This window comes from Novosphingobium sp. 32-60-15, assembly GCF_002280675.1.
Taxonomy (GTDB): domain Bacteria; phylum Pseudomonadota; class Alphaproteobacteria; order Sphingomonadales; family Sphingomonadaceae; genus Novosphingobium.
This window is the reverse complement of record NZ_NCEN01000019.1, coordinates 1-54,938: the sequence shown is the minus strand read 5'-3', so window position 1 is coordinate 54,938 and position 54,938 is coordinate 1. Positions and strand designations below refer to the sequence as shown.

Annotated in this window: 60 protein-coding genes, 2 tRNA genes and 1 pseudogene (1 of these 63 running past the window's edge); 34 read left to right on the top strand and 29 right to left on the bottom strand. The window is 59.4% G+C overall.

The genetic code is table 11. The annotated features are described in order from the left end of the window. On the top strand, positions 1-229 hold the 3' portion of the coding sequence (locus B7Y89_RS13415; RefSeq protein ID WP_292939010.1) for a hypothetical protein. The gene continues 365 nt to the left of window position 1, outside the view; the window shows 229 of its 594 coding nt (coding positions 366-594); its start codon lies off the left edge, out of view; it ends in the stop codon at positions 227-229. 154 nt (positions 230-383) lie between these two features. Further along, positions 384-1,835: a DEAD/DEAH box helicase gene (locus B7Y89_RS13410; protein ID WP_292939009.1), complete on the top strand. Its 1,452-nt coding sequence runs from the start codon at positions 384-386 to the stop codon at positions 1,833-1,835. Between the two features lie 36 nt (positions 1,836-1,871). Here the strand turns inward: B7Y89_RS13410 and B7Y89_RS13405 are convergent, their stop codons facing one another. Continuing rightward, a complete protein-coding gene (locus B7Y89_RS13405; RefSeq protein ID WP_292939008.1) occupies positions 1,872-4,166 on the bottom strand; it encodes a UvrD-helicase domain-containing protein in 2,295 nt (764 codons plus the stop codon). Positions 4,167-4,349: 183 nt separating this feature from the next. Here B7Y89_RS13405 and B7Y89_RS13400 point away from each other — a divergent pair, with 183 nt between their 5' ends. Together B7Y89_RS13400 and B7Y89_RS13395 are read left to right on the top strand one after the other, a co-directional pair. Next, a complete protein-coding gene (locus B7Y89_RS13400) occupies positions 4,350-4,928 on the top strand; it encodes a hypothetical protein (RefSeq protein ID WP_292939007.1) in 579 nt (192 codons plus the stop codon). Between the two features lie 142 nt (positions 4,929-5,070). Continuing rightward, positions 5,071-6,330, top strand: coding sequence for an MFS transporter (locus tag B7Y89_RS13395; protein ID WP_292939006.1), 1,260 nt, complete (start codon positions 5,071-5,073; stop codon positions 6,328-6,330). On the opposite strand, the gene B7Y89_RS13390 is transcribed toward B7Y89_RS13395, so the two are convergent. From B7Y89_RS13390 to B7Y89_RS13380, 3 genes are read right to left on the bottom strand one after another with little or no spacing between them, the layout of a single operon-like run. Continuing rightward, positions 6,327-6,605, bottom strand: a complete 279-nt coding sequence (locus B7Y89_RS13390; protein ID WP_292939005.1) for a hypothetical protein — start codon at positions 6,603-6,605, stop codon at positions 6,327-6,329. The genes B7Y89_RS13395 and B7Y89_RS13390 overlap by 4 nt on opposite strands. Before the next feature lie 4 nt (positions 6,606-6,609). Then, on the bottom strand, positions 6,610-7,155 hold the full coding sequence (gene rsmD / locus B7Y89_RS13385; protein ID WP_292939004.1) for a 16S rRNA (guanine(966)-N(2))-methyltransferase RsmD: 546 nt from the start codon (positions 7,153-7,155) through the stop codon (positions 6,610-6,612). Beyond that, entirely contained in the window at positions 7,152-8,048 is an 897-nt protein-coding gene (locus B7Y89_RS13380; protein WP_292939003.1) for an RNA pseudouridine synthase, read from the bottom strand. The genes rsmD and B7Y89_RS13380 overlap by 4 nt, the downstream gene beginning before the upstream one ends. A 127-nt stretch (positions 8,049-8,175) precedes the next feature. Here B7Y89_RS13380 and B7Y89_RS13375 point away from each other — a divergent pair, with 127 nt between their 5' ends. Then, on the top strand, positions 8,176-9,483 hold the full coding sequence (locus tag B7Y89_RS13375; protein ID WP_292939002.1) for an MFS transporter: 1,308 nt from the start codon (positions 8,176-8,178) through the stop codon (positions 9,481-9,483). Between the two features lie 79 nt (positions 9,484-9,562). On the opposite strand, the gene B7Y89_RS13370 is transcribed toward B7Y89_RS13375, so the two are convergent. Genes B7Y89_RS13370 through trpB form a run of 5 tightly spaced genes read right to left on the bottom strand, consistent with a single transcriptional unit; the run spans position 9,563 to position 14,243 of the window. Continuing rightward, positions 9,563-10,870, bottom strand: a complete 1,308-nt coding sequence (locus B7Y89_RS13370) for a folylpolyglutamate synthase/dihydrofolate synthase family protein (RefSeq protein WP_292939001.1) — start codon at positions 10,868-10,870, stop codon at positions 9,563-9,565. A 48-nt stretch (positions 10,871-10,918) separates the two neighbouring features. Further along, the gene (gene accD, locus B7Y89_RS13365; protein WP_292939000.1) at positions 10,919-11,767 is read right to left on the bottom strand and encodes an acetyl-CoA carboxylase, carboxyltransferase subunit beta; all 849 of its coding nucleotides are present in this window, start codon (positions 11,765-11,767) and stop codon (positions 10,919-10,921) included. Next, positions 11,764-12,564 (bottom strand): tryptophan synthase subunit alpha, encoded by an 801-nt coding sequence (trpA, locus tag B7Y89_RS13360; RefSeq protein ID WP_292938999.1) that lies wholly within the window; start codon positions 12,562-12,564, stop codon positions 11,764-11,766. The genes accD and trpA overlap by 4 nt, the downstream gene beginning before the upstream one ends. Beyond that, positions 12,561-12,974 (bottom strand): DUF559 domain-containing protein, encoded by a 414-nt coding sequence (locus B7Y89_RS13355; protein ID WP_292938998.1) that lies wholly within the window; start codon positions 12,972-12,974, stop codon positions 12,561-12,563. Before B7Y89_RS13355 ends, trpA begins: the two co-directional genes overlap by 4 nt. Before the next feature lie 42 nt (positions 12,975-13,016). Beyond that, the gene (gene trpB / locus B7Y89_RS13350; protein WP_292938997.1) at positions 13,017-14,243 is read right to left on the bottom strand and encodes a tryptophan synthase subunit beta; all 1,227 of its coding nucleotides are present in this window, start codon (positions 14,241-14,243) and stop codon (positions 13,017-13,019) included. A 377-nt stretch (positions 14,244-14,620) separates the two neighbouring features. Between trpB and B7Y89_RS13345 the strand changes: the two genes are divergently transcribed. After that, on the top strand, positions 14,621-15,178 hold the full coding sequence (locus tag B7Y89_RS13345; protein ID WP_292938996.1) for a porin family protein: 558 nt from the start codon (positions 14,621-14,623) through the stop codon (positions 15,176-15,178). Positions 15,179-15,463: 285 nt separating this feature from the next. Here B7Y89_RS13345 and B7Y89_RS13340 read toward each other — a convergent pair whose 3' ends face one another. The 6 genes from B7Y89_RS13340 to purB all read right to left on the bottom strand — a co-directional run bounded on the left by B7Y89_RS13340 (position 15,464) and on the right by purB (position 19,903). Next, a complete protein-coding gene (locus B7Y89_RS13340) occupies positions 15,464-16,120 on the bottom strand; it encodes a phosphoribosylanthranilate isomerase (protein ID WP_292938995.1) in 657 nt (218 codons plus the stop codon). Positions 16,121-16,184: 64 nt separating this feature from the next. Beyond that, positions 16,185-16,940, bottom strand: a complete 756-nt coding sequence (locus B7Y89_RS13335; RefSeq protein ID WP_292938994.1) for an SIMPL domain-containing protein — start codon at positions 16,938-16,940, stop codon at positions 16,185-16,187. Positions 16,941-17,011: 71 nt separating this feature from the next. Further along, positions 17,012-17,515, bottom strand: a complete 504-nt coding sequence (locus B7Y89_RS13330; protein WP_292938993.1) for a GNAT family N-acetyltransferase — start codon at positions 17,513-17,515, stop codon at positions 17,012-17,014. Positions 17,516-17,521: 6 nt separating this feature from the next. Beyond that, complete coding sequence (gene pyrF, locus B7Y89_RS13325; protein WP_292938992.1) at positions 17,522-18,196, bottom strand: orotidine-5'-phosphate decarboxylase; 675 nt, start codon at positions 18,194-18,196, stop codon at positions 17,522-17,524. Next, a complete protein-coding gene (locus B7Y89_RS13320; RefSeq protein ID WP_292938991.1) occupies positions 18,193-18,492 on the bottom strand; it encodes a DUF1049 domain-containing protein in 300 nt (99 codons plus the stop codon). The genes pyrF and B7Y89_RS13320 overlap by 4 nt, the downstream gene beginning before the upstream one ends. Positions 18,493-18,586: 94 nt before the next feature. Next, positions 18,587-19,903 carry an adenylosuccinate lyase gene (purB, locus tag B7Y89_RS13315; RefSeq protein ID WP_292938990.1) on the bottom strand — a complete coding sequence of 439 codons (1,317 nt, stop codon included), beginning with the start codon at positions 19,901-19,903 and terminating at the stop codon, positions 18,587-18,589. A 692-nt stretch (positions 19,904-20,595) separates the two neighbouring features. On the opposite strand from purB, the gene B7Y89_RS13310 reads away from it, so the two are divergent. Continuing rightward, positions 20,596-20,721 carry an entericidin A/B family lipoprotein gene (locus tag B7Y89_RS13310; protein ID WP_292938989.1) on the top strand — a complete coding sequence of 42 codons (126 nt, stop codon included), beginning with the start codon at positions 20,596-20,598 and terminating at the stop codon, positions 20,719-20,721. Positions 20,722-20,862: 141 nt separating this feature from the next. Here the strand turns inward: B7Y89_RS13310 and B7Y89_RS13305 are convergent, their stop codons facing one another. After that, positions 20,863-21,459, bottom strand: a complete 597-nt coding sequence (locus B7Y89_RS13305) for a BglII/BstYI family type II restriction endonuclease (protein WP_292938988.1) — start codon at positions 21,457-21,459, stop codon at positions 20,863-20,865. Then, complete coding sequence (locus tag B7Y89_RS13300; protein WP_292938987.1) at positions 21,446-21,715, bottom strand: helix-turn-helix transcriptional regulator; 270 nt, start codon at positions 21,713-21,715, stop codon at positions 21,446-21,448. The genes B7Y89_RS13305 and B7Y89_RS13300 overlap by 14 nt, the downstream gene beginning before the upstream one ends. An 82-nt stretch (positions 21,716-21,797) precedes the next feature. Between B7Y89_RS13300 and B7Y89_RS13295 the strand changes: the two genes are divergently transcribed. The 3 genes from B7Y89_RS13295 (at position 21,798) to B7Y89_RS13285 (ending at position 23,882) form a co-directional block, all read left to right on the top strand. Next, entirely contained in the window at positions 21,798-23,000 is a 1,203-nt protein-coding gene (locus B7Y89_RS13295; protein WP_292938986.1) for a DNA adenine methylase, read from the top strand. Positions 23,001-23,233: 233 nt separating this feature from the next. Next, positions 23,234-23,506: an AbrB family transcriptional regulator gene (locus B7Y89_RS13290; RefSeq protein WP_292938985.1), complete on the top strand. Its 273-nt coding sequence runs from the start codon at positions 23,234-23,236 to the stop codon at positions 23,504-23,506. After that, positions 23,493-23,882 carry a type II toxin-antitoxin system VapC family toxin gene (locus B7Y89_RS13285; RefSeq protein ID WP_292938984.1) on the top strand — a complete coding sequence of 130 codons (390 nt, stop codon included), beginning with the start codon at positions 23,493-23,495 and terminating at the stop codon, positions 23,880-23,882. Before B7Y89_RS13290 ends, B7Y89_RS13285 begins: the two co-directional genes overlap by 14 nt. 17 nt (positions 23,883-23,899) lie before the next feature. Here B7Y89_RS13285 and radC read toward each other — a convergent pair whose 3' ends face one another. Further along, the gene (gene radC / locus B7Y89_RS13280; RefSeq protein ID WP_292938983.1) at positions 23,900-24,652 is read right to left on the bottom strand and encodes a DNA repair protein RadC; all 753 of its coding nucleotides are present in this window, start codon (positions 24,650-24,652) and stop codon (positions 23,900-23,902) included. 102 nt (positions 24,653-24,754) lie between these two features. Here radC and B7Y89_RS13275 point away from each other — a divergent pair, with 102 nt between their 5' ends. The 8 genes from B7Y89_RS13275 to B7Y89_RS13240 all read left to right on the top strand — a co-directional run bounded on the left by B7Y89_RS13275 (position 24,755) and on the right by B7Y89_RS13240 (position 31,436). After that, positions 24,755-27,988 carry a YdbH domain-containing protein gene (locus tag B7Y89_RS13275; protein WP_292938982.1) on the top strand — a complete coding sequence of 1,078 codons (3,234 nt, stop codon included), beginning with the start codon at positions 24,755-24,757 and terminating at the stop codon, positions 27,986-27,988. 47 nt (positions 27,989-28,035) lie between these two features. Beyond that, positions 28,036-28,242, top strand: a complete 207-nt coding sequence (locus B7Y89_RS13270) for a YnbE family lipoprotein (protein WP_292938981.1) — start codon at positions 28,036-28,038, stop codon at positions 28,240-28,242. Positions 28,243-28,298: 56 nt separating this feature from the next. Beyond that, complete coding sequence (locus B7Y89_RS13265; RefSeq protein WP_292939045.1) at positions 28,299-28,673, top strand: YdbL family protein; 375 nt, start codon at positions 28,299-28,301, stop codon at positions 28,671-28,673. 207 nt (positions 28,674-28,880) lie between these two features. Then, positions 28,881-29,201 (top strand): AtpZ/AtpI family protein, encoded by a 321-nt coding sequence (locus B7Y89_RS13260; RefSeq protein WP_292938980.1) that lies wholly within the window; start codon positions 28,881-28,883, stop codon positions 29,199-29,201. Between the two features lie 40 nt (positions 29,202-29,241). After that, complete coding sequence (locus tag B7Y89_RS13255; RefSeq protein ID WP_292938979.1) at positions 29,242-30,024, top strand: F0F1 ATP synthase subunit A; 783 nt, start codon at positions 29,242-29,244, stop codon at positions 30,022-30,024. Between the two features lie 66 nt (positions 30,025-30,090). After that, on the top strand, positions 30,091-30,318 hold the full coding sequence (locus B7Y89_RS13250) for a F0F1 ATP synthase subunit C (RefSeq protein ID WP_011444975.1): 228 nt from the start codon (positions 30,091-30,093) through the stop codon (positions 30,316-30,318). Positions 30,319-30,394: 76 nt separating this feature from the next. Then, the gene (locus B7Y89_RS13245; RefSeq protein WP_292938978.1) at positions 30,395-30,889 is read left to right on the top strand and encodes an ATPase; all 495 of its coding nucleotides are present in this window, start codon (positions 30,395-30,397) and stop codon (positions 30,887-30,889) included. Then, positions 30,882-31,436, top strand: a complete 555-nt coding sequence (locus B7Y89_RS13240; protein WP_292938977.1) for a hypothetical protein — start codon at positions 30,882-30,884, stop codon at positions 31,434-31,436. Before B7Y89_RS13245 ends, B7Y89_RS13240 begins: the two co-directional genes overlap by 8 nt. Before the next feature lie 99 nt (positions 31,437-31,535). Here the strand turns inward: B7Y89_RS13240 and B7Y89_RS13235 are convergent, their stop codons facing one another. The 6 genes from B7Y89_RS13235 to aroA all read right to left on the bottom strand — a co-directional run bounded on the left by B7Y89_RS13235 (position 31,536) and on the right by aroA (position 37,858). Beyond that, positions 31,536-32,564 carry a LacI family DNA-binding transcriptional regulator gene (locus tag B7Y89_RS13235; protein ID WP_292938976.1) on the bottom strand — a complete coding sequence of 343 codons (1,029 nt, stop codon included), beginning with the start codon at positions 32,562-32,564 and terminating at the stop codon, positions 31,536-31,538. A 41-nt stretch (positions 32,565-32,605) separates the two neighbouring features. After that, positions 32,606-33,370: a hydroxyacylglutathione hydrolase gene (gloB, locus tag B7Y89_RS13230; protein WP_292938975.1), complete on the bottom strand. Its 765-nt coding sequence runs from the start codon at positions 33,368-33,370 to the stop codon at positions 32,606-32,608. A 321-nt stretch (positions 33,371-33,691) separates the two neighbouring features. Then, positions 33,692-35,398 (bottom strand): 30S ribosomal protein S1, encoded by a 1,707-nt coding sequence (gene rpsA / locus B7Y89_RS13225; protein ID WP_292938974.1) that lies wholly within the window; start codon positions 35,396-35,398, stop codon positions 33,692-33,694. Positions 35,399-35,655: 257 nt separating this feature from the next. After that, positions 35,656-36,285, bottom strand: a complete 630-nt coding sequence (locus B7Y89_RS13220; RefSeq protein ID WP_292938973.1) for a d(CMP) kinase — start codon at positions 36,283-36,285, stop codon at positions 35,656-35,658. Continuing rightward, positions 36,282-36,536, bottom strand: coding sequence for a permease (locus B7Y89_RS13215; protein ID WP_292938972.1), 255 nt, complete (start codon positions 36,534-36,536; stop codon positions 36,282-36,284). Before B7Y89_RS13215 ends, B7Y89_RS13220 begins: the two co-directional genes overlap by 4 nt. Then, the gene (aroA, locus tag B7Y89_RS13210; protein ID WP_292939044.1) at positions 36,536-37,858 is read right to left on the bottom strand and encodes a 3-phosphoshikimate 1-carboxyvinyltransferase; all 1,323 of its coding nucleotides are present in this window, start codon (positions 37,856-37,858) and stop codon (positions 36,536-36,538) included. The genes B7Y89_RS13215 and aroA overlap by 1 nt, the downstream gene beginning before the upstream one ends. Before the next feature lie 202 nt (positions 37,859-38,060). Here aroA and B7Y89_RS13205 point away from each other — a divergent pair, with 202 nt between their 5' ends. Together B7Y89_RS13205 and B7Y89_RS13200 are read left to right on the top strand one after the other, a co-directional pair. Next, on the top strand, positions 38,061-38,378 hold the full coding sequence (locus B7Y89_RS13205) for a TIGR02300 family protein (RefSeq protein WP_292938971.1): 318 nt from the start codon (positions 38,061-38,063) through the stop codon (positions 38,376-38,378). Positions 38,379-38,540: 162 nt separating this feature from the next. After that, positions 38,541-38,616 (top strand) — tRNA-Ala (locus tag B7Y89_RS13200). A 50-nt stretch (positions 38,617-38,666) separates the two neighbouring features. On the opposite strand, the gene B7Y89_RS13195 is transcribed toward B7Y89_RS13200, so the two are convergent. Further along, the gene (locus tag B7Y89_RS13195; RefSeq protein ID WP_292938970.1) at positions 38,667-39,602 is read right to left on the bottom strand and encodes a 2-oxoglutarate and iron-dependent oxygenase domain-containing protein; all 936 of its coding nucleotides are present in this window, start codon (positions 39,600-39,602) and stop codon (positions 38,667-38,669) included. A 62-nt stretch (positions 39,603-39,664) separates the two neighbouring features. Between B7Y89_RS13195 and B7Y89_RS13190 the strand changes: the two genes are divergently transcribed. From B7Y89_RS13190 to B7Y89_RS13180, 3 genes are all read left to right on the top strand, one after another. Next, entirely contained in the window at positions 39,665-40,108 is a 444-nt protein-coding gene (locus B7Y89_RS13190) for an EVE domain-containing protein (protein ID WP_292938969.1), read from the top strand. An 85-nt stretch (positions 40,109-40,193) separates the two neighbouring features. After that, complete coding sequence (locus tag B7Y89_RS13185; protein WP_292938968.1) at positions 40,194-40,376, top strand: CsbD family protein; 183 nt, start codon at positions 40,194-40,196, stop codon at positions 40,374-40,376. 159 nt (positions 40,377-40,535) lie between these two features. After that, a complete protein-coding gene (locus tag B7Y89_RS13180; RefSeq protein ID WP_292938967.1) occupies positions 40,536-40,802 on the top strand; it encodes a hypothetical protein in 267 nt (88 codons plus the stop codon). Here B7Y89_RS13180 and B7Y89_RS13175 read toward each other — a convergent pair whose 3' ends face one another. Beyond that, positions 40,803-42,107, bottom strand: a complete 1,305-nt coding sequence (locus tag B7Y89_RS13175; RefSeq protein WP_292938966.1) for an MFS transporter — start codon at positions 42,105-42,107, stop codon at positions 40,803-40,805. A 150-nt stretch (positions 42,108-42,257) separates the two neighbouring features. Between B7Y89_RS13175 and pgsA the strand changes: the two genes are divergently transcribed. Then, positions 42,258-42,851, top strand: a complete 594-nt coding sequence (gene pgsA / locus B7Y89_RS13170) for a CDP-diacylglycerol--glycerol-3-phosphate 3-phosphatidyltransferase (RefSeq protein ID WP_292938965.1) — start codon at positions 42,258-42,260, stop codon at positions 42,849-42,851. Between the two features lie 23 nt (positions 42,852-42,874). Here pgsA and B7Y89_RS18305 read toward each other — a convergent pair whose 3' ends face one another. The 3 genes from B7Y89_RS18305 to rnd form a co-directional block, all read right to left on the bottom strand. After that, positions 42,875-42,985 carry a type II toxin-antitoxin system CcdA family antitoxin gene (locus tag B7Y89_RS18305; protein WP_366416208.1) on the bottom strand — a complete coding sequence of 37 codons (111 nt, stop codon included), beginning with the start codon at positions 42,983-42,985 and terminating at the stop codon, positions 42,875-42,877. 63 nt (positions 42,986-43,048) lie between these two features. Then, positions 43,049-43,945 (bottom strand): hydrogen peroxide-inducible genes activator, encoded by an 897-nt coding sequence (locus B7Y89_RS13165; RefSeq protein WP_292938964.1) that lies wholly within the window; start codon positions 43,943-43,945, stop codon positions 43,049-43,051. A 62-nt stretch (positions 43,946-44,007) separates the two neighbouring features. After that, the gene (rnd, locus tag B7Y89_RS13160) at positions 44,008-45,237 is read right to left on the bottom strand and encodes a ribonuclease D (RefSeq protein WP_292938963.1); all 1,230 of its coding nucleotides are present in this window, start codon (positions 45,235-45,237) and stop codon (positions 44,008-44,010) included. Between the two features lie 167 nt (positions 45,238-45,404). Between rnd and aspS the strand changes: the two genes are divergently transcribed. The 10 genes and pseudogenes from aspS (at position 45,405) to B7Y89_RS13110 (ending at position 54,801) form a co-directional block, all read left to right on the top strand. After that, positions 45,405-47,186 carry an aspartate--tRNA ligase gene (gene aspS / locus B7Y89_RS13155; RefSeq protein WP_292938962.1) on the top strand — a complete coding sequence of 594 codons (1,782 nt, stop codon included), beginning with the start codon at positions 45,405-45,407 and terminating at the stop codon, positions 47,184-47,186. A gap of 115 nt (positions 47,187-47,301) precedes the next feature. After that, positions 47,302-47,538 (top strand): acyl carrier protein, encoded by a 237-nt coding sequence (locus B7Y89_RS13150; RefSeq protein WP_168853306.1) that lies wholly within the window; start codon positions 47,302-47,304, stop codon positions 47,536-47,538. Positions 47,539-47,701: 163 nt separating this feature from the next. Beyond that, positions 47,702-48,964 carry a beta-ketoacyl-ACP synthase II gene (gene fabF, locus B7Y89_RS13145; RefSeq protein ID WP_292938961.1) on the top strand — a complete coding sequence of 421 codons (1,263 nt, stop codon included), beginning with the start codon at positions 47,702-47,704 and terminating at the stop codon, positions 48,962-48,964. A 14-nt stretch (positions 48,965-48,978) separates the two neighbouring features. Then, the gene (mltG, locus tag B7Y89_RS13140) at positions 48,979-49,953 is read left to right on the top strand and encodes an endolytic transglycosylase MltG (RefSeq protein ID WP_292938960.1); all 975 of its coding nucleotides are present in this window, start codon (positions 48,979-48,981) and stop codon (positions 49,951-49,953) included. Positions 49,954-50,202: 249 nt separating this feature from the next. Further along, entirely contained in the window at positions 50,203-50,745 is a 543-nt protein-coding gene (locus B7Y89_RS13135; RefSeq protein ID WP_292938959.1) for a 2'-5' RNA ligase family protein, read from the top strand. Positions 50,746-50,787: 42 nt separating this feature from the next. Beyond that, entirely contained in the window at positions 50,788-52,071 is a 1,284-nt protein-coding gene (locus B7Y89_RS13130) for an adenosylmethionine--8-amino-7-oxononanoate transaminase (RefSeq protein WP_292938958.1), read from the top strand. Positions 52,072-52,095: 24 nt separating this feature from the next. Continuing rightward, positions 52,096-52,171, top strand: a tRNA-Thr gene (locus B7Y89_RS13125). Positions 52,172-52,335: 164 nt separating this feature from the next. Beyond that, positions 52,336-53,518, top strand: a pseudogene (locus B7Y89_RS13120) (integrase arm-type DNA-binding domain-containing protein). 49 nt (positions 53,519-53,567) lie between these two features. After that, a complete protein-coding gene (locus B7Y89_RS13115) occupies positions 53,568-54,512 on the top strand; it encodes a hypothetical protein (protein WP_292938957.1) in 945 nt (314 codons plus the stop codon). Between the two features lie 121 nt (positions 54,513-54,633). Continuing rightward, positions 54,634-54,801, top strand: coding sequence for a helix-turn-helix domain-containing protein (locus tag B7Y89_RS13110; protein ID WP_292938956.1), 168 nt, complete (start codon positions 54,634-54,636; stop codon positions 54,799-54,801). Positions 54,802-54,938 lie beyond the last annotated feature (137 nt).

Below are 54,938 nucleotides of genomic sequence, written 5' to 3'. Positions count from 1 at the left end.
GGTTCAGCCTGAATCTGCTGGCAGGCTGTTGTTGATTACGCGCAACCGCAAGCTCATCGGCGCAAGTCTTGATAAATCCTGCCGCGCCCGTGATTTCTATTCGGGCTTCTATGTTGAACAGAACGCCGACGGACAGCTATGCTCCGGGCGTGATATCATCCATTCACGCGCCGGGGCGAATTGCGCCGTTACCAAACTGCGCGAACTCGTACTTGATGACGACGATTGAGCCCCGAATCAGTGTTTTCCTGACCGTTGGGAATCATTGACTTTTCGCCACAAATCGGCATAGCCCGCGGACATCGTTGGCGCGTCCCACGCGGGCCGCAGTCCAACTGGCGCGCAAAATGTGCGCCGTCTCTTGATTTCGGAACATTGCCTGCATGAAGTTTGCCGACCTCGGCCTCTCGGATGAATTGCTCAAGTCAGTCCTTGAGGCTGGCTATGATGAGCCCACTCCGATTCAAGCGCAGGCGATCCCTTCGGTCCTGATGATGCGTGACATCATCGGTATCGCTCAAACCGGCACAGGCAAGACGGCAGGCTTCGTGCTGCCGATGATCGACATTCTGGCCCATGGTCGCCGCCGCGCGCTGATGCCGCGTTCGTTGATCCTTGAACCGACCCGCGAATTGGCTGCTCAGGTTGCTGAAAACTTTGAAAAATATGGCAAGAATCACGATCTGAAGATGGCGCTGCTCATCGGCGGCGTGCAGATGGGTGACCAGATCAAGGCGCTGCAAGACGGCGTTGACGTGTTGATCGCAACGCCCGGCCGCTTGATGGACTTGTTCGAACGCGGCAAGATTCTGCTGACTGGTTGCGATCTGCTGGTGATCGATGAAGCTGACCGCATGCTCGACATGGGCTTCATCCCTGACATCGAAACCATCTGCACCAAGCTTCCGGCCCAGCGCCAGACGCTGCTGTTCTCGGCCACCATGCCGCCCCCGATCAAAAAGCTGGCCGACAAATTCCTGTCGAACCCCAAGATGATCGAAGTGGCGCGGCCTGCCAGCACGAACACCAGCATCGTGCAGCACAAGGTCCGCTGCACATCGCGCAACAAGCGTGACGTGCTGCGCCACCTGCTGCGCACCGATAACGTCACCACCGCAATCATCTTTGCCAACCGCAAAACCACTGTGCGTGAACTGGCCAAGTCTTTGCAAAGCCACGGCTTTGCCGCTGGCGAAATTCACGGCGACATGGACCAGAACGCCCGCAACGCCGAACTGCAAAAGTTCAAGGACGGCGGCATCAGCATCCTTTGCGCGTCTGACGTTGCCGCGCGCGGGCTTGACGTCAAAGGCGTCAGCCACGTCTTCAACTTCGATACGCCCTGGCACCCGGACGATTACGTTCACCGCATCGGCCGCACCGGTCGCGGCGGTGCAACGGGCCGCGCGTTCACGCTGGTGGCCGATGATGATCTTGAAGCCATCGACAACGTCGAAAAGCTGCAAGGCACAAAAATCCCCGAATTCAAACTCGACTTGGGCGACAAGGCCGAAGCCAAACCCCGTGCCGAACGCGAACCACGCGAAGACAGCGCCGAGCCAAAGCGCGCTCGTGGCGGTCGGACCAAGCGGCCCGAACGGGCAGCGCCGGTTGAAGTCGAGGCGGTTGAAGCACCGGTGGCCGAAGAACGGCCTGCCCGCGAAAAGCGCCCTGCGCGCGAACCTCGCAAGGCCGCACCTGATCCACGGCCAGCAGAACCAAGCCGCGCGCTGCGTTCGGAACCCACACCGCGTCGCGATAACGCCGATGCACCGGTACAGGCAGGCGATTGGAACGGCCCCGTTCCCGGCTTCCTCAGCGTTTCTGCACTCTAATCCCTTCCCACGCAGGGAAGGGGCCTCGTCACAGGATTAGCTCGCCAGCTTGATAAAGCTGTCGATTACGCGTTTGCGTCCGCCAGTTTCGAAATCGATCTCCAGCTTGTTGCCTTCTTGCGCGGCGACTGTGCCATAGCCGAACTTTTCGTGGAACACGCGCACACCTACGCCCACATCATTGCGTGGCTTGGCAGCAAAGCTGGCCGCGCTGCGGGTCGCTTCGGGGATGCGGCGCGGGTTGGTGTCAAATGGCTGGGCGGCGGCGCGTTGCCAACCAGGACCCCGCGCCATTCCGCGTGATGGCTGGGCCTTTGCCAAATGCGCGAACGGATCATCACGCTCGCTCCAGTTGGCCCGCCACATCGATGCCCCGCCTGAAAGCGTGGTTTCTTCATCGACATGCTCGGCTGGCAATTCGGCGATGAAGCGCGACGGGATCGAGCTGGTCCACTGCCCGTAAATCCGTCGGTTGGCCGCATGCAGGATGGTGCAGCGTTTGCGCGCACGCGTGATCGCCACATAGGCAAGGCGGCGCTCTTCCTCCAGCGATGCCAGCCCGCCCTCATCCAGCGAACGCTGCGATGGAAACACGCCTTCTTCCCATCCGGGCAAGAACAGGTTTTCGAATTCAAGCCCCTTGGCCGCATGGATGGTCATGATCGTGACCTTTTCCGTATCCGACGCCGCCTCGTTGTCCATCACCAGGCTGACATGCTCAAGGAAGTCACCCAGCGTTTCATACTCTTCCATTGCCCGGGCAAGTTCTGACAGGTTCTCAAGACGCCCCGTCGCCTCGGCGGTTTTTTCCGCCTGCAACGCTTCGGTATAGCCGCTCTCGTCAAGGATCGTGCGCACCAGTTCGGCAGGCACCAGCGATTTTGCAGATTCGCGCCAGTTGGCAAAGTTGCGCATCAGCCCCGCCAAAGTGCCCCGCGCCCGCGCTGGCAGCTCGTCTGTATCAAGGATCTCAACCGCCGCCGCAAACAGCGGCACGGATCGCGCCCGCGCATGGCGGTGCAGCTTTTCCAGCGTCTTGTCGCCAAGCCCGCGCTTGGGCGTATTGTAAATCCGCTCGAACGCCAGATCGTCCTGCGGGCTGGCAACGATCCGCAAATAGGCCAGCGCATCACGGATTTCGGCGCGTTCGTAAAAGCGGAAACCCCCGACAATCCGATAGCCAAGCCCGATCTGGATAAACCGGTCTTCAAATTCGCGCGTCTGGAACTGCGCGCGCACAAGGATGGCGACGCGGTCCAGCGGCGCACCTTCGCGCTCCAGCCGCTCGATCTCCTCGCCCACCCGGCGTGCTTCTTCCGGCCCGTCCCACACGCCGATGGCGCGCACTTTGTCGCCACCGTCAATCTCGGTCCACAGCGTCTTGCCAAGGCGTTCGGAATTTTCGGCAATCAGCCCCGATGCCGCTCCCAGAATGTGCGGGGTGGAACGGTAATTCTGCTCAAGCTTGATCACCTTCGCGCCCGGAAAATCCTTTTCAAACCGCAGGATATTAGCCACTTCTGCGCCGCGCCATGAATAGATCGACTGGTCATCATCGCCCACCACGCAGATGTTCTTGCGGTTCTGCGCCAGCAAGCGCAGCCACAGATATTGCACCGCGTTGGTGTCCTGATATTCGTCCACCATCACGTATTTGAAGCGCTGCTGCCAAGATTCCAGAACATCGCGCTCACGCCGGAAAATGTTGAGCATGTGCAGCGTCAGGTCGCCAAAATCGCAGGCGTTCAAATCCTTCAACCGGTTCTGGTACAGTGCATAAAACCGCTGGCCCTTGCCATTGGCATAAGCCTCGTTCTCCAGCGCATCGATGTCGGCCGGATTGAACCCACGGTTCTTCCACTTGTCGATCAGGCCCGCCAATTGCTTGGCCGGCCAGCGTTTGTCGTCAACGCCTTCGGCCTGAATCAACTGCTTGAGCAGGCGCAACTGGTCATCGGTATCGATGATCGTGAAGTTGCTTTGCAGGCCCACCAGTTCGGCATGGCGGCGCAGCATCTTGGCCGCGATCGAATGGAACGTGCCGAGCCACGGCATGCCTTCCACCGCAGGTCCGATCAGCGCGCCCACCCGCTCACGCATTTCGCGCGCGGCCTTGTTGGTGAAGGTCACGCACAAAATCTCGCTCGGCCATGCAAGCCGCTGGCGCAACAGGTTTGCAAGGCGCGCGGTAAGCGCAGCCGTCTTGCCCGTGCCTGCGCCCGCCAGCATCAGCACCGGCCCCTCGGTCGTGGTCACAGCCTCACGCTGGGGCAGGTTGAGGCCATCAAGCCACGTTTGATCGGGCGTTTGACCGGAGTTGGGATTCGTCATGATATGGGAAGACATATGTGAACAGATAGGGACCAAATGCATGCGCGGCAATCGTCTTCCCGCCAATCCCTGTCGGTATCGGTTCGTCGCACCCGCAGTGTCTGTCCATCGCAGAGCCGGGAACCGCCGGGGCAGCAACAGGCTTGGGAGTGCAACTGGATATGTGATTTAAGGAGATTTCCGATGCGCCGTTTTCTTGCGATGAGTGCACTTGCCCTGACGTTGACCGCTTCACCGGCTGCGCTGATCGCCCAAACAATGCCTGATGCAACATCACCCACCGGCAATCAGGATGCGACAAGCGCGCCAACCACGGCTGGCGCAACGGCCTACACGCCGGGTCCGTCAGAAATGAGCCAGATGGACACGTGGCCTGCCGAACAGAAGGCAAAGTATCAAGCGTGGCCCGCTGATTACAAGGAATACTTCTGGACGCTGGACGCAGACCAGCAGAAGGGCTGGTGGGCGCTGACGGATGAGCAAAAGTCGCAAGTCTTTGCCATGACACCTGACGAGCGGGCCAAGATTTGGCCAACAATCGTGGGGCAAGTCACCGGCCAGAGCATGGCGTCGGCAGCGCCGATGCCAGCCAATCCGGCCGCAACGCCGCCAATGTCATCAAACCCGGCGTCATCCAGCATGGACGGCGCGGCTGCTTCAAGCGGCGCAATGGCAACGCCGCCAGCAACGGCCATGAACAAGACGTACCCTGTGTGCAGCAAGACCGTAACGGATAGCTGTCGCAACCGTGGCGGTGTGTAAATTTCTGCAATAAAAAGCTAAAACCGCAAGGGCGTCGGGCAACCGGCGTCCTTTGCACACCCGCTTCGTGCGCGGTTTGCTTGACCATCGCGCGCATAGGCTGAAAGAAGCCGCCCACGACAGTGTGGGGGTAAACGCGTCAATGAATCCGATTCGCCAGCATGGCCGCGTGCTTACCGCTAGTCTCGTCGGGACGGCTGTCGAGTTCTATGACTTCTACATCTACGCAACGGCTGCGGCGTTGGTTATCGGGCCGCTGTTCTTTCCCACGACGTCGGCAACCGCGCAGACTTTGCTGGCGTTCATGACCTTTGGCCTGGCCTTCTTTGCAAGGCCGGTTGGCGCCATCGTCTTCGGCCACTTCGGGGACCGCATCGGGCGCAAATCCACGCTGGTGGCCTCGCTGATGCTGATGGGCACCTCCACCCTGCTGATCGCGTTCCTGCCAACTTATGCGATGGCCGGATGGATCGCGCCTGCGCTGCTGTGCACCTTGCGCTTCGGGCAGGGCTTCGGCCTTGGCGGGGAATGGGGCGGTGCGGCACTGCTGGCAGTGGAAAATGCGCCAAAGGGCTGGGAAGCGCGCTTTGGCAGCGCCCCGCAACTGGGCGCACCGGTTGGCTTCTTTTTCGCCAATGGCCTGTTCCTGCTGCTGGGCCTTGGTCTTTCGGACGAGGATTTTGCAAGCTGGGGCTGGCGCGTGCCGTTTCTGGCCAGCGCGGTGCTGGTCGGTGTCGGCCTGTGGGTGCGGCTGAAAATTGGCGAAACGCCATCCTTCAAGGCTGAACTGGAAAAAGCGCCACCGCCGAACGTGCCGATCACGCGCCTTTTGCGCGATCACACGCCCGCCGTTCTGGCCGGGATTGCGGGCGTGGTTGCGTGTTTTGCGGTGTTCTATCTTGCTACGACATTTGCGTTGTCGTTTGCCACAACCAAACTTGGTTATGCCAAGCAGGAATTTCTTGGCATTCAGTTGGGCGCAAACACCTTCTTCGCGCTTGGCATTCTGGTTGCCGGATATTGGGCGGATAAGTCGTCGGTTCAGCGCGTGTTGGGCACAGGTGCGGCGCTGACAGCGGTGCTCGGACTGTTCTTTGGCACAGGCCTTGGTTCAGGGTCGCTGCCTATTGTGTTTGCCACGCTGGCGGGATCGCTGTTCGTGATGGGCCTTGCCTACGGACCGCTCGGCGCGTGGCTGCCGACGCTGTTTCCGGTGTCCGTGCGCTACACGGGCATTTCGCTGGCGTTCAATATTGGTGGCATCATTGGTGGCGCCTTGGCGCCATTTGCCGCAGCTTGGGCAGCTACGGCTGGCGGAACCGCCTATGTCGGGCTATTTCTGACGCTGGCTGGCGCAATGACGGTGGCGGGGGTGAATCTCGCGCCGAAGTTGCGGGATTAGGCTGCGGTGCCATTGAACCAATCCGTACCGATAATGAAGTGCTCTGCATCAACCGGATTGGGAAACGGACCAACGAGGCGGCCTGAAAATCTTGCCTTGAACACGCCACCTTCCGTCCATTCGCTTTCAAGGATGTAGGTGCCGCCAGTGTCAAATTCACGAATTTCGGCTGCACGCTTTCCATCGTTGCTAAAAAGCGTGCAGCAAATCTGATAGTTTCTGCCGTTGAGTGATGGCTTCGCCAAAAAACGATAAAATCGCTTTAGCCAAGCCAATTGATTACCCCTTCATCCGCATCAGCGTGATCAGCGCCTTGCCCACCTTGCGGTCAGCATCAACCTCGCAAATGCGCACGTCGGGCACTTCTTTCAGGCCGGTCTCAAGGCTGATCCAGGTGCCTTCGCCAATCCAGCCAAGCCGCGCCAGCTTTTCAATCGCCACTGCGCCAGCGCCGGTGCCATAGGGCGGATCGAGCATGACCAGATCAAGCGGCTGCTTGGTGGGGCCGAGCGATAGAACCGAAGATGCGCGCACATCGCATTGCGGAGCGCAGCGCAGCGCAGCGATGTTGGCGCGGATGGCGCGCACGGCGGCGGCATCCTGTTCCACGAACATCGCCGTGGCCGCCCCGCGTGACAGCGCTTCAAGACCGAGCGCGCCCGATCCTGCGAACAGATCGGCCACGGCCAGCCCTTCAAAGCTGCCAAGGCGGCTGGCCAGCATCGAGAACAGCGTTTCGCGTGTGCGATCAGCGGTGGGGCGGGTGGTGTCGCCTTCGGGCGCGCGGACCGGACGTCCGCGCCATTCACCTGCGATAATTCTCATTTGGTCTTCAACGTCTTCCGGAAGGCTTCAACCATGACTTGCGGCACTTCCACCGCGCTGCCGCGTTGCAGGTCGCCCAATTCAAATGGACCATAAGCCGTGCGCAACAGCCGCGACACTTCAAGGCCAAGATGCTCCAGCACGCGGCGGATTTCGCGGTTCTTGCCCTCGGTCAGGGTCATTTCGATCCACTTGTTGCGGCCCGCACTGCGTTCCAGATTGGCGTTGATCGGCCCATAGCGGACGCCTTCGATTTCGATGCCCTCGATCAGCTCTTCCAGCTTGGTCTGCGAAATGTCGCCAAATGTGCGGGCGCGATACGTGCGCGGGATGCCGGTCGAGGGCAGTTCCATCGCGCGCTTCAATTCGCCATCGTTGGTCATCAACAACAGCCCTTCGGTATTCACGTCCAGACGGCCCACCGGCATCACGCGCGGCGCATTTTCCGGCATGGCGTTGCGCAGCGCGGTGTAAATCGTCGGGCGTCCGGTGGGATCGCGCTCTGCCGTGATCAGGCCCGCCGGCTTGTGGAAACGGAACAGGCGCGGTGCGGCAATCGGCCCCACCATCTTGCCGTCCACCGATACCCCGCGCAGGCTGGTCAGCAACGTGGCGGGCGTTGTCACCACGTCATCGCCAATCTTGACGCGGCCATCCTCGATCATCCGCTCCACCTCGCGGCGGCTGGCAATACCGGCGCGGGCAAGCAGCTTGGCGATGCGGTCGCCCTCGCGCTCGCTGCCATCTTCGGCCAGCGCGCGCTTGGCAGCCACCACCGGCTGCGAAGTGCGCGGCGCACCGCTGCGCATGGAGAACGGCTTTTTTTCAGGCGTTGTGGTACGGGGGCTGAACCGCTTGGGGCGGTCGCCGCCGTTTCTCGGGGGAAAAGTCATGTGCGCCCCTTACGCGAGATTGCGCAATCCGTCACCCCTAGGTCAACAAGTCTAAGTCATCACCTCTGGCGCAGCGCGATTTGGGCGTTAGTCTATCGGCCAGCAATTCTTAGGAGCATGCGCGTCGATGAACGCAGGAAACCCGACCCGACAACGCGGCCTGTGGCAATCAGTGCAGCCATATCTTGAAAAGGAATCGGTCGCTGCATTCTTTCTCGGCATGTCGTCAGGCTTTCCCTACGCGATGATCGGCGCAACGCTGACCACGCGATTGGCGCAGGACGGGATCGACAAGAAGACCGTCACGGCCTTCACGCTGGCGTTTCTGGTCTACAATCTGAAAGTGTTCTGGGCCTGGCTGGTTGATGGGGTCCGCCTGCCGTTGATCGGCGGCATGGGGCAGCGCGTTTCGTGGATGTTGCTGTCCGGCGTGTTGGTCATGGCCGCCGTGGCCAATCTGGCGTTTGTTGATCCATCGGCAGATTTGAGCAGTACCGTATTGGCTGCCGTCCTTGTCGGCGTTGCAGGTGCGACTTTCGATATCGTGATCGATGCCTATCGCATCGAAACGCTGAAACCGTACCAACTCGGCACAGGTTCAGGCATGAGCCAGTACGGCTGGCGCATCGGTTCGGCGGGGGCAGGGGCTTTGGCGCTGGTCATGTCGGCGCGGTATGGCTGGAGCGCGGCCTATCTGGCCTGTGCGGCCTTCGCACTTCCAGCGATGGCGATGGCGCTCATTCTGGGTGAACCCAAACGCCACCGTGATCCTATTGCGCGCAAAGGCGTGGGCGAAGTTTTCGGCGCAATCATCGGCCCGTTTGGCGAGTTTTTCCGCCGCAACGGTGCATGGCTCGTCCTGCTGTTCATCCTCGTCCACAAAGTGGGCGATACGCTGGCCAACCTCACCTTCCGCCTGCTGTTTGATGACCTCGGCTTCAGCAATGACGAAATCGCCATCTGGGACGTCGGCGTGGGCTTCTGGGCCTATCTGATCGGCGTGTTCATCGGCGGTGTGGCCTATGCCAAAATGGGCCTGAAGCGCTCGGTCTTGCTGGCGCTGGTGCTGATGGCAGTATCCAACCTGTCGTTCGCCGCACTGGCTGCGGCTGGACATTCGAACATCGGCATGGCTGGCGCGATCGGGTTCGAGAACATCGCTTCGGGCTATGGCGGCGTAGTGGTGGTCGCCTATTTCTCGGCGCTGTGCGATTTGCGCTACACCGCCGCGCAATATGCGATGATTTCTGCCAGCGCCAGCGTAGTCGGGCGTTTCGCCACCGGCACGACGGCAGGCGGCCTGATTGAATCACTGGGCTATGTGAACTTCTACGTGCTCACCACGCTGCTCGCGCTGCCCGGCATCGCGCTGTTCTGGTGGATGAGCCGCAGCGGCCTGGTCGATGCGGCAATGGGCACGGCGGGCGAGGAATAGCTCTGCCCCAAACCCGTTCGTGTCGAGCGAAGTCGAGACACCGTGCACAGTGTCTCGACTTCGCTCGACACGAACGGGATCAGGTCGGGATCTCATCGTTCAGCCGCAGCACCTCTCCGGCCAGGTAAAGCGAGCCGACAATCAGCACGTTGCCGCCTGCCGGGAGCGCGGCCAGTGCATCAGGCACATTGGAAAAACTGCTCACCGGAAGCCCGGTAAACGGCGCAAAATCCTCGGGCCTATGTGCATCATGTCCCGGCGCTGGCACGACCGAGATCGACAACGCACGATCGGCCAAGGGCTTCAGGATCGCCGAAGGGTCTTTGTTGGCCAGCATGCCCATCACCAGATGCACCGGCGGCTGGCTTTCCAGATGGCGCGCGATGGCAAGGCCTGCATCGGGGTTGTGTCCGCCATCCAGCCACACCGTCCGCCCTTGCGCCAATGCGGTGACAGGACCCGCCCCAAGCCGTTGCAACCGCGCAGGCCAGCGCGCCGCGACAATGCCCTTCGCCATAGCCTCAGGCGAAACTGGCACGGCCCGCTGATGCCGGATCATCGCCACGGCCAGCGCCGCATTCTCGGCCTGATGCTGGCCGGGCAAGGCGGGCAGGGGCAGCGTCAGCGCGCCCTGTTCATCACGATAGGCAATTGCATCGCCAATCGCCGCATCCCATCCGCGCCCGCGCATCACCACCGGCGCACCGATCTGCGCGGCTGTCGCACTGACCGACTCCGCTGCCCGTTCAGGATAGGCCATCGTCACCAGCGGCACACCGGGCTTTGCAATGCTGGCCTTCTCGAACGCGATGCGCGCGAGCGGATCTTCGGGCACACCGTCTTCGGGTGCCAGCAGGAAGGCTTCGTGATCTATACCCAGCGTGGATATGCCGCAAACGGCCGCTGTCGGCATCACATTGGTCGCATCCAGCCTGCCGCCAAGGCCGGTCTCGATCACGCAGACATCTGCCGGAATGCGGCTGAACGCCATGAACGTGGCAACCGTCGTCACTTCAAAAAAGCTTGGTTCAAGATCAGCGCCCGCATCCAGCGCTTCTTTCAGCAAGGCCGCCAGCAGATCATCCCCAATCAACGCGCCAGCAATCCGGATGCGTTCGTTATAGCGTACAAGGTGGGGCTTGGTCGCGGAATGGACCGTCAGCCCTTGCGCCTCAAGGATATAGCGCAAGTAGGTGCAGGTTGATCCCTTGCCGTTGGTGCCCGCCACATGGAAAACCGGCGGCATATGGTCCTGCGGATTGCCAAGCCGCGCACAAAGTTCGCGCACCGTATCAAGGCCCAGGCGGCCCGAGGGCAGGGACAATGCGCCCAACCGGTCAAGCTGGGCCTGAACGGCAGCGTTATCCGATATTGCGAAGTCGCGCATGGAAGGCCCACCCCCGACCCCTCCCGCTTGGCGGAGAGGGTTAATCTGTTACGCCGCCTTTGCAGCGGTCAGATAATCGATCACTTGCGCCAGCGTGGCTTTCAGATCGCGGCGGTGCGTGACCATATCGACCATGCCGTGGGCATAGAGATATTCGGCGCGCTGGAACCCTTCGGGCAGCTTTTCGCGGATCGTGTCCTGGATCACGCGCTGTCCGGCAAAGCCGATCAACGCGCCGGGTTCAGCAATCTGCACATCGCCCAGCATGGCATAACTGGCGGTAACGCCCCCAGTGGTAGGATCGGTCAGCACCACGATATAGGGCAGGCCAGCAGCGCGCAGGCGGGCAATCGCCACGGTTGAACGCGGCATCTGCATCAGGCTGAGAATGCCTTCCTGCATGCGCGCGCCGCCTGCTGCGGTAACGGCAACATAGGGGCACTTTTCACGCACCGCGCGGTCGCATCCGGCCACAAAGGCATTGCCCACCGCCATGCCCATCGATCCACCCATGAAGGCAAATTCCTGAACGCCGACAACGGCCTTCTGGCCTTCGATCCGGCCAAACGCGTTGGTCAGAGCATCATGGTGCGGATTGGCCGCACGCGCAGCCTTGATCCGGTCGACATACTTCTTGCTGTCGCGGAATTTCAGCGGGTCTTCTTTAACCTTGGGTGCGGGCAGCAATTCAAAGCCTGCGTCCAGCAACTGTTCAAACCGCGCATCAGCACCGATCCGGCCATGGTGGTCACAATGCGGACAGACCGAGAGGTTGTCCTCGTAATCCTTGATGAACAGCATTTCGCTGCACGAGGGACACTTGATCCAAAGGTTGTCCGGTGTGTCCCGCTTCGGCGTGAAGGGGAGGGCGTTGCGGACTTTGTTAAGCCAGCTCATGCGATTTCCTTGCGTGCTGAATGGACGGCAGCGGCTAGCGCGGCGGTGAGTTCTTTCACCGGCCCTGCGGCATTTGCACCATGTTTTGCCACCAGATCAACCAGTGCCGACCCGACCACAACACCATCGGCCACCTTGGCGATGGCTGCGGCCTGTTCGGGCGTGCGTACGCCAAAACCGACAGCAACCGGAATAGTCGCCGAAGCCTTGATCCGCGCAACCGCTTCATCAATGCTGGTCTGCGCCGCCTGCTGCATGCCGGTGATGCCGGCAACCGACACGTAATAGAGGAAGCCCGACGAACCATCGAGCACGGCAGGAAGCCGCGCGGCATCTGTCGTGGGCGTGGCGAGCCGGATCAGCGAAACACCAGCGCCGCGCAATGCCGGGCCAAGCTCGGGGTCTTCCTCTGGCGGAATGTCCACGCAGATCACGCCATCAACACCCGCCTTCACGCATTCCGCCGCAAACCAGTCACCCCCGCGAATGGTCATGGGGTTGGCATATCCCATCAGCACCAGCGGCACTTGCGGATGCCGTGCGCGAAATTCGGTGGCGATGCGAAAGATGGCTGCCGTCGTCGTGCCCGCGCCAAGGCTGCGCAAGTTGGCAAGCTGGATCGCCGGACCATCAGCCATCGGATCGGTAAACGGCATACCCAGTTCAATCACATCCGCGCCGCCTTCCACCAGTGCATCAAGCACGGCAGCGGTGGCGTCGGGCGTGGGATCACCACCCGTGACGAACGTGACGAGGGCAGGGCGGCCCTTGGCGAAAGCTGCGGCGAGGCGGCTCACTTAGCCCTCTCCCCTTCAGGGGAGAGGGTTGGGAGAGGGGGGTGAAACACAGGCATAGGGGCCTGTCGCGCCTCTGCCAGAGCAATGGAAAGCATCGTCAACACGCCCTCTAGATTAGTCATAACATCGCCGTTCGTGAAGCGGACCACATGGTAGCCACGCTCGTTCAGATATCGTGTCCGGTCGGCATCGTGAAGGTCATCGACGTCATGGGTGTGCCCATCGATTTCCACCACGATCCGTGGTTCGTTAGCAGCGAAATCGGCGATAAACTTGCCGATAACCTTCTGCCTGCGGAACTTCACCCCTTCGAACCGGTTGGCGCGCAACGCAAGCCCCATTCGCGTTTCCGGTTCCGTCATCGCCTTGCGGTTTTCGCGGGCGAATTCCGTAAGTCGCGGGTCGCGCAATTCCCCTCTCCCAACCCTCTCCCCTAAAGGGGTGAGGGCTATTTATAGCGAAACCCCCAGATGTTCCGCTACGGAGAAGATGTCCTTGTCACCACGCCCGCAAAGGTTGGCGAGGATAATCTGGTCCTTGCCCATCGTCGGCGCGAGCTTCTGGACCGCAGCAATCGCGTGGGCTGGCTCCAATGCGGGGATGATGCCTTCGGTGCGGCAGAGCAACTGGAACGCATCCAGTGCCTCTTTGTCGGTCACCGAGGTATAATCGACGCGGCCGATTTCCTTGAGCCATGAATGCTCGGGCCCGATGCCGGGATAATCCAGCCCTGCGCTGATCGAGTGGCCTTCGATGATCTGGCCGTCCTCGTCCTGCAACAGATAGGTCTTGTTGCCGTGCAGGATGCCGGGGCGTCCGCCCGCCAGCGATGCGGCGTGTTCCTTGTCAAGGCCATGCCCTGCCGCTTCCACGCCCAGCATCTTGACTGATGCATCATCAAGGAACGGGTGGAACAGGCCGATCGCGTTTGATCCGCCACCGATGGCTGCCACCAGCACATCAGGCAGGCGGCCGGTGCGCTCCAGCATCTGCGCGCGTGCTTCCTTGCCGATCACGCTTTGAAAATCGCGGACCATTTCGGGATAGGGATGCGGCCCTGCTGCCGTGCCGATGATGTAGAACGTGTTGTGCACGTTCGCCACCCAGTCGCGCAGCGCTTCGTTCATCGCATCTTTCAGCGTGCCTGCGCCTGCCGTCACCGGCACAACTTCTGCACCCAGCAGCTTCATGCGGAACACGTTGGGGGCTTGGCGCGCAACGTCTGTCGCGCCCATGAAAATCACGCAGGGCAGGCCAAAGCGCGCGCAAACCGTGGCCGTGGCAACACCGTGCTGGCCAGCGCCGGTTTCGGCGATGATCCGCGTCTTGCCCATGCGCATCGCCAGCAGGATCTGCCCGATGCAATTGTTGATCTTGTGCGCGCCGGTATGGTTCAGCTCGTCACGCTTGAACCAAACTTGTGCACCGCCCAATTCCTCGGTCAGGCGCGGTGCAAAATAAAGCGGGCTGGGCCGCCCGACATAATGCTCCAGCAGATCGTCGAACTCTGCCTTGAAGGCAGGGTCGGCCTTGGCTGCGATATATTCGCGCTCAAGCTCTAGGATCAACGGCATCAGCGTTTCGGCAACATAGCGCCCGCCGAACTGGCCAAAATGGCCGCGCTCGTCCGGTTGGTTGCGGAAGCTGTTGGGGGTCTGGCTTATCGTTTCTACGCTCATGTTTCGGCGCTTGGCAGAGGGCAGGGCGATTGTCCAGATTCTCGCACAACTCTTGCCCTGATTGCGCCCTTTCAGGCAGGGCGGATTCAATCATTGCGCGCCGTTCATGCACCCGCAATCTGACGCTGCCTAAATGGCCGGATGCTACGTCGTGAGGGCGGTTCCGCAAGGGGCCGCCTTCATTATTGTAAGTAATGGCAAAGTAGTTTCGAACACTCTAAAAATTGTTAGCAATACTAATGTTGCATCAAAGCCACAAATCGTAATCCATTTGAAAACAATGCGATTTCCCTCATTGTCATAAATCTGACGCACCACTACCTGCCGCCTCGCCCACTTCACAAAGAAGGGGCCAAAAATGTCAGGAGTACAATAATATGCGTCTGGTTCTTATCTCTCTTGCTGCTTCGCTGGTTGCAGCTACCCCCGCTTTTGCCGCTGGCGATGCCGGCTCATACATCGGCGTTGGCGTAACCCACGATAACTTCGCATCGTCGGACGATCTTGAAGGCTTCGGCTTCAACGGCGTCGGCGGTACGGTCTTTGCTGGTTACAACTTCCCGCTGTCAACCTCGACCTACGCTGGTTTCGAAGCCAACTTTGATCTGGCAACTGCGAAGGTTGGTGACAATGTCGATGCTGCAGAAGCCGACCATGCGTTTGGCGCATCGGCATTGCTCGGCTTCCGCCCAAGCGACAGCACCGCGCTTTATGGCCGTGTCGGCTATCAGCGTGGCCGCGCGACCGAACTGACCAACGGCGTTGAATTTTCGGATTCGGCTGATGGTCTCCGTCTTGGTCTTGGCCTTCAGGCTGATCTGAACGAGAAGCTGGGCGTGCGCGTAGAATACAACCACACGCACTACTACGGTGAAAACGGTACGGCTGCTGTGAACAACAACCAGGCAGCTGTGTCGCTCGTTTACGGCTTCTGAAGCCTTTCGCAGCGCTAGCCTCGCTGCGATCAAACGATACTTCGGACGGCCTCACTCATGGGGCCGTCCGTTAGGGTCAGGACCTATTAATCCCGCCTTCGAGGCGCCGGAATGGCGAACATTCCGGCGTCCCGCAGGGATTTGACCAAAATGGCCTGCTGCTGCGTTGGATAGTCTTGAAATAGAACCACTATTCCTGCGCCTATCCGCCTTGCACCAAGCCATTTTGCCTCAAACCTCGAAGGCGGGATTAATAGGTCCTGACCCTAGTATTTGTGCCTCAAATCAAGCGTTGCGGGCGTTGAAGCAGAACGTGCGGATACGGTCTGCATCTTTCACGCCCGGCGCGCTTTCAACGCCTGATGACACATCGACCAGAGCCGTGCCGGTGCGGCGTACGGCATCGGCGACATTATCGGGCGACAAGCCACCGGCGAGGCCCCACGGCGCTTCACCGCGATAGGCGCTTAGCAAGTCCCAATCGAATACCAGCCCTAAACCGCCGGGAAGGTCCGCGCCTTTAGGGGCCTTGGCGTCGAACAGGATCATGTCCGCCGCTCCTGCAAAAGCAGCGGCATTCACCACATCGTCGCGGCTGGCAACCGACAGCGCTTTCCACACCGGCAACCCGTACTGCGCGCGCAATTGCGCAACGCGTTGTGGCGTTTCCGTGCCATGCACCTGGATAACGTCGAGGCGGGCAGCGACAACCGCTTCGGCAATGGTCGCATCAAGCGCATCGACAAACAGGCCGACGACTTTGGTCCGGCCCGACGCGCGCTCACCCAGCAAGGCCGCATCTCGCAGCGATACATTGCGCGGACTTTTCGCAAAGAAAACAAGGCCGATGTAGTCGGCGCGCGCTTTGATTGCAGCGTCCAAAGCTTGCGGCGTGGCGATGCCACAAATCTTGATGGCGGGGGCGGTTGGTTTGGACGGCATAGGCGGCGCGTTACGGTGAACGCGCCGCCCCTGTCAAATTGCCGGTGTCAAACGTCCCGCAAGGTCACTGCGCCAGTTCATAGCTGACGTTGATCGTTACCGTCATTTCCAGTTCGCCCGCGGCGACCGGCGATGACTTTGGCGCGCTGGCCATGTCGGCGCGGGCAAACATCACTTGCGGCTGCGGGGGTGACCAGCCAGCATTCTCGCTGATCGACAGGACGCGCACCACGCGCAGGCCTGCGGCCTTGGCATAAAGATCGGCACGGGCGCGGGCCTTTTTCATCGCCTCGATCCGTGCTTCATCCATCGCGGCATCAGCATTGTCGATCTGGAATGACGGGCCATTGACCTGATTGGCGCCATTGGCAACCAGCGTGTCGATGACCTTGCCATAGCTGTCCAGCTTGCGCTGGCGCACCGAAACCTGATTGGTCGCCTGATAGCCGACAATAACCTGCTCTTGCTGCTCAAACGAACCATCGGGCAGGCGCTTTGGCTGGCCATAGACCGGGTTCACCGACAAATTGCTGGTCTGGATATCACGCTCGGCAATACCGGCCTTGCGCAGCGATGCGATGACCGCCGTCATGCGGTTGGCATTTTCGCTAAGCGCAGCGCCAGCAGTGGTGGCTTGCGTGGTAACGCCAGCGCTGAACACCGCCAGATCGGGCGTGCGCGTGGATTTGCCTTCCGCGGCAATGTTCAACACCGCATTGCCCGAAGCGACGACCGGATTTGCAGAAGCGCCTTGTGCAAGGGCGGCAGTCAGTGGCGAAAGGGCGGCAATCGCGGCGGCGATCAGGAACGTGCGCTTCATAACTGGGATTCTCCCGTAAGTGTCTTGGCCGCCAGATGTGGACGGGCCGAGGTTACAGGGCGATGAACCGTTCAGCCAAGGCTTCGTTCCAGCACGACCATTGCAAACGGGTGCTCCCCTGCGGCGGGGAAGGGCCGCGTCTCGCCGGTGCGCGTGTAACCCCGGCGTTCGTAATAGGCGATGAGGTCGGGCCGAGCATCGATCACGGTCATTTCCATAACCGTCGCGCCAAAGTGCTCAACCGCCGCATCTTCGGCATCGGCCAGCAGCGCGCGGCCCAGCCCTTCGGCCTGCAATGCGGGTTCGACGCAGAGCATGCCCATATAGGCGCGGCCATTGCCAAGGTCGGTAACCGTCACCGTCCCCACCAGCTTGCTGTCCACTTCGACCAGCAGGACGCGGTTGCGGGCATCGGCCAGCACCTCGGCCAGTTCAGCCTCGGTCGTGCGCTCATCATCCAGCAAGTCGGCCTCGTGCGTCCAGCCCTGCCTTGCGCTGTCACCGCGATAGCACGCTTCCACCAGCGCGCGCAGGCGCGGCACGTCCTGTGGCTTGGCCGTCGTAAAGCGGATCATCGGCTTTTACAGCGTGGCTTCGATGGCGCGCGCGGCGGCAACAGGATCATCAGCGCGGCTGATCGGGCGGCCAATGACGAGGATGCTGGCCCCTGCATCGCGCGCAGCGCGCGGAGTAACGGCGCGCTTCTGGTCACCCAATTTGCCATCGGCAGGACGCAGGCCGGGCACCACGAAGTAGCCCTTCTTCCAACGCTGGTGAATGGCGGCAACTTCGTGGCCCGAACACACGATGCCATCAAGCCCCGCCTCTTGCGCCAGATCGGCAAGGCGCAGCGCCTGATCGTGGGCCGATCCGCCAACGCCCATGCCATTCAGATCACCATCATCAAGGCTGGTCAGCACCGTCACGGCCACCACCTTGCAATGCTCTGCCGCTGCGGCCTTGGCGTCTTCCATCATCGCCCGCCCGCCCGATGCGTGGACGGTAACGATGGCAGGTTCCAGCACATGGATAGACTGCATCGCGCCCGCCACAGTGTTGGGAATGTCATGCAATTTCAGGTCGAGGAAAATCGGCAAACCAACCTTTGCAACCTCGTGCACGCCATGATGGCCATGCGCGCAAAAGAATTCGAGGCCCAGTTTCAGCCCGCCGACGTGGCCCTTTACCTTTTGGGCAAGGGCGACCGCAGCATCAAGGCGGGGAAGGTCGAGGGCGAGGTAGATCGGGTTGCTCACAGCGTCTCGTTTCTTGTTTGGGCAGCTTCAAGGTTGGTTGAACTTAACGATGGCGCAGCGCGGGTGTTCAGCGATGTTTCCAGCGTCGTGATCCGCCGTGCCAACCGCCAGCGGGTGGCGCGGTACAGAAACCACATCGGCACCAGCCCCAACAGGAAAGCCCCGATGACCAGCGCAGGCAGCCGCGTTTCCAGCAGCAGTCCTTCCCAGATGCGCACTTCAACCGGCACCCAGTTGGCGGCGCTGAACGCAGCCAGTGCGGCAATCACCACAACCCAGAAAATCGTACGCAGCATGCTTCAGGCCTCTCGCTTCGTGACCCGTCCGTCGCAGGCAATGCTAGGACAGGTCAGGCCGCTTGGCGAGTCCCCGCGTTCTTCAGGCCGTTATTCAGTCTGCGCCAAACACGCGGGCAAAGATCGTGTCGATGGCCTTGAAATGGTAATCGAGGTTGAACTTCTCCTCGATCTGCTCTGCACTCAACACGGCAGCCACTTCGGGATCAGCCTTCAGCAGTTCCATCAGTGAAAGCTGACCGTCTGATTCCCACACCTTCATCGCATTGCGCTGCACCAACCGGTACGAAGCATCACGCTCCAGCCCCGCCTGCGTCAGCGCCAGCAGCACCCGCTGCGAATGGACCAGACCGCCCATCTTATCGAGGTTCTTCTGCATCCGCTCAGGGTAAATCAACAGCTTGTCGATCACCGAAGTCAGGCGGCCCAGCGCGAAATCAAGCGTGATCGTGGCATCGGGGCCGATGAAGCGTTCCACCGACGAGTGTGAAATATCGCGCTCATGCCACAGCGCCACATTCTCCAGCGCGGGCGTCACGGCTGATCGCACCATGCGCGCAAGGCCGGTCAGGTTTTCCGTCAAAATCGGGTTGCGCTTGTGCGGCATCGCCGAAGACCCCTTCTGCCCCGGCGAGAAGTATTCTTCGGCCTCCAGCACTTCGGTGCGCTGCAAATGGCGCACTTCAATGGCAAGCCGTTCTATGCTGCTGGCGATCACGCCCAGCGTTGCAAAATACATTGCATGGCGATCACGCGGGATAACCTGCGTGGAAACCGGCTCCACCTCAAGCCCCAGCTTCTCTGCCACATATTCCTCAACCGCAGGATCGATGTTGGCAAACGTGCCGACCGCACCGGAAATAGCACAAGTCGCAACTTCCGCGCGCGCAGCAACCAGCCGCGCACGGCAGCGGGTGAACTCAGCATAGGCCTCGGCCAGCTTCTTGCCGAACGTCGTGGGTTCGGCATGGATGCCGTGGCTGCGGCCGATGGTGGGGGTGTATTTGTGTTCAAACGCACGGCGCTTGATCGCCGCCAGCAGAGCGTCAATATCGGCAATCAGCAAATCGGACGCGCGGGCAAGCTGCACCGAAAGCGTCGTGTCCAGCACGTCGGAACTGGTCATGCCCTGATGCATGAAGCGCGCCTCGGGGCCAACCTGCTGCGCCACCCAATCCAGAAACGCGATCACGTCATGCTTGGTAACCGCTTCAATCGCGTCAATCGCAGGCACGTCGATCACCGGGTTCGTCGCCCACCAGTCCCACAGCGCCTTCGCACCCGATGGCGGCACCACGCCCAGCTCACCCAGCTTTTCGGTCGCATGGGCCTCAATCTCGAACCAGATGCGATAACGGGCTTCAGGCTCCCAGATCGCGGTCATCGCGGGGCGGGCGTAACGGGGGACCATGTTCGACTCCAACTGCTGATCTGGTGCGCATAAGCGTTGCGGGGCCGCTACGGCGCAGGGCCCGCAAAGGCAAGGGGGTTGCGTCTTTCCCCGTCGCCCCCTTTCCCCATCGCCCCCCACTTTCGTCATTGCGAGGAGGCGCAGCCGACGAAGCAATCCAGAGCGATGCCGAGCCGCCAATCCGCAGGGGCCGCAAAGACAAAGGGCATCCACCTTTCCCCATCGCCCCCCACTTTCGTCATTGCGAGGAGGCGCAGCCGACGAAGCAATCCAGAGCGATGCCGAGCCACCAATCCGCAGGGGTCGCAAAGACAAAGGGCATCTACTTTTCCCTGTCGAAGCCCTTTCCCAATCGCCCCCACTTTCGTCATTGCGAGGAGGCACAGCCGACGAAGCAATCCAGAGCGATGCCGAGCCACCAATCCGCAGGGCTCGCAAAGACAAAGGGCATCCACTTTTCCTTGTCGAAGCCCTTTCCCCATCGCCCCCCTCCCTCGTCATTGCGAGGAGGCGCAGCCGACGAAGCAATCCAGAGCGCGCCACCACAGCGCCCGCCAACCCCTGGATTGCTTCACCCCGCTGCGCGAGGCTCGCAATGACGAAGGTGGGTAAAGGAGGCGAGCGAAGATCGTGGCGACGACCGCCGAGATTCCGGCTAACCTCCGGGGCAAATTTGCTTTTGGAGACACCCCGTGATTCGCAAAATCATCCTGATCCTCACCCTCGGTTCCGCCGTGGCGCTGGCAGGCTGCAACACCGTGAAGGGCCTCGGCCGCGATATTGAATCCGTGGGCAAGGCTGGAGAGAAGGCTATTTGAGTTTGGGGTGGTGGTGTGCAGTTTGACTGAATCGCCAAGTACTAGGCTATTGAGGGGGTTTTGCGCCTTTTGTCGTTATCCCCAGTTATGGTTCGTAGGGCGGCGAAAGTCTTTTGCCATTACAAATTCAATCGATGGTTGCTACTTTCCAGCAACAAATGCGCCGGACTTTACAGCAATAACCAAAAGAGGGCATCCACCTGCACCTCCACCATTTATTTTTGGGATCAGTTTGTTCAAATGCGTTGTAGAAGCGCCATACTTGCTACCGATATTTAACGGATTGAAAACAGCTGTTTGGAGACCAGAGTCGCGGGTCACGATGATCCCGACGCTTATCGCGCCTAGCGTATGAAGCATCCGAAAGTTGTTAAGATCGCGGTCATAAAACTCTGTTTTGTTGTTCCATTCAATGTCGAGGGCGACGCGTCCCTTAACGCAGTCCACTTTGTGCGTAGGGGTTTCGTAGGTTACACCATCAATCACGGTAGCAGTGTCAAAACCTTTCTCTGCCCAACCTCGCTTAGTCAATTCGCCATCAAGAAATCCGGAGACAAGTGATTTTCCGCCACCGCCTTGCGTAATGCTACTTTCCCTTAGTTCAAATGCACTAAGAACGTGACACAGGTCTAAAAACTGTTCGGGAAATTCACCCTTCAAAATTGCTAAGGCATGACGCCATTCTAAAATAGCGTATTTATGTGCAAATCCTGCTGGGAAATAACTATACGGATCCATGAAGGCCTTCACTCACTTTGAGTTCGCACTCGAATAATTCAACAAAATACTTTAGATCAACGCCGCAGCAGCGTGAAATATCTCTGACTTCGATTAAGGTCAACTTTCGCTGCCCTGCTTCATATTTAGAGACATAGCTTTGGGGAAGCCCTAGTTTTTGGGCAAGTTGCGTTTGTGTCAGCTGTGCAGTCATCCGGATACCGATAAGTATCTCCCGTTGAATTGCGTTCTGCGTGTCTTGCTGATCAGTAGCCATTTTTCCACTTGACCCCGATACTCTGCCGCCGTAGCAAACATTATCCTAATTTAGAATATTGGTTCCTTCGGAGTGTAAGTCATTGTCCGCATCTGCCCAAGCTTTACGCTGCCTGAAAGTGCAAGAATACCCAAGCCTGATAAAATATATGGGCTCAAAGTCCAAAATTATGGGGTTCGTCGTAGAGGGAATAAATCGGGTGCGTGACGATCGCCCCATATGTGACCTGTTTTCCGGTAGCGGTTCACTGTCTGGAGCGATTGGGCAACAAGCAACCGTCGTGTCCAACGACATCCAAGCCTATTCGGGCTTACTTGCTGATACGTATAACCGCGCTTATCGTGAAAAATCGACCCCTCACGCTGATCACTTGTTGCACTTAGCGGGTGAAATACTGCGTAACCGGAAACCTAAGTTGACGGGAAATTATAGTCGCGACCTTTCACTTAATGCCTTCAATGAGGAAGAGGAGCGCCAAAGGGCGCTTATAGATCAAGACTTTGATTACGAATGGCACATTTTTGCAAAAAATTACTCTGGAACATGGTGGAGCTACGAGCAATGCCTTTGGATCGATGCTTTAAGAGAGGTTGCTGAGGCTTACAAATGTGCACCGATTTACCCTGCCATAATGTCCTCCCTTATGTTTGCGATGGCCTATGCAAGCCAAGGCACAGGTCACTATGCTCAGTACAGAGATGCCAAAACAAATTCGTCCTATAGAGATATTTTAATCTACCGAAAGCGCTCTATAGCTCATTATTTTCAAAGAAAATATAACGATATCTTAGACTATGTGCCAAAAAAACCGGTGATTTACGATCATCGATCAACTGCTCTTGACTTTAAAGATTGCCTTCAAAAATTTGAGGGCGGAACAGTTTATGCTGACCCACCCTATTGTTTTGTCCATTATAGTCGTTTCTATCATGCGTTAGAAACGCTTGTTCTATATGATTTCCCGAAGCTTCAGTTACAAAAAGGTAAGATAGTTAAGGGGCGTTACCGAGAAAATAGGCATCAATCACCTTTTTGTATTCAGTCTCAAGTCAGAGGTGCGTTTCAAGACCTATTTGAAGGTGTTAAAAATAGTAATTCTTCATTGGTGCTTAGTTACTCAAATACGGGCATGATTTCTCTAAATGAACTTCTTGATATATGCAAATCGGTTCTGTCTAAAAGAAATATTGAAGTATTAACAACTGATCACGAGCACATGACTATGGGGAGAAAAGAGGATCGGCAACGGAGTGTAAAAGAGGGACTTCTGTTGGCATACGTATAATAGCAGAGCTTTGGGGGTGGTATAATTAATTGCTTTCAAGCTGGCAGTTGTGTTTCGTTAGGTTGGAAGCGGCGGCAACATGCGCGCGCCTCACCCTATGCTGACTCCCATTTGCCGATCCAGATATTTGCGCATTCGCAACAGTAACTTAGGGGGTGTTCAGCGCCGGATTGAGCCTTGCCGCCAGACCCTAACTGCCGTATCTTACCTGCGTCTTACCAGCGGAGGCGCACATGGGCATCCAAAAACGTATCTCGACCGTGATCTCGACCAAGGGGCAGGTTATCCTGCCCAAGGCGATCCGTGATTTGCGGGATTGGACGGCGGGGACGCAGTTGATTGTCGAGGACACGCCCGAAGGTGTGCTGTTGAAATCCGCGCCCGTTTTTGCAGAAACACAGCTTGAAGACGTGTTCGGCGTGTTGAAGCATCGCGGCCCCGCTGTGTCGCTTGAGGCGATGGACGCGGCGATTGTCAGCGAGGCGAAGCGCCGTGCGCGCGATTGATACCAACGTCATTGTCCGTTTGCTCACTGCCGATGATCCTGTTCAGGCCGAAGCTGCAAAACAGATCATTCAGGAAGGTGACGTTTTCATTGGCGTGACGGTGCTGCTCGAAGTCGAATGGGTACTGCGCGCCGCCTATGGCTTTGGCGCCAATGAAATCGCGGCGGCGATCCGTGGCTTGGCGGGGCTTCCCCAGGTGACGGTGGAAGAGGCAGAGGCAGTCGCCAAAGCCTTGGATTGGACGGCCAAGGGCATGGATTTCGCCGACGCCTTGCATCTGGCGCGCGCCCAGCATTGCAGCGCGTTTGTCACCTTTGATCGCAAGCTGGCCAGCAAAGCCAAGGGTTTTGCACAAGTGCCGGTGATTGCGCTGTAATCCCCTCTCAACTCCCTCTAAATCAATCCCTTCACCTTCAACGACGTATGCCCCTCGCTGCCGATGATGATGTGGTCGTGGACCACGATACCCATCAACCGTCCGGCCTCGGCAATCTTGTTGGTTATCTGGATGTCGGCGCGGCTGGGTTGGGGGTTGCCGGAGGGGTGGTTGTGGACGAGGATCATCGATGCCGCGCCGATTTCCAGCGCCTTCTTGATGACTTCGCGCGTGTAGATCGGGCTTTCATCCAGCGTGCCTTCGCTGACAAGGTGATCGAGGATCAGCATGTTCTGCGTGTTGAGATAGAGCACGCGGACACGCTCGACGATCAGGTGCGCCATATCGATATGCAGATAATCCAGCAGCGCCTGCCAGTTTGACAGGACGGGCAGTTCGCGCACCGTGTTGCGGGCAAGGCGGCGCGCGGCAAGCGCAACAATCCGCAGGGCCGCCGCGCTGGTTTCACCCATGTTGGGGTGAAGGGTGAGGGCCTGTGGATCAGCTGTCAGGACTCCGGCAAGGCTGCCGAAGCGCTGGATCAGCGAACGCGCGATGGGCTTGGTATCGATGCGTGGCCGTGCCACCATCAGCAGGTATTCGATCACTTCATGATCGGCCAGCGCATCTTCGCCGCCCGTCATCAGCCGTTTGCGCAGGCGGGCGCGGTGGCCGCTGGCGTCGGTGCTGTCAAAGCCGTCAGTGTCTTTGGCGCCTTTTTTGGGCGGGGACGGGGCTTGTTCAGGAAAGAGTTGGTCTGGATCGGGCATGGACGGTTTGCGGGCACCTTTTGCGGGGCCTGCGCGTTTTGTCGGGGCGCAAGTTAACGCAGTGCATTGCCCAAGCCGGGGGAGTGCGCAAGAAGGGGGCCAATGGCAGATAGTTTCGAATTGGCGGAAACCGACGTTTCGCCTGCGCCGCAAAGCGTGTCGCGTCGCAGCCGCTGGCGCACGATTGGCGTGCCTGCGCTGGCCATCGTGCTGGTGGCGGGCACAGGCGTGTGGCTGTCGCGGGAATATCTGGCCGACCGCGTGATTGCGGGCCAGATCGCCGCCTATGGCCTGCCCGCAACGTACGAGATCGAAAGCATCGGACCGGACGCGCAAGTTTTGCGCAACGTCGTGGTGGGTGATCCCAAGCGGCCGGACTTGACCATCGAACGTGTGCTGGTGGCAATGGACTATCGCTGGGGCACACCGACGATTGGATCAATAAAGCTCATAAAACCAAGGGTTTACGGGAAATACTTGAATGGCAGGCTAAGCTTCGGCAGCCTCGACAAAGTGCTCTTTGCGCCCAAAACTGATGACGCTGCGCATGTGTTTCCTCAACTAAACCTCACAGTCAAAGACGGCCGCGCCCTCCTGCTGACCGACTTCGGCAAAGTGGGCCTGAAACTGGACGGCCAAGGCGCGCTGCAAGATGGCTTTACCGGAACGCTGGCAGCCGTCGCACCAACGCTGACCGGCGGCGGCTGCGTGGCGCAAGGCGCGACCCTGTTTGGCAAGATCACCATCCGCGAAGAACGGCCATCACTGGCAGGGCCGCTGCAATTGAAGAGCCTTTCCTGCACAGGCGGCCTGAAATCGGGCGCGATGACGGCGCAGATCGATGGCGTTGCCGATAAAGGGCTGGCGGGCTTTGCGGGCAACGTGACGTTGCGCAGCAAAGCCCTGGTTGCGCCGGGGCTATCGGCCGAATCGCTGGCGCTGGACACGCGACTGGGTTGGCGCGAGGGTGTGCTGACGGGGCGGATCGAGGCCGATGCAGGCGGTGTGCGCAGTGGCGGCGTGAACGTCGGCCTGCTGGGGATCGAAGGGCTGGTCCGGGCGCGCGAAGGCTTTGGCAAAGCAGAGTTTCGCGGAACGGTACGCGGCGAAGGTTTGCGGCAGGGGCCCGCGTTCGATCTGGCGCTGGCAGACGTGCAGAAAAGTGCAGCGGACACATTGCTGGCGCCGCTGCTGGCGCAAATGCGCGCAAGCCTGCGCCGTGAAGAACGCGGCAGCCGTCTGGCGGGCGAGATTTCGGTGCGGCGCAGCGGCGCTTCGGGTGTGACGCTGGTGGTGCCGCAAGCGCGGCTGGTGGGCGGAAGCGGCCAGAATTTGCTGACCCTGTCAAAGTTCCAAGTCGCAAGCGGAAGTGAAGATGGGCCGCCGTTGCTGGTGGGGAACTTTGCCACCGGTGGTGCTGGCATGCCGCGCGTGAACGGTCGGATGGAGCGCGGGCGGGCAGGGCAAGCGCTGTTCCGGCTGACGATGGAACCGTGGCGCGCAGACGGCGGGTCATTGGCCATCCCGGAGATGATGGTTGCACAAAGCCGTAACGGCTCGCTGGGCTTTGCCGGAACGACACTGGTTTCTGGCGCAATTCCAGGAGGTTCGGTGGAGAACCTCGTCCTGCCTGTAAACGGTAGCTATGGTGCGCGTGGCGAATTGGCGCTGTGGAAAAGCTGTGTCAGCGCACGGTTTGACCGGCTGATGCTGGGGGCAATGGCGGTTGACGGCAACACGCTGAATTTGTGCCCACCCGGCGGCAGCGCGATTGTGCGCAACGGCGTGGCCGGATTGCGGATCGCAGCAGGAACGCCAGGGCTCGACTTGTCCGGGCGTCTGGGTGAGACGCCAATGATCGTGAAGACCGGCGCGGTCGGCTTTGCCTGGCCGGGCGTGCTGATGGCCAAGGCCGTGGACGTGACGCTGGGGCCGCCCGAATCGGCAACAAAGCTGCGGCTGGCAGATCTTGATGCACGATTGGGCAAGGATTTTACCGGCACATTCGCCGGCGTCGATGCGAATTTGACTGCGGTGCCGCTGGATGTGACCAAGGCGGCGGGCCAGTGGCGTTTTGCTAATGGCGCGCTGGTGCTGACGGGGGTCGGCTTTGATCTGACAGACCGGCTTGATCCGGCGCGGTTTGAAACCTTGCGGAGCGACGGGGCGGCACTGACTCTGTTGGACAATCGTATTGTCGCCAACACCTTGCTGCGCGAAGCCAAGACTGCGCGTGAAGTGGGACGCGCCGCGATTCGGCACGATCTGGGCAGCGGAACCGGGCGGGCGGACTTACAGGTTGACGGACTGGTGTTCGATAAAGGGTTCCAGCCCGCGCAACTTACCCGGCTGGCGTTGGGCGTGGTCGCCAACACTGTGGGCACGGTGCGGGGTAAGGGCGTGATCGACTGGAACGCGCGCGGGGTGACGAGCAGCGGGCGGTTCGGCACCGAAAACATGGACTTGGCCGCCGCGTTTGGCCCCGTGAAGGGGCTGTCGGGGACTATCGAGTTCACCGATCTGCTCGGCATGGTCAGCGTCCCTCACCAAAAGCTGAAAGTGGCCTCGATCAATCCGGGAATCGAGGTGACCGACGGGTTGATCGATGTGTCGCTCCTGCCCGATCAGGTGCTGCGTTTGCATGAGGCGAACTGGCCGTTCCTTGGCGGCACGCTGAAGCTGGAGCCGACCGATTTGCGCATGGGTCTGGCCGAGGCACGGCGTTATACTCTGACGGTTGTCGGCATCGATGCGGCCAAGTTTCTTGAGAAGATGGAACTCGGCAATCTGGCGGCGACGGGCACTTTTGACGGGCAGTTTCCGCTGGTGTTTGATGCCGATGGCGGGCGGATTGAAGAAGGCTCACTGCTTTCGCGCGCGCCGGGGGGCAATGTCTCGTACATTGGCGCGCTGACCTATGAGAACATGGGGGCCATGGCGAACTTTGCGTTCGATGCACTGAAATCGCTTGATTACAGAACGATGACCATAGCGATGCGCGGCGATCTTGAAGGTGAGATCATGACCAACGTGAAGTTTGACGGGGTGAAGCAGGGGCTTGGCACCAAACGCAACTTCATCACCAAGCAAATTGCCAATTTGCCGATCCAGTTCAACATCAATATCCGCGCACCGTTCTATCAATTGATGACGTCGATGAAGGCGATTTACGATCCGGCCGCGATCAAGGATCCGCGCACTCTCGGACTGGTCGACGCACAAGGGCGGGTTGTCCGGCGGTTCACCAACGGGGTGCGATCCGCGGGTACTCCGGTGATTGTATTGCCCGTATTACAACAGAATATTCAGCCTGCAGAAAGCGTAATCGTGCCATGACGTCTGTGCAATTGACCCGATCGGTTATCCCTGCGACGATATTTCGCATGAAAGAAAACAGATCACAATTGTGGCGGCGCGGCTTGTTGGTGCTGCCGTTGGTAGCCGGTTTGACAACGGGGGGATGCATTTCGGTGAAGGCACCGGACAAACCGATCGTTATCGAACTGAATATCAACATCAAACAAGAGGTCGTGTACCGGCTTGCGGCAGATGCCGAGAACACGATCGACAATAATCCGGACATCTTCTGATGACCGGTGATCATTTTGGGGTAACGCAAATGGCGAAGTATTCCTTTCGCAAGAGCATGTTGGTAGTGGCCGCTTCAGGACTGGTGTTCGGCACGCTGATGCCAGTTGTCGCCCATGCACAGGCCCGGGATCCGGCCTATGCGGCGGCGCGCGCTGCGGGCCAGGTGGGTGAAAAGATGGACGGCTATCTGGGCTATGTCACGCCACCTGCTGCATCGCTGCGTGCTGTGGTGGAAGACATCAACATAAAGCGCAAAGCCGTTTATGCGACCAAAGCACAGGCCAATAACGCAACGGTTGAAGAATATGCTCTGACATCGGGATGCCTGTTGATAAGCCAGACCAAGCCGGGCGAGAAATATCAGGCACCCGATGGATCCTGGCAGACGCGTGGCGATGGTCCCCCCATGCGCGATTCGCGCTGTCCCTGAGGCCAATTCTGCATACGAATCGCCAACGCATTTCCGCCCTTTTCCGCGCAAGTGGGAAAGGGCGATTGCTTTTGCGGTGAAAGCGTGGGCGAAGGCCGCCCCTAGCGGTTGACTCGTAGTTACCCCCCGCCTAAGGGGACGGCGCCCTCGGCGGTGATCCGTCGTTTATGCTGCACTTTTGGTCGGGCAACTGACAGGAGACATGGCATGAATGATGACCCGTCCGAGATCGCACCTATCGGTGAGGATGCGCGGATTGACGCGCTCGAAAAGCGGTTAAAAGCGCTTCGAGAGCTTGAAGATGAACGCAACCGGCCAAAGGCAGGCGGGGAAACCGATGCGAATTATCGCTTGGGCAACCGTGTGCTGGCGGAATTGATCGGGGGTCTTGCAGGCGGCGCGTTTATCGGCTGGGTCATTGACCAGTTCGCCGGGACAAGCCCTTGGGGGTTATTGGTGATGTTGTTCATGGGGATCGTCGTGGCGTTCCGGAACATCATCCGAATTTCGAGCCGGCGCCCCGAATAAGGGCGCTGTTGTTGTATTCGAGTGATACGGGGTTTTGCGCGTGGCCGAAGGCAAGGTCGATCCGGTACACCAGTTCACGATTGAGTCCCTGTTCGGGACTGATCAGTGGGCGATCGGTGGCTACAATATCGCGTTCACCAATTCCGCACTGTGGATGGCGATCACCACTGTGGTGTTGATCGTGTTCGTTGCAGGTGGTGCGAAGCGCGAGCTGGTTCCGGGCCGCTGGCAAATGGCGGTCGAAGGGTTGACGGGCTTTGTCGACAACCTGCTGATGGCAAACATTGGCAAGGCTGGCCGCAAGTACCTGCCATATGTGTTCTCGCTGTTCGCGTTCATCCTGTTTGCCAACATGCTCGGCCTGATGCCGCTGGCGCTGTTCGGGGTCCACCCGTTCACATCAACCAGCCACTTCACGGTTACCGGCGTGCTGGCGATTATGAGCTTTGCGATTGTTTTGATTGTGGGCTTTGCCAAGCATGGCCTGCACTTCTTCTCGCTGTTCGTTCCGCACGGTACGCCGGTCCTGATGATCCCGATCATTTTCCCGATCGAGCTGATCTCGTTCATGGTGCGCCCGTTCAGCCTTGGCCTTCGTCTCTTTGTTGCGATGATGGCCGGTCACGTTCTGCTCGAAGTGCTTTCGGGCTTTGTCATCTCCGGCACTAACGCCGGAGTGGGCATCTTCTTCCTCGCCGCACTGCCAAGCTTCTTCTTGATGATTGGCATCTGCGCGTTGGAGCTCTTGGTCGCAGGCATTCAGGCTTATGTCTTTGCCCTGCTGACATGCGTCTATCTGAACGACGCCGAGAACCTTCACTAATACCTGTAACCCACCAAAAGTTGGAACGCTTGTTCCATTCGGATTTGAGAAAAGGGAGTTTTTGACATGGACGCAGAAAGCGCAAAGCTGCTCGGAGCCGGTCTCGCCGCTGTTGGCGCCGGTCTTGCCTCGCTCGGCGTTGGCAACGTGTTTGCCAAGTTCCTCGAAGGCGCGCTGCGCAATCCAGGCGCTGCTGATGGCCAGCAGGGTCGTCTGTTCATCGGCTTTGCTGCTGCTGAACTTCTCGGCCTGCTGTCGTTCGTCGTTGCGATGATCCTGATCTTCGTCGCCTAATTGGCTTCGACCTTCACAGATTGTTGAAATGCTGGCCGGGGTTCCGCCCCGGCCGCGTGACGCCCGGACACCCGCAATGCCTCAGATTGAACAGCTTGCCACCACTTATGCCAGCCAGGTTTTCTGGCTGCTGGTGTTCTTCGGCATTATCTTTTTCGTGATCGGCCGGGGCATGGTGCCCAAGGTCATGGCCACGATGGATGGCCGCGACAAGCAAATCGCCGATGACCTTGCTGCAGCAGAAGCTGCGCGGGCCGCCGCCGACGCCGAGGAAGAATCCTGGCGTGTTCAGGCGAACAAGCAACGGGCTGCGGCGCAAGCCCTGATCGTTGCTGCCAAGGCAGATGCTGCCAAGGCTACCGAAGCAACGCTCGCCGTTGCAACGGCCCGGATCGATGAAACACTAACCGCCGCCGAAGCCCGTATTGCCGTAGCCCGTGCTGCTGCGCTGGGTGAGGTGGAAGGCGTTGCCGCTGAGGCTGCGCAGGACATCGCAAGCCGCATCGCCGGTCTTTCGATCCCTGCCGATGAGGCACAGGCTGCCGTGAAGGGAGTTCTCGCTCATGGCTAATCACGCTGAAACGACTGCAGTAGTTGAACACGCTGCTGGCGGGGTTGAGCATCATGTAGAGCCTTCTGCACTGGGCCTTGGCCCTGGCGCTTGGGCGGCTCTTGCCATGGTTGTATTCCTTGGCATTCTTGTCTGGAAGAAGGTCCCTGGCGCGATTGTCGGGGGCCTCGACAAGCAGATTGACGCAATCCGCAAGCAACTTGACGAAGCCAAGGTACTCCGTGCCGAAGCGGAAAAGCTGCGCGCGGAATATGCTGCCAAGATCGCCAACGCCGAAAAGGATGCGGCGTCGATGGTTGAGCATGCCAAGTCTGAAGCCGCGGCCATCGTGTCAAAAGCTGAAGCCGATGCCACCGCGATGATCGCGCGCCGCGAAAAGATGGCCGCCGACAAGATCGGTGCCGCCGAACGCGCCGCTGTTGACGAACTGCGCGCCAAGGCTGCCGAAGCGGCAACTGCTGCTGCACGCAACCTGATCGCCAAGAACCACTCTGCCGGAGCCGACAAGGCGCTGGTAGACGGCGCGATCGCCGGTTTGGTGAACTGAGCGCTTAAACGCGGTTCAGTGTTAGCACATCAAAAAGCCCCTTCCGGTTCGTCCGGGAGGGGCTTTTGGTTTGCCTTCAAATCTTGTTGGCATCGGTTTTCAGGCCCGCGTTGATCCCCGGATCACCAGTTTTACCGGCACCCGCCTGCCCGATCCTTCGGTTCCGTTGATCTTGGCCAGCAATTGTTCGACCAGAAGTGATCCGGCCATCTGGAAGTCCGGTTCGATCGAGGTGAGCGGCGGGGTGGACCAGGCACCAGCGCGGATGCCATCGAAGCCGATGATTCCGACTTCTTCCGGGATTTTTACGCCCCGCAGCGTTAGTTCCTTGAGCGCGCCCAAGGCCATTTCATCACAGACAGCGAAGATCGCATCGAAGGGTTCGCCCGATTCGCACAGCGCGGCAGCAGCGCGGCGGCCTTGTTCCTCGCGCGGCAGGCCGGATTCGACTTGAATCAAGCGCGGGGTTTGTCCGGCGCTGCGCATGGCTTCGGCATAGCCTTCATAGCGCTCCTGAAACTGGCGCTGCGGGGATGTGGCCGAACCGATGCAGACTAGGTTGTTATAGCCGCGCACAAGCATGTGGCGGGTGGCGAGGGTCGCGCCTGAATGGTTGTCGCTGCGCACCCAAGGCATGTCGTTGTCAGGTGAGCCCCAGCAGGTCCAGTGGCTACCTTCTGGCAAGTCGTGGAAGTATTCCCACGCGGCGGTGTTGGTAGTGGTGCCGATCACGATCATGCCATCAGCCTTGCGACGGTCCTGAAAGTGGCCCCAGAAGTTTTCTGGCGCATCCTGAAAGGCAACCAGCGTTTCGTATCCGCGCGCGGAGGCGGCGGCGCAAGTGCTGCCGAGCAGCGAGAAGTAGAACGGGTTGATGTCCTTGCGGTCTTGCGCCTCGCGGCAGATCATTACGACCGCGATGGTCCCGGTACGGCCACGGCGCAGACGCGCGGCGTTTTCATCGACCTGATAGTTCAGGCGGCGCGCGGCTTCGATTACGCGTTGGCGGGTGGGTTCGCTGATGGAGGTATCGCCCGCGAGCGCGCGGCTGACTGTTGACTGGCTCACGCCTGCCGCTTCGGCCACGTCAAACGACGTTACCCGGATGATCTTCCTGTCCGTCGCCATGCAATTTTCCCCAAGTCAGCGCCGCTTTAGCAGGATTGGCGTCAGCGGAAAGTGTCCTTGGCGGCGCGCAGGGCGGCAAATGTCTCGGTTGCGGACGAACCGCCCCAGCGCACGGCCATCTCCGGGGTATCGGCGCGCAGGAACGGGTTGGCGGCAAGCTCGGCCTCAAGCGTGGTGGGGACGGTCCATTGGCCCTGCGCGCGTGCTGCATCAACACCTTCGGCATAAGCGTGGAGTGCAGCGTTATCGGGATCAGCGAAGATGGCGAAGCGCGCGTTGGACTGGGTATATTCGTGCGCGCTGTAAAGCGTGGTTTCGGGCGGTAGAGCCTTCAGGCGTTCAAGGCTGGTCCAGAACTGGTCAGGCGTGCCTTCAAACATGCGACCGCAGCCCAAGGGGAACAAGGCGTCGCCGACAAAGGCCACCGCCGCCTCGGGAAAATAAAATGCGACATGCCCCATCGTGTGTCCGCTCACATCAAGAACGTGGGCGGTATAGCTTCCTAGGCCAAGTCGATCACCTTGGTGCAGGGTGCGGTCAATGACCGGAATTCGATCGTGCTCTAGGCCCGGTCCGCAGACCTGAGCATGAGTCTTAGAGAATATCGCCTGGTTCCCGCCTGTATGGTCAGGATGCCAGTGCGTATTCCAGATTTGTGTGATCCGCCACCCTTTCGCGTCCGCCTCGCGCAAGTAAGCCTCGGCATCGGGCGTATCGATGCACGCGGTTTCGCCCGTAGCGGGATCGTGGATGAGGAAGCCGTAGTTGTCTGACAGGCATGGGAACTGATGGATTTGAAGCGTCATGGAGCGGTTCTAACGCAGATTTATGAGACGTGTTGAGTTTTTTGGTTCTGCGGCCTTGGGAAGAAAGGTTGTTTCGCGCAGAGGCGCAGAGAAGAAGGGGGATCGCAGGGTAGCAAAGCGGATCTGTCCTGCTTTTTGCACAAATGATTAGGGTCCTCCCGGCTTCAATATCTCGCTGTGCGAATGAGTGAACCTCTCAGCGATCTCGCCTTCTTCTCTGCGCCTCTGCGCGAAATCCTTTCTGCCAAACACACAAAGCAAAGGCCCGCCCGGATTTCTCCGGACGGGCCTTTGTGTTCGTTGCCATGAAGGCGCGGAAGCTTATTGCTTGGCCTTGAGGGCCGCGCCGAGGATGTCGCCCAGCGATGCGCCTGCATCGGACGAGCCGTACTGTTCCACAGCTTCCTTTTCTTCGTGAAGCTGGCGTGCCTTGACCGAGAAGTTCGGCTTCTTCGAACGGTCGAAGCCGGTGATCATGGCATCGAGCTTCTGGCCAACCTGGAAGCGGTCAGGACGCTGTTCGTCACGATCGCGGCCCAGATCCGAGCGCTTGATGAAGCCGGTCGCGCCGTCTTCGCCGGCCTGAACTTCGAGGCCGCCATCGCGGACTTCGAGGACGGTGACGGTGATGACTTCGCCGCGACGCAGGGCACCGGCAGCAGCAGGCGATGCGCCGCCAGCAGCAGGAGCACCCTTTTCGAGCTGCTTCATGCCAAGGCTGATGCGTTCCTTTTCGACGTCAACGTCGAGAACCACGGCCGAGACTTCTTCACCCTTGCGATGCAGAGCCAATGCGTCTTCGCCCGAGATGCCCCAAGCGATGTCCGACATGTGAACCATGCCATCGACGTCGCCGTCGAGACCGATGAACAGGCCGAATTCGGTTGCGTTCTTGACTTCGCCGGTGACGGTCGAACCGACAGGGTGCTTGTCTGCGAAAGCTTCCCACGGGTTCTGCTGGGCCTGTTTGAGGCCGAGGCTGATGCGGCGCTTGTCGCTGTCGACTTCGAGAACCAGAACGTCGACTTCCTGGCTGGTCGAAACGATCTTGCCGGGGTGGACGTTCTTCTTGGTCCACGACATTTCCGAAACGTGGACGAGGCCTTCGATGCCAGCTTCCAGTTCCACGAATGCGCCGTATTCGGTGATATTGGTGACAACGCCCGAAAGCTTTGCGCCAACCGGGTACTTGGCTGCAACGCCATCCCACGGATCCGATTCCAGCTGCTTCATGCCGAGGCTGATGCGCTGTGTATCCTGATTGATGCGGATGATCTGCACCTTGACGGTATCGCCGATGGCGATGACTTCGCTCGGGTGGTTGACGCGCTTGTAGCTCATGTCGGTGACATGGAGCAGGCCGTCGATGCCGCCCAGATCAACGAACGCACCGTAATCGGTGATGTTCTTGACCACGCCGTCGATGATCTGCGCTTCCTTGAGGTTCATGATCAGGCCCGAACGCTGTTCAGCGCGGGTTTCTTCCAGAACGGCACGGCGCGAAACCACGATGTTGCCACGGCGGCGGTCCATCTTGAGGATCTGAAACGGCTGCGGCATGTCCATCAGCGGGGTGACATCGCGCACGGGGCGGATATCGACCTGGCTGCCGGGAAGGAAGGCCACGGCGCCGTCAAGATCGACGGTGAAGCCGCCCTTGACGCGGCCGAAGATCACGCCTTCGACGCGCTTGCCTTCGCCGAATTCGTTTTCAAGCTTGTCCCAAGCCGCTTCACGGCGGGCACGATCGCGTGAAAGCATGGCTTCGCCATCAGCATTTTCAACGCGATCAACATAAACTTCGACTTCATCGCCGACCGAAAGGCCGTGCGGCTGGCCAGGGGCTGCAAATTCGCGCAGGGCAACGCGGCCCTCGCTCTTGAGTCCAACGTCGATGACGGCCTTGTCGTTTTCGATTGCAGTGATTGTGCCCTTGACGACGCGGCCTTCAAAGCCACCGTTGGCGGCTCCGCCAAGCGTTTCGTCGAGCATCGCGGCGAAATCGTCGCGCGTGGGATTGGTAGCCATTTTGAGCTTCCTGTAACAATGTTCCCGGCCTGGCGGTTGTATCCGCCGGTCTTTCCTCCACCTGCCGCACCATGCGACACGTGGGCCAAAAAGGGCCGAACTACCCGCCGGGCCGTATGCCTTGGCGGGTATCCTTTGGGCACAACGGCCCGCTGGATGGGCGGCGCTTAGGCGCGGAGGCTGCGAAATGCAAGGGAAATGGGGTAGATTGACTTTGACCGTCGCTGGTGGGTCCCACAGGCGGCATCGCTTGGGTGTTAGCCCTTTGTCGCAACCTGCTTCTCCACCAGCGCAATCGCTGTCGCCACCGCCATTTCTTTCGTCAGCCGTGACGTGTCGAGCAATTCCGCGCCGTCTGCCTGCCGCAAGGGAGCTTCGGCGCGCTTGCTATCGCGTTCATCCCGCGCTTCGAGGTCGGCTTCGATTTCCGCGCGGTCCACGTCCACCCCTAAGCCTCTCATTTCGGCCCAGCGGCGCATGGCGCGGGCGCTTACGCTGGCGGTGACGAAGAGTTTGGCGTCGGCGTGGGGGGCGATGACGGTGGCGATGTCGCGGCCATCGAGGACAGCGCCGCCGGGTTGGTTGGCGAAGGCCTGCTGGCGGGTGAGCAGCGCGGCGCGCACGGCGGGGTGGATCGAGACGCGGCTGGCGTAGCCGCCGCAGACTTCGGTGCGCAGTTCGGGATCATCGAGCAGGGCGGCGTCGAAAGTGCAGGCGGCGAGGGCGTCTGCGGCGTCATCGGGGTTGCCGCCGTTCAGGAACACTTGCTGCCCGACCGCGCGATAGAGCAGGCCGGTATCGAGGTGGGGCAGGCCGAAATGGGCGGCGAGTGCCTTGGCGATGGTGCCTTTGCCCGATGCGGTGGGGCCGTCTACTGCGATGATCATGACTTTGAGTTCCGGGTGCGGAAGGCTTTGACAAGGCCCCAGATGGCGATGGCGGCCCAAAAAAATTCGAGCGCGAAAGAGGCGGGGTTCATGTTGACCAGCAGCGAGATCGTCAACAGCCCTGCGCCAACGAGATTGACGCCGTGCTGTACGAAGGGATTGGGGTGATCCAGCTTCGTGGAATAGGCATAGGCAAAGATGATGCAGGCCATGCCGATAAACCCTGCGGTATTGGCAAGCGTTTCGTCCATCAAGTGCCGCTCACTTGTGCCAGCAGGCTTTCGAACATGGGGAAGCTGGTGGCGATGGGGCGGGTGTCATCCACTTCCACGCCACCGCGGCTGACGAGCCCTGCGATGGCCATGCTCATGGCGATGCGGTGATCGAGATGCGTGGCGACAGGTGCGTTGTTGGCCCCGCGCAAAGGTTCGCCGCCAGTGCCATCGATGATCAGGCCGTCTTCGGTTTCTGTTACGCGCCCGCCCGCTTGTTCCAGTGCAATGCGCATGACGCTGATGCGGTCGGATTCTTTGACCCGCAGTTCTTCAAGGCCTGTCGTGACAGTGCGGCCCTTGGCGAGGGCTGCCGCAACGAACAGCACGGGGAATTCATCGACCATGCTGGGGACGACCGCAGGATCAACATCAATGCCGGTGAGCAATGAGTGCCGGACACGCAAATCAGCGACGGGTTCTCCACCCACATCGCGGCGGTCCAATTCTTCAATAGAGCCGCCCATCAGGCGCAGCACATCGAACAGCGCGGCGCGGGTGGGGTTCAGGCCGACGTTCTCGACGATAAGGTCCGAGCCTTCCACGAGCAGGGCGGCGACGACGAAGAAGGCGGCGGACGAGGGATCGCCGGGGACGGTAATATTTTGCGGCTTGAGTTCAGCTTCGCCCGTCACGCGGATCACGCGCGCGCCATCGGCGGCGATTTCGACGGTGAGTTCTGCGCCAAAGCCGTGCAGCATGCGTTCGGAATGATCGCGGGTGGGAACAGGTTCGATGACGGTCGTGATGCCGGGGGTGTTAAGCCCTGCGAGCAGGATTGCGCTTTTGACTTGGGCCGAGGCGACGGGGAGGCGGTATTCGATGGGGACGGCAGGCGACAGTCCACGCAGCGTAAGCGGCAGGCGGCCGCCGGGGCTGGACGTGAATTCTGCGCCCATCATCGAGAGCGGATCGATAACGCGGCCCATCGGGCGTTTGGACAGGCTGGCATCGCCGATGAACGTGGCGGTGATCGGGTGGCTGGCGACGAGACCCATCAACAGGCGCGTGGATGTGCCCGAATTGCCCATGTCGAGCGCCTGTTGCGGTTGGAGCAGGCCGCCTACGCCAACGCCGTGGACGTGCCACATGCCGTCTTCGTCGCGGGTGATCGTGGCGCCCATTGCGCGCATGGCGGCTGCGGTGGAGAGCACGTCTTCGCCTTCTAGCAACCCGGTGACACAGGTTTCACCAACGGCCAGCGCACCCAGCATGATCGAGCGATGGCTGATCGACTTGTCACCCGGCACGCGAATCCGTCCCTTGAGCGGGCCAGTGGCGGAAAAGCGGCGGGGGCGCATCGCAGCGGGATCATGAGAGGACACGGGGTTGGTAATCTTTCGCACAAAGAAGGCTGTATAAAGCGCGCGGCTTTTGACAGCGTGCCGCGCCTATGGCAAGGCGAGCGCTCGCTTGATTCCGCTTGTGATGCGGACTGATTAAGCGTGCAGTTTTTCCGCCCGGTGCAAATTGATGTGATCGGGCCAGATTTGAGGAAGTTTCATGGTCAAGCCGGAATGGGGCGCAAAGCACACCTGTCCCAAGTGTGGCACCCGCTTTTACGATCTGGGCAAGGATGACCCGATTGTTTGTGTGGAGTGCAAGTACGCTTGGACATCCGAGCCTGTGTTGAAGTCCAAGCAACCGATCCCTTACGAAGAAATTCAGAAGGAAAAGGTTGATGTCGCGCCTGACGTAGATCTCGCCGACGAAGATCTCGACATTGATGAAGACGGCGATTCGCCCGACAATGACGTGGACCTTGGCGGCGATGACGATCTTGGCGTGCCCGGCCACGATGTGAACGACGACGAAGTTTAAGATTGCTGTGGCCTGCCTGCGTGGAAGCGGGGCGGGCCACAAAAATCTGCGGTCATTGAAAAATGATCTTGCCAGTGGGGAAGGCTTCTCTTAGAGGCGCGGCTCCCGGCAAGAATGATCGCCGGATCGGTTAGCCTCCCAGGGCAAACCCGATGGATCAATGGGGCCTTAGCTCAGCTGGGAGAGCGCCTGCATGGCATGCAGGAGGTCAGCGGTTCGATCCCGCTAGGCTCCACCATCCACCCCAAAAAGCCGCCCATTAAGGGCGGCTTTTTGCGTTTGGGCACGTTACTTTTTCAAGCCGATCTCGCGCAGGCGTTCCTGCAGGTAATCGTCGGCGGTGATCGAGACCGGATAACGGTCGGGATTTTCGGGCGTGATGCATTGCGGCAGGGTGTGGAATGCGAAATCGCTGCGCAAGTGCAGGAAGAACGGCATCGAATAGCGGCTGTGCCGGGCGCGTTCGCCATCGGGATTGCGCACGCGGTGCGTGGTTGATGGCAGGACGTGATTGGTCAGCCGTTGCAGCATATCGCCGATGTTGACGACCAGCGCACCTTCAGGCGGAGATACGCCGATCCAACGTCCATCCTTGGTCAGCAATTGAAGCCCCGCCTCTTCAGCGCCCAGCAGCAGCGTGATCAGGTTGATGTCCTCATGAGCGCCTGCGCGAATAGCACCTGTTTGCGCATCGGGAATGGGAGGATAGTGCAACAGGCGCATGACGGAGTTGCCTTCGTCGATAGCGGGATCGAACCAGTTTTCATCCAGACCCAGCCACACCGCGATGCGCGACAGGATGCGGGCGCCGACATGATCAAATTCGGCGTAAAGCGCTTCGAATGTCTCGCGGAAACCCGCAGGGCTATCGGGCCAGATGTTGGGCGGCATCGAATCGGTCAGCGCGTGGCCTGCGGGCAGATCACGGCCAACGTGCCAGAACTCTTTTAAATCGTGCAGCTTTGCCCCTTTGGCAATTTCGGTGCCGAACGGGGTATAGCCGCGTGCGCCGCCTTGTCCGCTAAGGTGGTATTGGCGCTTATACTCATCGGGCAGGGCAAAGAATGCGGCGGTGAGGTCCCATGCGCGGGCGATCAGTGCAGGGTCAATGCCGTGATCCTTGACCATGGCAAAGCCGAAGGTCTGGAAGCTGTCGCCCAGTTCGCGTGACAAAGAGGCCGGATCACATTCAAGCGAAATTACCGGCAGAGTTTCGGGATGCATGGTGTTCCAGTTCGCAAAATTGGCGCTATGGAAACGCCTTAACGGGATTCACGCGGGGTTTCATGACCAAAATCAACATTGCTGACACGGCCGGGCGCAATCTGTGGCTGATGAAGTCCGAGCCGGATGTCTATGGCTGGGATGATCTGGTGGCCGAGGGTGAGGGCACGTGGGACGGGGTGCGCAATCATCTGGCGGCACGCAATTTGCGCACGATGCAGCCAGGCGATCTGGCATTTTTCTATCATTCCAACATCGGCATCGAAATTGTCGGCGTGATTGAAATCAGCGTGGGCGGGTTGGTTGATCCGACCGATCCTGACGGAAAATGGGCCGCGGTGAAGGTTAAGCCTGTAGAGAAATTGCCGAACACCGTGACGCTGAAACAAGTGAAGGCAACGCCTGAACTGGCGCAGATGGATCTGATCCGTTTGTCGCGTCTGTCGGTTGGGGCAGTACGCCCGGAAGAGTGGGCGTTGATTTTGAAAATGGCGGGTGCGCTTTAACTGTGCGGGAACCCGTGAGCGTTTGAAGCGTATTACTCCCGAAGGAGCAGCGCAGTAATGTGCTGGTTTTACAAGGAGATACGCTATGGGTGAAAAGACTGACAAAGCCAAGGGCCTCGCCAACGAAGCTACCGGCAATGTGAAGCAGGCTATCGGCAAGGCGACCGACAATGCCAGCCTTCATGCCGAAGGCACTGCGCAAGAGCGCAAAGGCGAAGCGCAGCAGCTCAAGGGCAAGGTCAAGGGCGCATTGGGCGATACAGTCTGATTCCTGACCCAAACCGAAAACAGAAAAGCCGCTCCTTCGGGGGCGGCTTTTTTCGTGGCGCTTAGTACTTTGCTGCAAAAATGTCCCGGCTTGGAACGGGCAGAAAATGAGCGGTCGCAGGCTATATCGAATGGTGAAGAATTCGTTAAGCGAGAGCCCATGAACAAGTCGCCTGCATCTATCGCCGCCCGTTACGGCACCACCCGGCATTCGTTCCGCCGCAGTTTGCCAACGCATGTGCTGCGCGAATTGCCTCGCCAGGAACCTGAAGTGGTGGCGGCAATGCGCCGCGCTGAAGAGCGGTTGCGCGAGCTTGAGGTGCGGTCAGAACCTGTGAACCTGAAGCGGATCACAATGCAGGACTTGCGCGATTTCCTGATCGCATATTGCGCCTGCTTTATGGCGGTGATGGCGTTTATCGCCTGATCAAACGAGCGCGCGTTCGGCCTTGTAAAGCAGCCAGCCCAGCCAAGCTGAAATGCTGCACATTGCCGCACCCAGCAGCAATTGATCGATAATCGCAACGCCAACCGCGCTTAGCCCAACGGCGAGGAGCGAGCCTGCGACCATTGCGCCTGAATTGACGATGTTGTTGGCCGCGATGGTGCGCGCGGTTTCCGATTTGTCGACGACGGTGGTGAGAAACGCATAGAGCGGCACGACGAACATGCCGCCGGCAATTGCAATGAACAGCAGGCACAGCAGCAGTGGGATCGCGAGAGGCTGGGCGATGAAACGGCCCGCGTCCATCAATTGCGAACCGGTTTGCGTGGGCCATGCTTTGCACACGAAATAGAATGCGGCGATAAACACACCCATCGCGATTACCGAAGCGGGCGAATAGCGCGCCGAAACGGTGCCTTTAAGCAGGGCGTTGATCGTGATGGACCCAATCGCGATGCCGACCGAGAACATCACAAGAAACAGGCTGGCGACTTCTTTGCTGGCAAACAGCACATTTTTGGCCAGCGGCGGGAACTGGATGAACAGGATGGTGCCCACCGTCCAGAAAAAGCTGATCGCGATGATCGCAAGAAACACCTGGCGATGCCGCGTGGTGTTGCGGATGAGATTTATCGATGATCGCCAGATGTTGTAATCAATCGGCTGATCCTTGACCACTGGCGGTGCGGCAGGGACTTGGCGTCCGGTGACGTAGCCGATCAGCGCGGTGATAACCACGCCGGCAGCAGCCACCTCGACGGGAATCCAACCGGCGAGAATCGTGCCTGCAAGGATTGCGATATAAGTGCCCGCCTCAACCAGCCCGGTGCCTGCAAGCACTTCGCCTTCGTTCAAATGTTGTGGCAAGATGGCGTATTTGATCGGGCCGAAGAATGTCGAGTGAATGCCCATCGCGAGCAAAGCGGCCAACATCAGCGGAATGGCAATGGCTTCCACTTCAAAGCCAGCCCAAGCCATGGAAAGCCCAGCGCCACCAACGACCATAATCGCGATTTCGCACGCCTTCACGATGCGGATGATCCGCGCTTTATCGCGCATATCGGCCAATTGGCCGGCCAGTGCAGACAGCAAAAAGAACGGCAGGATAAAAAGCGCCGAAGCGATGGCCGAAAAGCGCGCTTCGGCGGCTTCGGAATTATAGACGCTGTACACGACGTACAGGACCATCGCGTTCTTGTAGAGGTTGTCGTTGAAAGCGCCCAGCAACTGGGTGATGAACAACGGCAGGAAGCGGCGCGTGCGCACCAGATGCGTCGATGTTGTCATTTATCTCTTGCCAGCACCTGTCCTGCGCGCACCCTTAACCCCGCGATGAAGATCGGCAAGAGGGATTTGCTTGAAAGAAATTCGCTTCATCGCACCTAGCCGGTGCATGTTACGATTCCGTTTGCCGCAAATGGCGGTTATGCATGTGCCATGTTGTCTTTGCCCAACCTGCTCACGCTATCGCGCATTTTCACGGTTCCGGTGCTGGCAGCACTGTTGTGGTGGCCGGATTGGCGTCTGGGTTACGGCATAGCCTTTGGCGTTTACTGCCTGATGGGCATCACCGATTATTTCGACGGTTATCTGGCCCGCGCGCAGGGCGCGGTAAGCAAACTGGGCATTTTTCTTGATCCGATTGCCGACAAGATCATGGTGGCGGCCGTAATCCTCGTCCTGACCGCACAAGGCATCCTGAAAGGACCGTATGTGGGCGACATGCACGTGGTCGCAGGGCTGGTCATCCTGTTGCGCGAAATCGCGGTTTCGGGCCTGCGCGAGTTCCTTGGCGGCATTCAAGTGTCAGTGCCGGTAAGCCGACTGGCCAAATGGAAGACGACTTTCCAGATGGTATGCCTTGGCGCGCTGATCCTTGGTCAGGCGCTGCCCGAATGGACGGCAGACATTGGCGTGATCATAGTCAACGTGCCGCATACAGTGGGGCTGACCACGCTTTGGGCAGCGGCGGTGCTGACGCTGGTGACCGGCTGGGATTACCTGCGCGTGGGTTTGAAGCACATGGATTGAGGGTGCTTTTGCTTCTTAGAAATTCAGAACTTTCGATATCGGGCCAACGGCAGGCCATGTTTATCGACCCACTCGTTGGAACTCACAAGGGCTACTGCATTATCAGCGCGCCATTGCTCTGCGTAACTCAACATTGACCCTTTGTTCGAATGCGGCAGTTGCTCGTGCCTCGTGGTTGCGTTGCCCGTCATATTCCGTCAACCCGCCCGCAATTCCGCTGCCAGCAGTCTGAATTCCTCTGCACGTGGGCTGTTTTTGCGCCAGACGATGGCAATATCGCGCCATGCGTGATCGGCTTTCAACGGGCGGACGACGATCTGGGTATCGTGGAGAATGCCTGCATCAATCGCCATTTTGGGCAGCATGGTGAGGCCGAGGCCATTGTCGACCATTTGCACCAGCGTGTGCAGCGATGTGCCGATCATGGTGGCGCTGGCGCGCATTTCGGGGCGGTTGCAGGCGGCCAGAGCGTGCTCTTTAAGGCAGTGGCCGTCTTCGAGCAGGAGAAGCCGGTTCTCGTCAATCAGGTTGGCGGTGATGGTAGCGGGCGGATCGCGCGGGTCATCCTTGGGGAAGGCCACGAACAGCGGGTCCTGGAACAGCACTTCGGCTTCGACGTCCCCGGTGGCGTAAGGAAGCGCGAGGAGAACGCAATCGGCGCGGCCATGATGCAGGGATTCGATGGCGGCGGCGCTTGGCTCTTCGCGCAGGAACAGCTTCAATTGCGGGCGCTCCTTGCGCAGGCGCGGCAGGATGCGGGGGAGCAGGAACGGCGCGATGGTGGGGATCACGCTCATCCGCAATTCGCCACCCAAAGGTGCGCCGTGGCTTTGCACGAGTTCGGAAAGTTCCTCGGCCTCGCGCAACAGGCGATGGGCCTTGGCGACAACCTGATTGCCAAGCGGAGTGAAGCGCACAACGCGGCGGGTGCGTTCCACCAGCATCACGCCCAGCAGCGATTCGAGTTCGCGCAAGCCTGCAGACAGCGTTGATTGCGAGACAAAGCAGGCGTCAGCCGCACGCCCGAAATGCCCGTGTTCGTGCAGCGCGACGAGGTATTGCAACTGCTTGAGGGTGGGCAGGTAGGTGCTCATGGCTATTCCAGATAGGGCGTTGGGTGGCATCCTTCGACAGGCTCAGGATGAGCGGGGTTGGGTTATTCCTCGACCTCGCCAACAGCCTCAGGCTCTTCATTTTTGCTTTCAACCGGGCCTTCGACGTCATCGATGTGAGTCATCTTGAGCTTGCCGTTCACCACGGCGAACGCGAGTTTGCCTTCGACCAGATCGAGCGCGTCGCGGCCGAATTGTTCGAACCGCCAGCCTTCGAGGATCGACAAGTTCTTGCGCTGTCCGGCGGCGAGCAGTTCGAGATCGTCTGTGCGGGCCAGAAGCCGCGCGGCAATGTCGATTTCACGGCTGCGGATTTTGAGCAGCAGCTTGAGCAGATCTGCGACCAGCGCACCTTCTTTGCCAAGCGGAGCGCCGCGCGGGGCTTTGGGCGGCATTTCGGCCTCGGTCAGCGGCTTGGCATCGGCGATGGTCTGCATCAGGCGGCGTCCGATGTCGTTTTCCTTCCAACCGGTGGAAAGGCCGCGCACTTTGGCAAGGTCTGCCTGATCGCGCGGGGGGTGGCTGGCGATATCGGCCAGCGTTTCATCGCGCATGATCCGGCCACGCGGGATGTTCTTGTCCATTGCTTCGCGTTCACGCCACGCGGCCAGCGCCTTGAGGCGGCCAAGCACGGCGGGGTTACGGCTGGGCGCACGGATTTTCTGCCACACGGTTTCCATATCGGCGCGGTAATTGGCAGGGTCTGCCAGCTTTTCCATTTCGATGTCGAGCCATGCGCCGCGCCCGGTTTTGATCAGGCGCTTCAACAGCTTGGGGAAAATCTTTGAAAGGTGGGTCACATCGCCGATCGCATATTCGATCTGGCGTTCGGTGAGCGGACGGCGCGACCAATCGGTGAAGCGCGCACCCTTGTCGATTGTCAGGCCGAGCCATGATTCGACGAGGTTGGAATAGCCGATCTGTTCGGACTGGCTGACTGCCATCATCGCAATCTGCGTGTCAAAAATCGGGTGCGGGGTCTTGCCCGTCAGATTGTAGATGATTTCCACGTCCTGTCCGCCAGCGTGGAAAATCTTCAGCACGTCTTCATTGTCGCACATCAGATCCAGCAGGGGCTTCAGATCGATGCCCGGCGCCAGCGGATCAATCGCGGCGGCTTCCTTATCGTCAGCGATCTGTACTAGGCACAATTCAGGCCAATAAGTGTTCTCGCGCATGAATTCGGTGTCGACCGTGATGAAATCGCCTTGGGCGAGCCGGTCGCAAAGTTCGGTCAGGGCTTCGGTCGTGGTGATGAGCGGATGTATCTTCATCGGACTTTTCTGGTATGGCCCGATGGTGAAAAAGGGCCCAGTGGTGCCCCCTGCCGGGGGCTTCGCCTTGCCCGGTAAAGGGCTGTGGCTTGACAAATCCGCGGCCATCGCCTGTTAGCCGCGCTTGTTTCCCCTGCCCGATTGCAGACCGATTGGAAAGAGTTTCGATGCACCTTTATCGTTCCCATACCTGCGGCGCCCTTACGCGCGGTGATGTCGGACAGACTGTCCGCCTTTCGGGCTGGGTGCATCGCAAGCGCGATCACGGCGGCGTTCTGTTTGTCGATCTGCGTGATCACTATGGCATGACGCAGATCGTGGCCGACGCTGATAGCCCTGCGCTGGCGATCCTTGAGGGGCTGCGCGTGGAATCGGTCGTCACGATCGACGGCGAAGTAAAGGCGCGTTCGGAAGGTACGGTGAACAACAACCTGCCTACCGGAGCGATTGAGGTTTACGCGCGCGGCGCAACCGTGCTTTCGGCCGCAGAAGAATTGCCGATGCCGGTGGCGGGCGAGCAGGAATATCCCGAAGATATCCGCCTGCGCTATCGCTTCCTCGATCTGCGCCGCGAAACGCTGCACGCCAATATCGTGACGCGCACCAAGGTAATCTCGGACATGCGCCGCCGTATGGAAGGTGCCGGATTTACAGAGTATTCCACGCCGATCCTGACCGCTTCTTCACCAGAAGGCGCGCGCGACTTTCTGGTGCCAAGCCGCATTCATCCCGGCAAGTTCTATGCCCTGCCGCAAGCGCCGCAGCAGTATAAGCAATTGCTGATGGTGGCGGGCTTTGACCGTTACTTCCAGATTGCACCCTGCTTCCGCGATGAAGACCCGCGCGCCGACCGTCTGCCGGGCGAGTTCTACCAACTCGATCTGGAAATGAGCTTTGTCACGCAGGAAGAAGTTTGGGAAACGATGGAGCCGGTAATCGGCGGCGTGTTTGAAGCTTTTGCAGGTGAGCGTGCAGTGACGCCGACGGGCAGCTTTCCGCGCATTCCTTACGCCGAATCGATCCTGAAATACGGTTCGGACAAGCCAGATTTGCGCAACCCGATCATTATCCGCGAAGTTTCCGAAGAATTCCGCGAATCCGGCTTTGGCCTGTTCGAAAAGATCGTGGGCAGCGGCGGCACCGTCCGCCTGATTCCTGCGCCAAACACAGCAGACAAGAGCCGCAAGTTCTTCGACGAAATGAACGACTGGGCGCGCGCCGAAGGCCATGCAGGGCTTGGCTATGCCACGCGCAAGGCTGGCGTTTTCGGCGGTCCGATTGCCAAGAATCACGGCGAAGACAAAATGGCCGCGCTGTTCGATGCGCTGGGCCTCGGGCCAGACGATGGCTGCTTCTTTGCCGCGGGCAAGGAAGAGCAGGCGGCGAAACTGGCTGGTCTTGCCCGGACCCGCGTGGGCGAACAGCTTGGCCTGATCGACAAGGACCGCTTCGAGCTGTGCTGGATCATCGATTTCCCGTTCTATGAATGGGACGAGGACAACAAGAAGGTTGAATTCAGCCACAATCCGTTTTCGATGCCACAAGGCGGAATGGACGCGCTGACCAATCAGGATCCTTTGACGATCAACGCTTTCCAGTATGACCTCGTCTGCAATGGCTTTGAAATTGCATCGGGTTCGATCCGTAACCAATCGCCCGAAACGATGGTCAAGGCGTTCGAACTGGTCGGCCTGTCCAAGGAAGACGTTGAAGAACGTTTCGGCGGCCTGTACCGCGCGTTCCAATATGGCGCACCACCGCATGGCGGGATGGCTGCGGGCGTTGACCGCATCGTCATGTTGATTTGCGGCGCGCAGAACTTGCGCGAGATCACGCTGTTCCCGATGAACCAGCGTGCTGAAGATTTGCTGATGGGGGCACCGTCGCCAGCAGCACTTAAACAACTGCGCGAACTGCATGTGCGCGTGGTTGAACCGAGCAAGGGATGAGTTTGGTGGCGTTTGAGGTGTGCTGAACATCACCACACCACTTGCCAGCCAGCAATCCGTTCATTAGGGCGAAAGCCGAACCAGAAACACCAGCTTTCCTTCGAAGGGGCATTTCATGAGCGATACCGCCGACCGCGTTAAGAAGATCGTTGTCGAGCACCTCGGCGTCGAGGCAGACAAGGTTACCGAAGAAGCGAGCTTCATCGACGATCTGGGCGCTGACTCACTCGACATCGTTGAGCTGGTAATGGCCTTCGAAGAAGAATTTGGCGTCGAGATCCCTGACGATGCGGCCGAGAAGATCTCGACCGTGCAGGACGCGATCAAGTACATCGACGAAAACAAGGGCTGATCGCCCAGAGCCACCCGGGTTTCCGATCCTGCGCATTGCCTTGCGGTAATGCGCGCGGATCGCGGAACCGCCCAGCCTTCAACCGGCAGGGAAGGGGAGGACTTCGGCAGGCTCAGCCTCTTTTTCGGGGCTGGGCCTGTTTGCATATTTTCCGGAGATTTCAATGCGTCGTGTCGTCGTAACCGGACTTGGCCTCGTTACCCCGCTGGGTGCAGACGTGGAAACCGTGTGGAAAAACCTGATTGCCGGTAAATCCGGTGCAGGCCCGATCACGCGTTTTGACGCGAGCGATCAGAAGTGCCGCATCGCCTGCGAGGTAAAGCCCGCCGATCACGAATACGGCTTCGATCCGAACAAGCGCGTGGACCACAAAGTCCAGCGGCAGGTCGATCCGTTCATTGTCTATGGCATCGATGCTGCAGGACAGGCGATTGAAGACGCTGGGCTTGAAGATATGCCCGAAGAGATGCGGATGCGCACCGGTTGCTCAATCGGATCGGGCATTGGCGGCTTGCCGGGAATCGAAAGCGAATCGCTTGTGCTGGCCGCAAAAGGGCCTGCGCGCGTATCACCGCACTTCGTCCATGGCCGCCTGATCAACCTGATCTCTGGCCAGGTTTCGATCAAGTACGGACTGATGGGGCCGAATCACGCTGTCGTCACCGCCTGCTCCACAGGCGCACATTCGATTGGCGATGCTGCGCGCATGATTCGCGATGACGATGCCGACATCATGCTGGCTGGCGGTGCAGAAGGCACGATCTGCCCGATTGGGGTTGCCGGATTTGCCCAGGCCCGGGCTTTGAATTGCAGCTACAATGATCGTCCTGAACAGGCGAGCCGCCCCTACGACAAGGACCGCGACGGTTTTGTGATGGGTGAGGGCGCAGGCGTTGTCGTGCTGGAAGAATACGAACACGCCAAGGCGCGCGGCGCCAAGATTTATGCAGAAGTGGTCGGCTATGGCCTGTCAGGTGATGCCTATCACGTCACTGCGCCGCACCCCGAAGGCAAGGGCGCGGAACTTGCCATGCGCATGGCGCTAAAGAAGGCCGGGCTTGCGGCGGGCGACATCGATTATGTCAACGCCCATGGCACCTCGACCATGGCCGATACAATCGAACTCGCAGCTGTAAAGCGCGTGCTGGGTGAGGATTTGTCCGGCGCATCGATGAGCAGCACCAAGTCGGCCATTGGCCATTTGCTGGGCGGTGCAGGCGCGGTGGAAGCCATATTCTGCATCCTTGCCTTGCGTGACCAGGTTGTTCCACCAACCCTGAACCTTGAAAATCCGGACGAGGGCACCGAAGGCGTCGATCTCGTCCCGCTTGTCGCCAAGAAGCGCCAAGTACGCGCGGTATTGAACAATTCGTTCGGCTTCGGCGGCACCAATGCCAGCATTATCATGAAACAAGTGGAAGACTGAAAGGACTGACCGCCATGGCGCGGCGTCGCAAGCGCTTTCCCCTATTGGCGGTCACGCTGATTCTGGCGGTTCTCGTCGTTTGGCTGGTTGGCGGCTGGTTCGCCAGCGGTCCTTTGGCCAAGCAACTGGAATTTGATGTAAGCGAAGGCGCAGGCCTTAGCGCTCTGGCAGACGACCTTGAAGCAGGCGGCGCGGTGAAATCCGCCACGCTTTTCAAGCTGCGCGCCAAGTTGCTGGGCGGCGGGACTGACGTCAAAGCAGGCTCGTTCCTGCTGCCCAAGGCGGCAAGCGAGGCGACGATCCTTGAAATCCTCAAGGGTGACAAAGTCATCCGCCGGTTGATCACCATCCCCGAAGGTATGCCCTCGGTGATGGTGGTGGACCGGTTGTTGGCGAACAAGGACTTGACCGGACCGGTGGGTGTGCCTGAAGAGGGTAGCATCTTGCCTGACAGCTATGACTGGCAAAAGGGCGAAGCGCGCGCCGCTGTGCTCAAGCGTATGCAAGCTGCGATGGACAAGGCGCTGGCCGAATTGTGGGCCAAGCGTACGCCGCGTACCGTGGCCAAGACGCCCCAGGAAGCCCTGATCCTTGCCTCGATTGTCGAGAAGGAAACCGGCAAGCCCGATGAGCGGCGGATGGTGGCGGGCCTCTATTCCAACCGCATGCGCCAAGGCATGCTGCTACAGGCCGATCCAACGATTATTTATCCAATCACCAAGGGCAAGCCTCTGGGCCGCCGCATCCGCCAATCCGAGATTCAGGCGGTCAATGGCTACAATACTTATACGATGGTCGGCCTGCCAAAAGGACCGATTACCAACCCCGGACGTGATTCGATTGCTGCCGTGCTTGATCCGGAAGAGACAAATGCCCTGTTTATGGTGGCAGATGGCACCGGTGGACACATTTTTGCAGACACGCTGCAGGAACATAATTCCAATGTTGCCAAATGGTTCGCCCTGCGAAAGGCGCGCGGCGACATGTAAACGGCGCGGAATTTACTCCAATCTGGTGAAATTCCCTATTTTCCTTAACGTATTTTCCCTAAGGGTATTTGCGGAGGCACGGGGCGCAGCGTTTACGCTTCGCCCGGGATCCTGGGAACATTACGGCTCTGCCGGATGAATTGAGCAATCAGTTCGCCACGGCTCTGCCGAATGTTCCCACAAATCCCTTGACACGCTCACAATATAACGGCGCTTGCCTTTGCCGCGTGACATGCGAAAGCACGCTCTGTGCAGCCTCCAATCCAGTCAACCGCGCCCTTGATCGTCACGGCCGAATTGCCCGCACCGCTGCAGACGTGGGCCGATAGTCTGCGCAAGGCGCACTTCCCGCCCGAGCGCAATCACCTGCGCGCGCACGTGACGTTGCTCCACGCTTTGCCCTATCATGTGCTGGACGAGGCCAAGGCGCTACTCTCGCGCATGGCAGCGCAAACTGCGCCCGTAGAGGCGCGGTTGAGTGGCATCATGGACTTGGGCAGCGGTACGGCGATCCGCATCGATAGCCCGGCCATGATGGATCTGCGCGCCGGGATCGCAGATCACTTCCACGGCCTGCTCACGCTGCAAGATGATCACGTGCCACGCCTGCATGTGACGGTGCAGAACAAAGTCCTGCGCAAAGACGCGATAGCACTCCAGATGAGCCTTGAGGCGGTGTTTGTGGCGCGCTCCTTTACCTTTACCGGTCTGGCGCTGCATCACTATCTGGGCGGCCCCTGGGGCGATGCCGGGCGCTGGTCGTTTCGCGGGGCAAAACGGGGCCGACGTTAGAGCGCTTGAACTTTGCGCTGGTCGGGAGCATCTGGCCCCACGATGACACAGCAACCCGATTGGTACACACGCGGACGCCAACACGTCTGGCTGCCCTATACCCAGATGCAAACCGTGCGCGCTCCCCTGCCAGTCGCCTCGGCCAATGGCGTGCGGCTGACGCTGGCTGACGGGCGTGAACTGGTGGACGGTGTTTCCAGTTGGTGGGCGACCGTCCACGGCTATCGCCATCCCCACATCGAAGCTGCCGTGCAGCGCCAGCTTGAAACGCTGCCGCATGTCATGCTCGGCGGGTTGGCGCACGAGCAGGCCTATATTCTGGCCGAACGGTTGGCGGCCATGCTGCCGGGTGATCTTGATCACGTGTTCTACAGCGATTCCGGTTCAGTCGCGGTGGAAGTGGCGATGAAGATGGCGGCGCAATTCTGGCTCAACCAGGGCCAGCGCCGCGTCAAATTCCTGTGTTTTCGCGGCGGCTATCACGGCGACACTTTCGCCACGATGAGCGTGTGCGATCCCGATGAGGGTATGCACAGCCTGTTCAAAGGCGCGCTGCTTGAACAACTGGTCGTCGATTTGCCGCGCAATGCAGCGGAAGAGACTGCTCTGGGGGAATTGCTGGACCGGCATCGCGGCGAACTTGCCGGGATCATCGTTGAGCCTCTGGTGCAGGGCGCAGGCGGTATGGTGTTCCACGATCCCTTCACGCTGCAAGCCCTGCGCCGCTTGGCCGATGCGCATGATTTGCTGCTGATCTTTGACGAGATTTTCGTTGGTCTTGGGCGTTTGGGCTATGCCATGTTTGCCTGCCAGATTGCCGATGTGCAGCCCGATATCGTCACGCTCTCCAAAGCGCTGACCGGTGGCACGCTGCCGCTTGCCGCCACGATCGCCAGCACGCGGATCTACGAAGGCTTCCTGTCTGACGACCCGCTGCACGCCTTGATGCACGGACCAACGTATATGGGCAATGCGATGGGCTGCGCCGCTGCCAACGCCTCGCTCGATCTGTTCGAACAAGAGCCACGGCTGGAACAATCGCGCACAATCGGTCAGCAACTGGAACGCGTGCTTGCCCCTGCACGCGAACTGCCCGGCGTGCGCGACGTGCGCGTGCGCGGTGCCATCGGCGTGATCCAGCTGGACGGCCCGGCGCCCGCTGATCGCCTGTCTGCGGCCTGCATTGATCGCGGCGTATGGCTGCGCCCGTTCCGCGACATTCTTTATACCACGCCCCCGCTTATCACCGGCGAAGCCGACATCACCCGGATCGCGACAGCCATGGTCGAGGCAGTAACCGAGTGGAGCCATGACACCCACAGCTGACGGCCGCCCCTGCCCACAAGGCACGCCGCTTTAGCTCAGTCGGTAGAGCACATCATTCGTAATGATGGGGTCAGAGGTTCGAATCCTCTAAGCGGCACCATTTCCATGTTCGCTAATGCGCGGGAATGATTGAAAAAACCCAGGAAATCTGCCATAAACTGCAACGGCCTTACCGCCGTTGTTCGCTTATGTTCGTCTCTATTCGGACGATTTTGGGGGCCACGGTGGGGGCCACATAGCAACTGCTGAAAGGCGTGGCCCCCAATGGCACTTTCGACCACTGCAATCCGGAATGCGAAGCCAAGCGCGAAGCCTTACAAACTCACTGATGAGAAGGGGCTATTTCTTCTGGTCCAGCCATCAGGCGGAATGCTTTGGCGAATGAAGTATCGCGTTGATGGAACTGACGCAGAAGGCAATCCAAAGCGGGTTGAGAAGAAGTTAGGGCTGGGGGTTTATCCTGACGTAAGCCTGAAGGCCGCGCGCGACCGTCGAGACGATGCGCGCCGCTTGTTGGCCAATGGCATCGACCCGGCTGAACAAAAGCAACGTGACCTTCGAAGCGCGAAAATCAGCGCGGCAAACACTTTCGCTGCGGTGGCTGAAGCATACATTGCCAAGAATGAGCGCGATGGACTGGCATTGAACACGCTGACCAAGCGACGCTGGTTCGCGAAAATTCTGCAAAAGTCTTTGGGCAGTCGTCCTTTGTCCGAAATCCAGCCTTTCGATGTGTTGGAGGCCGTGCGCCCTTTTGAGGCTGCGAAGAATGACGGACCCGACGCGTGATTTGCGTGGAGCCTTGGCCAAGCGCCAGCCGAAGCACCATGCGGCTATTCTTGATCCAAAGGGCGTTGGCGAACTGCTGCGCTCCATTGACGGTTATGAGGGCCAGGGCAATTCGATAACCCGCATTGCCCTGCAACTGTCCCCTTATGTCTTTGTGCGTCCTTGCGAGTTGCGGAGGGCAGAGTGGTCGGAAATCGACACGGAAGGCGCTGTCTGGCGCATACCTGCCTCAAAAATGAAGGGCAGGCAGGAGCATGTCATTCCACTTTCGCGCCAAGCCATCGCGTTATTCGAAAAAGCCCGCGCTTTGACGGGCGACGGCACGTATGTTTTTCCGTCGCTGTGGACACCGCTCAAGACGATGTCGGAAAATACCGTCAATTCGGCATTGCGGCGATTGGGTTTCACGAAAGATGAGATGACCGGCCACGGCTTTCGTGCGATGGCCAGCACGTTGTTGAATGAATCAGGCAAGTGGTCATCTGACGCAATCGAACGTGCCTTGGCCCACAAGGACAAGGACGCCGTGCGCGCAGCTTACCATCGTGGCACACACTGGAACGAGCGCGTGGAAATGGCGCAATGGTGGGCGGATTATCTCGACACATTGCGGACAGGGGCTGAAGTTGTGCCTATTTCGTCTGCACGTCGTGGATAGCTGAGTTGCGCTGCTTGCTACGTCCGTTTGCTGGCGCATACTGGCGGGCATGGCTGAGCAATGGATTCCCGCCGCTAAGGCGCTTGAACTTCTGAACAATGAGACCAGACTGACAAGCGCACTGCGGTCTGGGATACTTAAGGCCAATGGGGCGCTGATAAATTCTTCGGATATCGACACGGCAAAAAACCCAATACCTTTGAAGTTCTGGGAAAACGACCGCTATCACGAGTTTCATGCAGACTGGCAGAATGACTACTTCTCAAATGTCATTGATGGCACCATCGAGATGTACGTCTGGGGATTGACGATTGAACTGTCCGGCCTTTTGCAAATGCTCCCTGCAGAAGAGCGTGGCCTCATTGCGCGCGGCTTTTCAGTCGCTGGTGATCCTGATTGGCTTCCTGCGATTGATGCGCGGCGACTTTGTTATTCGATAGTGAACCCGACAAACGCAGCGTTGTGGTTGCTTGAACAGGCGCGTCTGGGATTTGTTACCGCCCGCACTGTCAAAGCGGAGATGAAACGAGCTGCCTATGACAATCACTGCGTCTGGTCGGAAAGAGAATGGGATATTCCTGTCTGGTTTTGGGAGAACTTCACCAAAATCTCATCCAGCCGTCAAAACTGGGAAACTGGGCAGTTCTCTGGTAACGGGCATGGCCCCAGAGGAAGTGGCGAACTCATTCTAAATGGGGTCCACTTCCACGCAACAACGCTGCGCCGGTTGACAGGCCAAGCAGACGATACACCTGTTGAAGCCCCAGCATCCATCGAGGGGCAGGACAAGAAGGGCCGCAAACCATCATACGACTGGAATGCGGCAACGAGCGCCATCTGGGGCAGCATTCATCGCGGTGAATTCAAGCCAGAGCTTCAGGCCGATGTCGAACTGGCTTTGATTAAACATCTCCAGCGCGGAGATAAAGAGCCTGCTGAAAGCTCCGTAAGACCATACGCCAAATACATTTTTGACGAATATCAGAAGCCATAGGGCAAGGCTGATAATTGAATTTCTGGCCTCATTTTAGCCTTATCGTCCGACATACCACGCCGATTCGCTGATGTTCCACAGCACCCGCTGGCACCCGCCAGCACACGCTGGAGCATAGACGATGGAACGCCTCGCATATTCGATCAAGGAAACTGGCCACGCCCTTAGCTTGGGCCGCACGACGATCAACGCCATGATTGCAGACGGGCGGCTGGAAGCTTTCAAGCTTGGCCGTCGCACCCTTATCAAGGCGGAATCCATCCGCCGTCTGGTGGCAGGGCAGGAGTAAGGCTGATGCCTGCCCGCCGGGTAAATCCCTATCGGGTGAAACTGCACCGCAGTTACAGCGTGGCAGAGTTGGCGGATTGCCTTCAGGTGCACACGCACACCGTGCGCAACTGGCAGGGCAAAGGCCTGAAGCCGATT

Bases quoted from the DNA above. Each gene is read 5' to 3' on its own strand.
- B7Y89_RS13410 (WP_292939009.1), top strand. From the start codon at position 384: ATGAAGTTTGCCGACCTCGGCCTCTCGGATGAATTGCTCAAGTCAGTC.
- B7Y89_RS13405 (WP_292939008.1), bottom strand. From the start codon at position 4,166: ATGACGAATCCCAACTCCGGTCAAACGCCCGATCAAACGTGGCTTGAT.
- B7Y89_RS13400 (WP_292939007.1), top strand. From the start codon at position 4,350: ATGCGCCGTTTTCTTGCGATGAGTGCACTTGCCCTGACGTTGACCGCT.
- B7Y89_RS13395 (WP_292939006.1), top strand. From the start codon at position 5,071: ATGAATCCGATTCGCCAGCATGGCCGCGTGCTTACCGCTAGTCTCGTC.
- rsmD (WP_292939004.1), bottom strand. From the start codon at position 7,155: ATGAGAATTATCGCAGGTGAATGGCGCGGACGTCCGGTCCGCGCGCCC.
- B7Y89_RS13380 (WP_292939003.1), bottom strand. From the start codon at position 8,048: ATGACTTTTCCCCCGAGAAACGGCGGCGACCGCCCCAAGCGGTTCAGC.
- B7Y89_RS13375 (WP_292939002.1), top strand. From the start codon at position 8,176: ATGAACGCAGGAAACCCGACCCGACAACGCGGCCTGTGGCAATCAGTG.
- B7Y89_RS13370 (WP_292939001.1), bottom strand. From the start codon at position 10,870: ATGCGCGACTTCGCAATATCGGATAACGCTGCCGTTCAGGCCCAGCTT.
- accD (WP_292939000.1), bottom strand. From the start codon at position 11,767: ATGAGCTGGCTTAACAAAGTCCGCAACGCCCTCCCCTTCACGCCGAAG.
- trpB (WP_292938997.1), bottom strand. From the start codon at position 14,243: ATGAGCGTAGAAACGATAAGCCAGACCCCCAACAGCTTCCGCAACCAA.
- B7Y89_RS13345 (WP_292938996.1), top strand. From the start codon at position 14,621: ATGCGTCTGGTTCTTATCTCTCTTGCTGCTTCGCTGGTTGCAGCTACC.
- B7Y89_RS13340 (WP_292938995.1), bottom strand. From the start codon at position 16,120: ATGCCGTCCAAACCAACCGCCCCCGCCATCAAGATTTGTGGCATCGCC.
- B7Y89_RS13335 (WP_292938994.1), bottom strand. From the start codon at position 16,940: ATGAAGCGCACGTTCCTGATCGCCGCCGCGATTGCCGCCCTTTCGCCA.
- B7Y89_RS13330 (WP_292938993.1), bottom strand. From the start codon at position 17,515: ATGATCCGCTTTACGACGGCCAAGCCACAGGACGTGCCGCGCCTGCGC.
- B7Y89_RS13320 (WP_292938991.1), bottom strand. From the start codon at position 18,492: ATGCTGCGTACGATTTTCTGGGTTGTGGTGATTGCCGCACTGGCTGCG.
- purB (WP_292938990.1), bottom strand. From the start codon at position 19,903: ATGGTCCCCCGTTACGCCCGCCCCGCGATGACCGCGATCTGGGAGCCT.
- B7Y89_RS13305 (WP_292938988.1), bottom strand. From the start codon at position 21,459: ATGGATCCGTATAGTTATTTCCCAGCAGGATTTGCACATAAATACGCT.
- B7Y89_RS13300 (WP_292938987.1), bottom strand. From the start codon at position 21,715: ATGGCTACTGATCAGCAAGACACGCAGAACGCAATTCAACGGGAGATA.
- B7Y89_RS13290 (WP_292938985.1), top strand. From the start codon at position 23,234: ATGGGCATCCAAAAACGTATCTCGACCGTGATCTCGACCAAGGGGCAG.
- radC (WP_292938983.1), bottom strand. From the start codon at position 24,652: ATGCCCGATCCAGACCAACTCTTTCCTGAACAAGCCCCGTCCCCGCCC.
- B7Y89_RS13275 (WP_292938982.1), top strand. From the start codon at position 24,755: ATGGCAGATAGTTTCGAATTGGCGGAAACCGACGTTTCGCCTGCGCCG.
- B7Y89_RS13270 (WP_292938981.1), top strand. From the start codon at position 28,036: ATGAAAGAAAACAGATCACAATTGTGGCGGCGCGGCTTGTTGGTGCTG.
- B7Y89_RS13265 (WP_292939045.1), top strand. From the start codon at position 28,299: ATGTTGGTAGTGGCCGCTTCAGGACTGGTGTTCGGCACGCTGATGCCA.
- B7Y89_RS13260 (WP_292938980.1), top strand. From the start codon at position 28,881: ATGAATGATGACCCGTCCGAGATCGCACCTATCGGTGAGGATGCGCGG.
- B7Y89_RS13250 (WP_011444975.1), top strand. From the start codon at position 30,091: ATGGACGCAGAAAGCGCAAAGCTGCTCGGAGCCGGTCTCGCCGCTGTT.
- B7Y89_RS13245 (WP_292938978.1), top strand. From the start codon at position 30,395: ATGCCTCAGATTGAACAGCTTGCCACCACTTATGCCAGCCAGGTTTTC.
- B7Y89_RS13240 (WP_292938977.1), top strand. From the start codon at position 30,882: ATGGCTAATCACGCTGAAACGACTGCAGTAGTTGAACACGCTGCTGGC.
- B7Y89_RS13235 (WP_292938976.1), bottom strand. From the start codon at position 32,564: ATGGCGACGGACAGGAAGATCATCCGGGTAACGTCGTTTGACGTGGCC.
- gloB (WP_292938975.1), bottom strand. From the start codon at position 33,370: ATGACGCTTCAAATCCATCAGTTCCCATGCCTGTCAGACAACTACGGC.
- rpsA (WP_292938974.1), bottom strand. From the start codon at position 35,398: ATGGCTACCAATCCCACGCGCGACGATTTCGCCGCGATGCTCGACGAA.
- B7Y89_RS13220 (WP_292938973.1), bottom strand. From the start codon at position 36,285: ATGATCATCGCAGTAGACGGCCCCACCGCATCGGGCAAAGGCACCATC.
- B7Y89_RS13215 (WP_292938972.1), bottom strand. From the start codon at position 36,536: ATGGACGAAACGCTTGCCAATACCGCAGGGTTTATCGGCATGGCCTGC.
- aroA (WP_292939044.1), bottom strand. From the start codon at position 37,858: ATGCGCCCCCGCCGCTTTTCCGCCACTGGCCCGCTCAAGGGACGGATT.
- B7Y89_RS13205 (WP_292938971.1), top strand. From the start codon at position 38,061: ATGGTCAAGCCGGAATGGGGCGCAAAGCACACCTGTCCCAAGTGTGGC.
- B7Y89_RS13195 (WP_292938970.1), bottom strand. From the start codon at position 39,602: ATGCATCCCGAAACTCTGCCGGTAATTTCGCTTGAATGTGATCCGGCC.
- B7Y89_RS13190 (WP_292938969.1), top strand. From the start codon at position 39,665: ATGACCAAAATCAACATTGCTGACACGGCCGGGCGCAATCTGTGGCTG.
- B7Y89_RS13185 (WP_292938968.1), top strand. From the start codon at position 40,194: ATGGGTGAAAAGACTGACAAAGCCAAGGGCCTCGCCAACGAAGCTACC.
- B7Y89_RS13180 (WP_292938967.1), top strand. From the start codon at position 40,536: ATGAACAAGTCGCCTGCATCTATCGCCGCCCGTTACGGCACCACCCGG.
- B7Y89_RS13175 (WP_292938966.1), bottom strand. From the start codon at position 42,107: ATGACAACATCGACGCATCTGGTGCGCACGCGCCGCTTCCTGCCGTTG.
- pgsA (WP_292938965.1), top strand. From the start codon at position 42,258: ATGTTGTCTTTGCCCAACCTGCTCACGCTATCGCGCATTTTCACGGTT.
- B7Y89_RS18305 (WP_366416208.1), bottom strand. From the start codon at position 42,985: ATGTTGAGTTACGCAGAGCAATGGCGCGCTGATAATGCAGTAGCCCTT.
- B7Y89_RS13165 (WP_292938964.1), bottom strand. From the start codon at position 43,945: ATGAGCACCTACCTGCCCACCCTCAAGCAGTTGCAATACCTCGTCGCG.
- rnd (WP_292938963.1), bottom strand. From the start codon at position 45,237: ATGAAGATACATCCGCTCATCACCACGACCGAAGCCCTGACCGAACTT.
- aspS (WP_292938962.1), top strand. From the start codon at position 45,405: ATGCACCTTTATCGTTCCCATACCTGCGGCGCCCTTACGCGCGGTGAT.
- B7Y89_RS13150 (WP_168853306.1), top strand. From the start codon at position 47,302: ATGAGCGATACCGCCGACCGCGTTAAGAAGATCGTTGTCGAGCACCTC.
- fabF (WP_292938961.1), top strand. From the start codon at position 47,702: ATGCGTCGTGTCGTCGTAACCGGACTTGGCCTCGTTACCCCGCTGGGT.
- mltG (WP_292938960.1), top strand. From the start codon at position 48,979: ATGGCGCGGCGTCGCAAGCGCTTTCCCCTATTGGCGGTCACGCTGATT.
- B7Y89_RS13130 (WP_292938958.1), top strand. From the start codon at position 50,788: ATGACACAGCAACCCGATTGGTACACACGCGGACGCCAACACGTCTGG.
- B7Y89_RS13115 (WP_292938957.1), top strand. From the start codon at position 53,568: ATGGCTGAGCAATGGATTCCCGCCGCTAAGGCGCTTGAACTTCTGAAC.
- B7Y89_RS13110 (WP_292938956.1), top strand. From the start codon at position 54,634: ATGGAACGCCTCGCATATTCGATCAAGGAAACTGGCCACGCCCTTAGC.